The organism is Roseateles sp. GW821-FHT09B06, assembly GCF_059418245.1.
The window spans coordinates 162,108-216,282 of sequence record NZ_JBWKPM010000001.1; the positions used below are offsets into that span (position 1 = coordinate 162,108).

Below are 54,175 nucleotides of genomic sequence, written 5' to 3' on the forward strand. Positions count from 1 at the left end.
CGATCCCCGGCTACAGCATGGACGGCTGGTTCGGCCGCATCTTCAAGGGCTGCGGCTTCTTCGACCCGGACAAGCCGATCGGCAAGTTCAGCAAGAGGGAACTGCACGACCTGCTCCACAAGGAGCCGACCAAGATCAAGGTCGACGGGATCAATCTGACCTACGAGGGGCTGATCCCGAAGATCCAGAAATCGATGCTGTCCAAGGACGTCGACACGCTGCAGCCCCATGTCCGCGCCTTCGTGGAGCGGGCCGTGACCTTCTCCACCTGCCCCGAATGCGCCGGCACGAGGCTCGGCGAGGCCGCCCGCTCCTCCCGGATCAAGAAGCTCAATATCGCCGACGCCTGCGCGCTGCAGATCAGCGAGCTGGCCGCCTGGGTCCGCGGCCTGAACGAGCCGTCGGTGGCGCCGCTGCTCGCCGCGCTGACGCATACGCTGGCCTCCTTCGTGGAGATCGGGCTGGGCTACCTCTCGCTGGACCGGCCGTCGGGCACGCTGTCGGGCGGCGAGGCCCAGCGCGTCAAGATGATCCGCCACCTCGGCTCCTCGCTGACCGACGTCACCTACGTCTTCGACGAACCCACCATCGGGCTGCATCCGCACGACATCCAGCGCATGAACGAGCTGCTGCTGCGGCTGCGCGACAAGGGCAACACGGTGCTGGTCGTGGAGCACAAGCCGGAGACGATTGCGATCGCCGACCATGTCGTCGACCTCGGCCCCGGCGCCGGTGCGGCGGGCGGCAGCGTCTGCTTCGAGGGCAGCGTCGAAGGCTTGCGGGCCAGCGGCACGCTCACCGGCCGCCATTTCGACGACCGGGCCGCCCCGAAGAAGGCGCTGCGCCGGCCCACCGGCCGGCTGGCGATCCGCGGCGCGGCGACGCACAACCTGCGCAATGTCGACGTCGACATCCCGCTCGGGGTGCTGGTCGTCGTCACCGGCGTTGCCGGCTCGGGCAAGAGCTCGCTGGTGCACGGGGCCATCCCCGCCGGCGCGGGCGTGGTGACCATCGACCAGGGCGCGATCAACGGCTCGCGCCGGAGCTACCCGGCGACCTACAGCGGGCTGCTCGACCCGATCCGCACGGCGTTCGCGAAGGCCAACGGCGTCAAGCCGGCGCTGTTCAGCGCCAACTCCGAGGGCGCCTGCCCCGGCTGCAACGGCGCCGGCGTCGTCTACACCGATCTGGCCATGATGGCCGGCGTCGCCAGCATCTGCGAGGAATGCGAGGGCAAACGCTTCCAGGCCGCGGTGCTGGACTACCGCCTGGCGGGGCGCGACATCAGCGAGGTGCTCGCGATGTCGGTGGCCGAGGCCAAGGAATTCTTCGGTGCCGGTGCGGCGCGCATACCGGCCGCGCACGCCATCCTCGAACGCCTGACCGACGTGGGCCTGGGCTACCTCGGCCTCGGCCAGCCGCTCACCACGCTGTCCGGCGGCGAGCGGCAGCGGCTCAAGCTGGCCACGCAGATGGCCGAGAAGGGCGGCATCTATGTCCTCGACGAGCCGAGCGCCGGCCTGCATCTCGCCGACGTCGAGCAACTGCTGGTCCTGCTCGACCGGCTCGTCGACGCCGGCAAATCGGTCATTGTCATCGAGCACCACCAGGCGGTCATGGCGCATGCCGACTGGATCATCGATCTCGGCCCCGGCGCCGGCCATGACGGCGGCCGGATCGTCTTCGAGGGCACGCCCGCCGAGCTCATCGAGGCCCGCTCCACCCTGACCGGTGAACATCTCGCGGCCTATGTAGGCGCCTGAGCCGGGCCCCGGCGGCCGGGAGGAACCGCATCGGAGCCGCGCTCAGCCCTGCGCCCGGCTCGGGCTTCTGTCGGGCTCCTCGCCCTCGGTGATCACGCCGCGCTTGAAGTCGCTGGGCGGCACGCCCATATGCTGGGCGAAGAAGCGCGCGAAATGGCTGGGCGCCGAGAAGCCCAGCTCGAAGGACACGTCGGCCACCGTCTTCTCGGTGCTGGCCAGCAGCTTGGTGGCGACCGCCATGCGCGCCCAGTCAAGGTACTGCTGCGGCGAGGCGCCGACGCAGGCCTTGAACTGCTCGAAGAAGCGCGAGCGCGACAGGCCCACGCGGCTGGCGATCTCGTCCAGGTTGGGGTTCGTCAGCGCGGCCTCGCGGATCAGGCCCAGCGAGCGCGAGATGCGCGCGTCCATCGGTCGGTCGCGCCGGTAGAAGGTCTTGCGCAGCTCGGGGTCCGCGTATTCGTCGGCCAGCATGACGACCAGCTCGCGCACCATCGGCTCGTAGGCGTTGTCGCCGAAGGCCGCGCCCGCATTCATGGTCGCGGCCAGTCGGTCGACCTGGGCGCGCACGCGCGGCGTCACCGCGACGCAGCCCTTGGAGAACAGCTTGACGATGGGCATGTCCTGCAGGTCCAGCGTCTGCGCCAGCCATTGCGGATCGGGCAGCACGGTCAGCACCAGGGTCGGGCCGCCGGCGCTGAGCAGCTTGGCATGCGGCAGCCAGGGATTGACCAGGATCGCGTTCGCTTCCTCGAGCCGGTGCTCCGACTTGCCGACCCTGAAGCCGGTCGGCGCGCCGCCGACCCAGAAGATGAAGTTGAACTCGAAATGGGCATGCTCGACCAGGGCGCGCTGCGTCGCATGGGTCGCCACGCGGCCGAAGCGGCCCTGCACCGCCGTCGAGGGCTGCGCGTCTTTCATCCTGCTTGTCTCCTCGCCGGCCCGGGGGCGGCGCTTGTCTTTGATGATGTTCGCGCCATTGTGCGCCCGGCCGTGCCGCGCTCGGGCGAGCGCGGCTGCGAAAAAGCAGACGATCCGGTAAGCCGGCGGAGCCCGCAAGCCTGCGCTTCGCCCGGGCCTCTCCTACATTGCGGCAACGGCCCGCGGACCGTCATCCTCTTCCGCACATCAAGGAGTTATTGCATGGCGTTTCCGATGCTTGTTGGGCAGGGCCCCATCCATGTCATCGCCCTTCACGGCTGGTTCGGCAGCGCCGGCGCCTGGCGGCCCTTCGCCGACGTGCTCGATCGCGCGCGCTTCACCTATGCCTTCCCCGACCATCGCGGCTACGGCGCGCGCATGGGCGAGGCCGGCGCCTACACGATGGAGGAGATCGCCGCGGACACGCTGGCGCTTGCCGATGAACTGGGCTGGGCGCGTTTCAGCCTGATCGGCCATTCGATGGGCGGCAAGGCGATCCAGCGCGTGCTGGCCGATGCGCCGCAGCGGGTCGAGCGCCTGGTTGCCGTCACGCCGGTGCCGGCCAGCGCCGTGCCCTTCGACGGCCCGAGCTGGGAGCTGTTCGCCAGCGCCGCGGCCAGCCGCGAGGCGCGCGCCGCCATCATCGATGCCAGCACCGGCCAACGCCTGTCCAAGGCCTGGATCGCGAGCAAGGTCGAGCATTCGCTGACCCGGTCCACGCCCGCGGCCTTCGGCGCCTATCTGCAGGCCTGGGCGCGCGGCGACTTCTCGGCCGAGATCGCCGGCCGGGCGGTGCCCATCCAGGTCATCATCGGCCAGCATGACGCCGGCCTGAACGAGGCGGCGATGCGCGCCACCTACCTGAGCAGCTATCCCAACGCCGAGCTGGAAATCCTGGCCAACGCCGGCCACTACCCGATGGACGAGACGCCGGTGGCCCTGGCCACGAGCGTCGAGCGCTTCCTGTCGCAAGGCCTCTGAGCGGGAATGACGATGATGATGGAACGATCGATCTCCTTCCCGTCCGACGGGCTCGAACTGGCCGGCGTGCTGCAACTGCCCGAGGGGCTGCGCCCCGGCGAGCGGCGGCCCGCCATCCTGCTGCTGCATGGCTTCGGCAGCAACAAGGACGATGGCATGGTGCGGCTGGCGAGCCGGCTGTTCGGCTCGCTGGGCTATATCACGCTGCGCTTCGACATGCGCGGCTGCGGCGCGAGCCAGGGCGAGCGCGCCCGCGTGATCTGCCTGGAGCAGGTGGCCGACACCTCGAATGCGGTGAGCTGGCTGCGCGCCCGGCCCGAGGTGGACGCCGAGGCCATCGCGGTGATGGGGCACAGCTTCGGCGCGGCGGTCGCGGTCTACACGGCCGGCCTCGACGCGCGCATCGCGGCCTGCATCTCCAGCGGCGGCTGGGGCGACGGCGCCAGCAAGTTCCGCCAGCAGCATGCCGCGCCCGAGGCCTGGGAGCGCTTCCAGCAGCTGCTGCGGCATGGGCGGCAGGAGCTGGCCGCGGGACGCTCGCTGAAGGTCTCGCGCTTCGATATCGTGCCGATCCCGCTCGAAATGCGCGCCAATCTGCCGAGCGGCTCCTTCATGGAGTTTCCCTTCGAGGTGGTGGACAGCATGGTCGGCTTCCGGCCCAACGAGGTCATCGGCCGCATCGCGCCGCGCCCGCTGCTGCTGCTGCATCCCGCGGTGGACTCGGTCACGCCGACCGAACAGTCGATCGAGATGTTCCGTCATGCCGGCATGCCGACCGATCTGCACCTGGTGTCCAATATCGACCACTTCATCTTCTCCGACGACAACGAGCTGGTGCTGAACCTGGTGCGCGACTGGCTGGCCAAGCATCTGCCGCTGGAAGCCCCCATGCCATGAGCAGCGAACCGATCCGGGTGGCCGAACCCGCCCTGCGCCGGCTGGCCGAGCGCATCCTGCAGGCCGCCGGCCTGCAGCCGGCCCATGCGGCGGACGTGGCCGAGATGCTGGTCTGGGCCGACGCGCGCGGCACCGATTCGCACGGCGTGTCCCGCCTGCCCTTCTATGTCGAGCTGCTGGCCAGCGGCCAGATGAACGGCGCGGCGCAGATCCAGCCGCTGCTGCGCCTGCCGGCCCTCAGCGTGCTGGAGGGCGATCGCTGCGCCGGCGGCGCCGGCATGAAGGCCGCCGCGCTCGAGGCCGTCGCGCTGGCGCGCCGCTCGGGCGTCGGCCTGTGCCTGTTGCGCGACACCACCCACACCGGCGCATTGGGCCACTACACCGCGCTGATCGCCGAGGCCGGCCTGGCCGGCATCGCCGCGGCCGCATCCGGCCCGAACATGGCCTACCACCAGGCCGCCGCCGCGGGGGTGTCGACCGCGCCGCTGTCGATCGCCGTGCCGCGCGGTCCGGGGCACGACCCGCTGCTGTTCGACATGGCCTCCGGCGCGGTGGCGCTGGGCAAGCTGCAGCAGGCCAGGGCCGAGGGCCGGCCGCTGCCGTCCGGCTGGGCGCTGGACGCGCAGGGGCGGCCGACCACCGATCCGGCCGCGGCCACGACGCCGCTGCCCCTGGGCGGAGCCAAGGGCTCCGGCCTGGCCCTGATGCTGGAGGCGCTGGCCAGCCTGCTGAGCGACAACCCGATCCTGGCCCCGGCGCTGGGCCTGCCGCCGGCGCGCCGACGCCATTACCAGAACGGTTTCGTCATCGCGCTGGACCTGGCCCAGATCACCGAGCCGGGCCGCTACTTCATGCAGGCCGAGGCCCTGGTCGAGGCGGTCAGGACGTTGCCGGCCCAGCCAGGGCAGGAGCTTCTGATGCCCGGCGAGCGGGGTTTCCGGCAAGCGCGGGCCAGCGCGCGCGAGGGCATCACCCTGCGCGCCGCCAACGCCGACGCCCTGCGACGGACGGCGCAGGCACTGGGGGTGGAGCTGCCTTGGTAAGGCGTCCGTAGTGCTCCCGGCCCCCGCCCGCTCGCCCGCCGTCGCGGGCCGAGGGTCGAAACTCCCTCCTTCGGGCTTCGATCCGGTGCCAATCCGGGCCAGCCCGGCGGCCGCCGCGTTGGCGCTGCCTCGAAACAAAAGCCTGTTGCCGCTGGCCCCGGACTCAGGCAGCATGGCGCCGCATGAGTTTGTCCTCAACGCCACCCAGGTCGGGCGCCCCGCCGCCCCTGCTCGTCCGCATCAGGCGCTCCCAGCGCCTGATGCGCATCGGCAACCGCGTGGCGGCCTGGTGGGAAGACGCCCGGCTGACCTGGCAGTTCGTCGGCGAGGTGCTGCAGGCCTGCGGCCGCCTGCTCGGCGGCCGGGCATTGATGCGGCGCTCCGACCTGGTCTGGCAGTTCGACCAGGCCGGTCCGCGCAGCGTGCTGATCGTCTCGGTGGTCAGCGGCCTGGTCGGCGTGATCCTGGCCTATATGGGCGCTGTGCAGCTGGAGCGCTTCGGCGCCCAGACCTTCATCGCCGATCTGGTGACGATCAGCGTGGTGCGCGAGGTGGCCGCGCTGATGGCCGGCATCATCCTGGCCGGCCGCATCGGCGCCGCCTATGCGGCCCAGCTGGGCAGCATGCAGGCCAACGAGGAGATCGACGCGCTGCGCGCGCTGGGGGGCGATCCGGTCGAGCATCTGGTGCTGCCGCGCCTGCTGGCTCTGCTGCTGGCCGCGCCCTTCCTGACCCTCTATGCGGCCCTGGTCGCGCTGCTGGCCGGCGCGCTGGTGGCGGTGAGCATCTTCGGCGTGACGCCGACCGAATTCATGACCCGCGCCTACCAGTCGCTGACCCTGAACCATGCGCTGATCGGCCTGGCCAAGGGCACGGTCTACTGCCTGCTGGTGGCGCTGGCCGGCTGCCGCCAGGGCCTGCATGCCGGGCGCAGCGCCCAGGCGGTGGGCCAGGCGGTGACGACCGCGGTGGTGCAGGCCATCGTCTGGATCGTCGTGGCCGCCTCGGCGATGACGGTGGCCTTCCAGAGGCTGGGCTGGTGATGCCGCGACACGCCGGGCATCCGGGCATGGGAAGGGACGACGACGAGGCCCCGGTGCGGGTCGAGGGCCTGACCATGGCCTACGGCCGCAAACTGGTGCAGCGCGATCTCAGCTTCGAGATCCGCCGCGGCGAGGTGCTGGCCATCATGGGCGGCAGCGGCTGCGGCAAGAGCACCCTGCTGCGCCATCTGATCGGCCTGCAGGCGCCGGCCGCCGGCTCGGTGCGCTATCAGGGGGAAGACATTCACAGCGAGGATGCGGCCGTGCAGGCCCGGCTGCGGCGCCGCTTCGGCGTGATGTTCCAGGCCGGCGCCCTGTGGAGTTCGATGAGCGTGGGGGAAAACGTGATGCTGCCGATGGAATTGTTCGGTGCGGGCGACGCCGCCGAGCGCGCGCGGCTGGCCCGTGCCAAGCTGGAGCTGGTGGGCCTGGGCGAGCAGTTCGACGCCGAGCCCGCCGCGCTGAGCGGAGGCATGAGGAAGCGCGCGGCGATCGCGCGCGCGCTGGCGCTGGACCCCGAGCTGATCTACCTGGACGAGCCCTCGGCCGGCCTGGATCCGCTGACCTCGGCGCGCCTGGACGAGCTGATCATGCATCTGCGCGACGACCTGGGGCGCACCGTCGTGATGGTCTCGCACGAGCTGGTCAGCATCTTCGCGGTGGCCGACCGCGCCCTCTTCCTGGACGCGCAAAGCAAGACCATGACCGCGCTCGACGCCCCGCAGCGCCTGCTGGAGCGGGGGCCGGAGCCGGTGCGCGAGTTCCTGCGCCGCGGGAGGCCCGCATGAGCCGCCGGGCCGTTCCCAAGGCGAGTGCCGAAGCGCGCGGCGCGGAGGTTTCCCGATGAGCCGCCGCGGCAATGCCACCCTGATCGGCGCCTTCGTCGTGCTGGGCCTGATCCTGGCCACCGCGGCGGTGATCGTGGTGGGCGGCGGCGAGCTGTTCGCGCGCCGCGAGCGCGTCGTGATGTATTTCAGCGGCTCCATCTACGGGCTGCAGGTCGGCGCGCCGGTGGTGTTCCGCGGCGTGCGCCTGGGCAATGTCAGCTCGATCGCCGTGGCCTACGACAAGCAGCGCGACGAGTTCTCGATTCCCGTGATGGCCGATATCGAGACCGAGGCGATCCGCGGCCTGGCCAACGGCAAGGCCGGCATGCCCATCCTGCCGGGCCTGGTGGAACGCGGGCTGCGCGCCCAGCTGTCGATGCAGAGCCTGCTGACCGGCCAGCTCTATGTCGACCTGGATCTGCGCCCCGACAAGCAGACGCAGCGCCGCGGCGGCGGCGCGGCCGGGCCGCTGGAGATTCCCACGGTGGCCACGACGATCCAGGAGATCAAGAACCAAATCGACGGCCTGGACATCCGGCGCCTGGTGGACGACGTGTCGGCCATCGCCGCCTCGGCACGCGGCATCGTCACCGACGACCAGCTGCGCGTGGCCCTGGGCGACCTGGCCGCCAGCGTGGCCAATCTGCGCAAGTTCAGCGAACAGCTGGACCGCCGCTTCGGACCGCTGGCCGAGTCGGCCGCGCGCGCCTCCGACAAGGTCGGCCAGGCGGCCGACAGCGTCAGCGCCACCGCCCAGCGCTTCTCCGGCACGGCGCAGCGCGCCGACGCCCTGCTGGCGCCCGACTCCCCGCTGGTGCGCGGCCTGCAGCAGACGGCCGAGCAGCTCTCGCAGCTGGCCTTGTCGCTGCGCCAGCAGACCGATGCGGAGTCGCCGCTGGTGCTGCAGCTCGACAACACCCTGCGCGATGTCTCGCGCGCGGCCCGCGCGCTGCGCGAGCTGGCCGAGCTGCTGGACCGCCGCCCCGACGCACTGCTGCGCGGCCGCCAGACGGCGCCGCCCGAGGCCGCACCGCAGGCGCCGCGCACCCCCGCCCCTGCCAAGGAGAAGGCGCCATGAGCCCTGCCCGCCCGGCCCTGTGCCGGCTGCTGCTGCCCGCCCTCGCCGCCCTTGCCGCCTTATGGCTGGCGGCCTGCGCCGGCGGCCCCGACATACCGCCGCGCTATTACCAGCTGCGCGTCGAGCCGCCCGAGGCGCCGCCCGAAGTGCCGCCCGCCGCAGGCGCCGCTGCGGAAGGGCTCTGGCAGCTGGTGCTGCCGGTGCGCATGCCGGAATACCTGGAGCGCAACGTGCTGTGGCTGCCCACGGGCAGCAGCGGCCTGCAGCAGATCGAGGGCCATCGCTGGGCCGAGCCGTTGAGCGAGGCGGTGCCGCGCATCGTCGGCAACGACCTGGGCCTGCTGCGCGGCCCCGGCCGGGTCTGGAGCGGCGGGCTGCCGGCCGGCGTGCAGGCGACGCGCCAGCTGCGCCTGGAGGTGCTGAGCCTGGAGGCTGCCGCCGACCGGCGCAGCGTGCTGCTGAACGCCCGCTGGACGCTCAGCGATCCCCAGGGCCAGGCGCCGCTGCTGCCGGGCCAGGCCCGCATCAGCGTGCCCGCCGAGGGCCCGGCGCCGGACCAGTTGGTGGCCGCCCATCGGCTGGCGCTGTGGCGCCTGGCGCAGCGCCTGGCGGCCATCGACGGCCGCTGACCGCACTATGACGCCTTGGGCGCCGGCCCCGCCGCGGCCGGCAGCACCGGCAGATCGCTCAGGTCCTTCAGCGCGACGCCGCTGCCGCCCAGGCGCAGCGCCGCGCGCGCCAGCCACAGCAGGCGGCGCGCCGCCTCCTCGGGTGGCATGCCATGCGCGCGCACATTGGAAATGCAGTTGCGTTCGGCGTCGACCCGGCCGACCCGCGGCCCGTGAGTGAGATAGAGGCCCAGGCTGTCGGCCGCGCTCAGCCCGGGACGCTCGCCGATCAGCATCAGCACCATGCGTGCGCCCAGGCGCTGGCCGATTTCGTCGCCCAGCGCCACGCGCGCCTGGGTGGCGATCACCGGCGGGCCGAGCCGCAGCTCGCCGGCGCGCTCGCGCAGCGCGCGCAGCAGGGCCGGGCCATAGCGCTGCACCGCCAGGGCCGACAGGCCGTCGGCCAGCACCGGCAGCAGCTCGATGCCGGCTTGCGGCGCCAGCGCCGCGGCACTGGCCGCATCGAGGCGCCGGCCCAGGTCGGGCCGCATCAGGTAGGTGCCACGGTCGGGCGCGGCGCTGCGCAGCAGCAGCGGCTCGGCAAAGCCGTCCCGGCGCAGCTGCGATCGCAGCGCGCCCACATCCAGCGGCAGATGCACGGCATCGCGCGCCAGCGCATGGTCGACGCCGAAGGCCAGCATGTCGCGCGTGCGCTGGGCGGCGCCGCTGCGGCCCAGCGCGATGCGCGCGCGGGTCAGCGCGCGCAGGTCGGCCCAGGCGGCGTCGCTGTGCTGCAGGTCTTGCTTGCTCATGCGGCGGACAGCAATGGGGCGCGCAGCCGCGCCAGCGCCGGATGCTGCGGGCCGACCGGCAGCAAGCGACCCGTCGCGTCGACCAGCCCCTGCGCCTCCAGCCAGGCCTGGAACTCCGGCGCGCGCCGCAGGCCCAGGGTCTGGCGCAGATACAGCGCGTCGTGGAAGGAGGTGCTCTGGTAGTTCAGCATGATGTCGTCGGCGCCCGGCACGCCCATCACGAAGCTGACGCCGGCCACGCCCAGCAGGGTCAGCAGATTGTCCATATCGTCCTGGTCGGCCTCGGCATGGTTGGTGTAGCAGACGTCGCAGCCCAGCGGCAGGCCCAGCAGCTTGCCGCAGAAATGATCCTCCAGGCCGGCGCGCAGGATCTGCTTGCCGTCGTACAGATACTCGGGGCCGATGAAGCCGACCACGGTATTGGTCAGCAGCGGCCTGAACTCGCGTGCCACCGCGTAGGCGCGCGCCTCGCAGGTCTGCTGGTCCACGCCATGGTGGGCCTGAGCCGACAGCGCGCTGCCCTGCCCGGTCTCGAAATACATCACGTTGTCGCCCAGCGTGCCGCGACCTTGCGCCAGCGCCGCCGCGCGCGCCTCGCGCAACAGGGCCAGGTCGATGCCGAAGCTCCTGTTGGCCTGCTCGGTGCCGGCCACCGACTGGAACACCAGGTCCACCGGCACGCCGCGCTCCATCAGCGCCAGGCTGTTGCTGACATGGGTCAGCACGCAGGCCTGGGTCGGAATCGCCAGCTGCCGGATCACGCGGTCCAGCAGGCGCAGCAGCTCCTCCAGCTGGACCAGGCTGTCGCTCACCGGGTTGACCCCGATCACCGCATCGCCGGCGCCATAGAGCAGGCCGTCGACGATGGAAGCCGCGATGCCGCGCAGATCGTCGGTCGGATGGTTGGGCTGCAGGCGCACGGCCAGATGGCCGGGCAGGCCGATGGTGTTGCGAAAGCGCGTGACGACCACGCATTTGCGCGCCACCGCGATCAGGTCCTGGTTGCGCATCAGCTTGCTGACCGCGGCCGCCATCTCGGGCGTCAGGCCCGGCGCCAGCGCCGCCAGCGCCGCGGCGTCGGCCGCCTCGGACAGCAGCCAGTCGCGGAAGTCGCCGACCGTCAGGTGCGCGACCGGCGCGAAGGCCGCGGCCGCGTGGCTGTCGACGATCAGCCGCGTCACCTCGTCGGCCTCGTAGGGGATCAGCGCCTCGGCGAGAAAGGTCTTCAGCGGCAGCTCGGCCAGCGCCAGGCGCGCCGCCATGCGCTCGGTGGCGCTGTCGGCCGCCAGGCCGGCCAATGCGTCGCCGGAGCGCGCCGGGCTGGCCTTGGCCAGCAGCGCGCGCAGATCGGCGAACTGCCAATTCACGCCGCCGAGAGTTTGTCGGTATGCCATGGCGCGAGCCTAGCGAATCGCGTGCCGGCGCGCCACCGCGATCGACAAGGTCTCAGCCCGCGCGCAGCGCCATGATGCCGGCCACGATGACCAGCGTGCCGGCCGCACGCTGCCAGCCGAAGCGCTCGCGCAGCAGCAGGGTGCCGATCAGCGCGGCGAACAGCACCGAGGTCTCGCGCAGCGCCGCCACCGTGGCCACCGGCGCATGCATCATGGCCCAGAGGGCGATGCCGTAGCTGCCCAGCGAGGCCGCGGTGCCGCCGGCGGCCGCCACCCAGCGCTCGCCCACATAGGCGCGCACCTCGGCCAGGCGCCGGCGCCGCTGCCACAGCACGATGCTCAGATAAGGCAGGCCGTCCAGCAGGAACAGCGCCGCCACATAGGAGGGCGCCGCGCCGTTGGCGCGCACGCCCAGGCCGTCCACCACGGTGTAGGCCGCGATGCAGACCGCATTGAACAGCGCGTAGCGGATCGCCTTGCGGCGGCGCTGCTCGTCGTCCGCCGCAGCGCCGCCGGCATTCGAGAAGCCCAACGCCAGCACGCCGGCGCAGATCGTCACGACGCCGGCCCAGGCCAGCGGCGACAGGCGCTCGTCCAGCAGCGCACCGCTGCCCAGCGCCACCAGCAGCGGTGCGCTGCCGCGCATCAGCGGGTAGGTCAGGCCCAGGTCGCCATGCTTGTAGGCGCCGGCCAGGGCGCTGTAGTAGCCGATATGGATCAGGGTCGAGGCGATCACATAGGGCCAGGCCACCGCCTTCGGCAGGCCGACCAGCAGCAGCAGCGGCAGCGCCAGCAAGGTGCCGATGCCGTGGATCAGCGCGGTGTTCAGCGCCTTGTCGGGCGCGGACTTGATCAGCGCGTTCCAGCCGGCGTGCAACAGAGCCCCCAGCAGCACGGCCAGCAGCACCGGCGCGGTGATGTCCCCCATCGCTCCCATCAGGCCGGCGCCGGCGCCAGCGCGCAGCGGCGCGCCAGCGCCAGGTAATGCGCCAGCGGCGGCGTCTCCAGGTCCGGCTGCTTGGCCAGGTCGTCCCACAGGCGCAGGCGCACCGCATCCTGGGCATGGGGCCGGGCGATGAAGGCGGCGGCCTGCGCGGGCGTGAAGATGCCGCCCTGCAGTTCGAGGCTGCGGCGCGAGTCCTCCGAGAGGCTGGCGTGATAGTGCGGCCGCTCGGCGCAGAGCCAGCGCTTGGCGTCCACATGGCCGGCGATGGCCTGCAGCACGCGCTCGGAGAACAGGCCGCGCAGGAAGGGAATGACCTTGTACTGATGCAGATCGTCGATGCCCTGCAGGGTCGGCGTATCGTCATGCCGGCCCGGTGCGCCGGGCGCATCGAGCAGATGCCCCAGGTCGTGCAGCAACGCGGCGACGACCAGCTCGTCGTCCGCACCCGAGGCCTCGGCCAGCAGGGCCGACTGCAGCGCATGCTCCAGCTGGGTCACGGGCTCGCCGCTGTACTGGGCATGGCCGTGGCGGCACAGCAGGATTTCGATGTCTTCCAGGGTCAGGGCCATGGCGGCGGCTCCTCGTGCTTCGATCGGGTTTCGATCGGTATTGGGTCGTTTTTGGGTCGGCCGACCGTCGTCAGTCCGCCTGCGGCCGGTGCTTCTGCCGCGTGCGTTCGCGGCTGTTCATCACATGCTCGAACATCGCCGCACCGGCCGCCTCGACATCGCCCGAGGCGATGGCCTTGACGATCTGGCGATGCTCGCGCGCATAGACGGCCATCGAGTCATGACTGAGGTTCTGGCGCCGGAACAGGGTCAGTTCCTTGGTCAGCTTGCGGTAGACCGCGGTCAGCTTGGCATTGCCGGCCAGCTCCAGCAGGCGGTCGTGGAAGGCCAGATTGGTCTCGTGGAACAGTGCCGCGTCGTCGGTCTTGGCGGCCTGCTCCATCGTCTCGACCAGGCGGCGCAGCTCGCGCACCTGCAGGGTGCTGAGGGTCTCGGCCAGCTTGCGGCCGACATACTGGTCCATCATCGCGCGGACCTCGAAGATCTCCAGCGCCTCCTCCACCGGCACAGCGCGCACGAACACGCCGCGGTTCTTCTCGGTGCGCACCAGACCCGCCTCCTCCAGCATGCGGAAGGCCTCGCGCACCGGGGCGCGCGAGACGCCCAGCTGCTCGGCCAGCAGTTGCTCGGTCAGCTTGTCGCCGCCTTGCAGCGCGCCGGAGAGGATCTGCGCCTCGATATGCGTCTGCACCAGGTCGGCGAGCGAATTGCGCTGCAGTTGTGCGATGGTTGGCTGAAGCGGGCTGGCGGTACTCATAATGGATTCCAGTGTATCGACCTGATTCGAGAACATTGAAGATTGTCGACAATCGACAACATCCACCCTACAAAAACCCTTGGTCTCGATCTTGCATTGCTCATGTGACACGGGTTTGTCATTTGCAAAAGCCATAAACGCGGCTGTTCATTGCCAAGGAGCTAACGATGACGTTCTTGATGAGGAAGATGCTTGCCGGCCTGATGGGCGCGGCGCTCGCCGGCGGCGCGCTGGCTGCCGACAAGGTGCAGTTGACCGTCTACACGGCGCTGGAGACCGACCAGCTGAAGGCCTACCAGACCGCCTTCAACCAGGTGGTGCCCGACGTGGAGATCAAATGGGTGCGCGACTCGACCGGCGTGATCACCGCCAAGCTGCTGGCCGAGAAGGCCAACCCGCAGGCCGACGTGGTGTGGGGCGTGGCCGCCTCCAGCCTCGCCCTGCTGCAGAGCAACGGCATGCTGGAGCCCTATGCGCCGCTGAACCTGGACGCCATCATGCCGCAGTACCGCGACAAGAAGGCCGTGCCGGCCTGGTGGGGCATGGACGTGTTCGGCGCCACCGTCTGCTTCAACACCGTCGAGGCCAAGAAGCGCAACATCCCGCTGCCGACGACCTGGAAGGACCTGCTGAAGCCCGAATTCAAGGGCCAGGTCGTGATGCCCAACCCGGCCTCCTCGGGCACCGGCTACTTCGACGTCGTGGCCTGGCTCAAGCTCTGGGGCGACGACAACGGCAAGGGCGGCGGCTGGAAGTACATGGACGCGCTGCACGAGAACATCGCCCAGTACACCCACTCCGGCTCCAAGCCCTGCAACATGGCCGCCGCCGGTGAATACGTGGCCGGCATCTCCTTCGAGTACCGCGGCCACAGCAACAAGAGCAAGGGCGCGCCGATCGAGCTGGTGTTCCCCAAGGAAGGCCTGGGCTGGGACCTGGAGGCCTTCGCGATCCACAAGGGCACGAAGAAGCTCGAGGCCGCCAAGAAGCTGGCCGACTGGGCCTCCAGCAAGGACGCGATGCAGCTGTACGGCAAGAACTTCGCGATCACGGCCCAGCCCGGCGTGGCGCCCAAGCTGGCCAACATTCCGGGCGACTACGAGGCGCGCCTGGTGAAGCTGGACTTCACCGAGTCCGCCAACGCCCGCGAGCGCGTGCTGGCCGAATGGACCAAGCGCTACGACGTCAAGAGCGAGAAGAAGAAGTAAGCCCGAGAAAGCCGGCGATGACCAGCACCCAGCCCTATCTGGAACTGCGGGACCTGAACAAGCGCTTCGGCGCTTTCACGGCCCTGCAGGACATCCAGCTCGCCATCCAGCGCGGCGAGTTCGTCTGCTTCCTCGGCCCTTCGGGCTGCGGCAAGACGACCCTGCTGCGCATCATCGCCGGTCTGGAGGTACAGACCCACGGCCGCCTGATCCAGGACGGCCGCGATATCTCCAGCGCGCCTCCGGCCGGCCGCGACTACGGCATCGTGTTCCAGTCCTACGCGCTGTTCCCCAATCTGACGATCGCGCAGAACGTGGCCTACGGCCTGGTGAACCGCGGCCAGCCCCGCGGCCAGCGCGCCGCCCGGGTGGAGGAGCTGCTGGCCCTGGTCGGGCTGCCGGGCAGCGGCGGCAAGTATCCGGCCCAGATGTCGGGCGGCCAGCAGCAACGCGTCGCGTTGGCGCGTGCGCTGGCCACCGCGCCGGGCCTGCTGCTGCTGGACGAACCGCTGTCGGCGCTGGACGCGATCGTGCGCGTGCATCTGCGCAACGAGATCCGCGCGCTGCAGAAGAAGCTCGGGGTCACCACCATCATGGTCACGCACGACCAGGAGGAGGCGCTGTCGGTGGCCGACCGCATCGTCGTGATGAACCAGGGGCGCATCGAGCAGATCGGCACGCCGATGCAGATCTACCGTCAGCCCGCTTCGGCCTTCGTGGCCGATTTCGTCGGCAAGGTGAACCGGCTCGATGCCGTCTCCGAGGGCGAGCGCTGGTTCCGCTGCGGCGCCAAGCGCTGGCAATGCCCGCCCGGTCAGGGCGCGGAGTTCGGCCCCGGCGCCGCGGCGGCCCTGTATCTGCGCCCCGAGGACCGCGTCATCGAGGGCCTGGCCGATGATCACCCGGGCCTGTGCGAGGGCCGGGTCGAGCGGGTCGAATTCCTGGGCGGCAACTGCCTGGCCCGCATCGCGATCGAAGGCATGGAAGACCAGCCGGTGGACCTGCAGTTCTCGCTGAACCAGATGGATGAATTCGGCGTCGCCGCCGGCCGGCGTCTGCGCTTTGCCCTGCGCACCGACCGACTGCGCGCATTTCCGGCGAGCGCCTCGTGAATACCGCCGCCAAAGCGCTGCCACCCATGCCCTCCGTCCCTCGTGCCCGCCCCGCCACCGCCGGCATGCGCCTGCGCGTGCCGGCCTCGGAGCGGCTGGCGCATCTGGGCCTGCTCGCCGTGACGGCCTTGCTGCTGATCGGCCTGGGCGGGCCGCTGCTGGCCCTGCTCTCCCAGGCCTTCGCGCAGGGCGGCAAGGAGGGGGCGCTGGCCCATTTCATCGCCTATCTCGCTTCGCCGGCGCTGCTCAGCAGCCTGTGGAACAGCCTCTGGGTGGCGCTGCTGGTGACGGCCATCGTGCTGCCGCTGGCCTTCACCTTCGCCTACGGTCTGACGCGCAGTTGCATGCCCGCCAAGAGCCTGCTGCGCAGCATCAGCCTGCTGCCGCTGCTGGCGCCCTCGCTGCTGTCGGCCATCTCGCTGATCTACTGGTTCGGCAACCAGGGCGTGGCCAAGGGCTTCTGGAACCTGCTGGGTTTCGAGAGCATCTATGGCGCCTCCGGCCTGGTGCTGGCCGAGTGTTTCGCGGTGTTCCCGCACACCCTGATGATCCTGGTCACGGCCCTGTCGATGGCCGACGCCAGGCTTTACGAGAGCGCCGACGCGCTGGGCACCTCGCGGCTGCGCAAGTTCTTCACGATCACCCTGCCCGGCGCCAAATACGGTCTGATCTCGGCGGCCCTGGTGACCTTCACCCTGGTGATCACGGATTTCGGCGTGCCCAAGGTGGTCGGCGGCGACTTCAATGTGCTGGCCACCGATGTGTTCAAGCTGGTGATCGGTCAGCAGGACTTCCAGCGCGGCGCCGTGGTCGCCCTGCTGCTGCTGACGCCGGCGGTCCTCAGCTTCGCGATCGACCAGCTCTTGCAGCGCCGCCAGACCGCGATGCTCAGCGCGCGTGCCGTCGCCCTCTGCCCGCGGCCAGCGCGCGGCTTCGACCTGCTGATGCTGGCCTACTGCGGCCTGATCGCCGCGCTGATGCTGGCCATGTTCCTGATGGCGGTCTATGCCTCCTTCGTGACCTTGTGGCCCTACAACCTGAGCCCGAGCCTGAACCACTATGTCAGCGGCATCATCGACGCCGAGCTGGGCGACGCGGTCGTCAACAGCCTGAAGCTGGCCGCCGGCACCGCGCTGATCGGTCCGGTGATCGTCTTCGCCGGCGCCTACCTGCTGGAGAAGACCCGTGGCCTCGACGCCCTGCGCGCCCTGCTGCGCCTGCTTGCCAGCCTGCCGATGGCGGTGCCGGGTCTTGTCCTGGGCCTGGGCTACATCTTCTTCTTCAACGCGCCCGCCAATCCGCTGCACTTCATGTACCAGAGCGGCGCGCTGCTGGTGCTGTGCACCATCGTGCACTTCTACACCACCGGCCACCTGACCATGGTGACGGCGCTGAAGGCCCTGGATGCCGAGTTCGAGGCGGTCTCGGCCTCCTTGAAGGTGCCCTTCTACAAAACCCTGTGGCGCGTCACCCTGCCGATCTGCCTGCCGACCCTGATCGATGTCTCGCGCTATTTCTTCGTCAACGCGATGACCACGATCTCGGCCGTGGTCTTCCTCTACTCGCCCGACACGCGCCTGGCCTCGGTGGCCATCCTGAACCTGGACGAGGCCGGCGAGATCGGCGCGGCCACCGCGATGGCCGTGCTGATCGTCGGCGTCTCCACCGCCGTGAACTTCCTCTACCTGCTGCTGGGCCGCTGGGCTCAGCACCGCACCCAGGCCTGGCGCCAGCGCTGAGCCGCCCTTTCCGAACCCATCATGGACCGCGACAACATCCTCCTCACCCCCGGCCCCCTGACCACGACCCTGCGCACCAAGCTCGCGATGCTGAAGGACTGGGGCTCCTGGGACGCCGACTTCAACGCGCTGACCGCCACCCTGCGCGCCGGCCTGCTGGACGTGATCCACGGCAGGGACAGCCATGTCGTCGTGCCCCTGCAGGGCAGCGGCACCTTCAGCGTCGAGGCCGCGGTCGCGACCGTCGTGCCGCGCGACGGCCATCTGCTGGTGCTGGACAACGGCGCCTACTGCAAGCGCATGGGCCGTCTCGCCACCCTGATGGGCCGCAGGACCACCATCGCGACCCGCCCCGAGGATCAGCCGGTCTCGGCCGCCGAGCTCGAGCGCCTGCTGGAGGACGACCCCAGCATCACCCATGTGGGCCTGATCCATTGCGAGACCGGCACCGGCATCATCAACCCGCTGGATGAGGTCGGCGCGGTGTGCGAACGCCTGGGCCGTGGCCTGATCGTCGACGCGATGAGCAGCTTCGGCGCCCTGCCCATCGACGCGCGCGAGCTGCGCTTCGACGCGCTGATCGCCGCCAGCGGCAAATGCCTGGAGGGCGTGCCCGGCATGGGCTTCGTCTTCATCCGCAAGGACATCCTGGACGGCTGCGCCGGCAGCAGCCATTCGCTGGCGATGGACCTGCACGATCAATACACCTACATGGAACGCAGCGGCCAATGGCGCTTCACCCCGCCCACCCATGTGGTCGCGGCGCTGGCCGAGGCGCTCAAGCAGTTCCAGGAGGAAGGCGGGCAGCCCGCCCGGCTGGCGCGCTACCAGGCCAACCAGCGCGTGCTGGTCGAGGGCCTCGCGGCGCTGGGGCTGAAACCCTTCCTGCGGCCGGCGCTGCTGTCGCCGATCATCGTCACCTTCCTGGCGCCCGAGGATCCGCGCTACGACTTCAAGACCTTCTATGCCAGCGCCAAGGCCCAGGGCTTCATGCTCTACCCGGGCAAGCTGACCGAGCTCGAGACCTTCCGCGTCGGCTGCATCGGCGCGATCGGCCCCAAGGAGATGCAGCAGGCGGTGGACGCGGTGGCGCGCAGCCTGCACGCGATGGGCCTGGGCCGCTGAAGGAGCATACCGAATGAAGAACGAACAAATCCGTCTGCAGGCCGTCGTGTTCGACTGGGCCGGCACCATCGTCGACTTCGGCTCGCGCGCGCCGATGGGCGCCTTCGTGCGCCTGTTCGAGCGCTTCGGCATCGAGATCAGCATCGCCGAGGCCCGCGGCCCGATGGGCATGGCCAAATGGGACCATATCAAGGCCCTGGGCGGCCTGCCGCGCATCGCCGCCCAATGGCAGGTGCGGCATGGCCGCCCCTTCGCGGACGCCGATGTCGACCATCTCTACGAGGTCTTCACGCCGATGAACGCGGCCGTGGTGCCCGACTTCGCCGACTTCATTCCCGGCGCGCTGGACACCGTGGCCGCGCTGCGCGCGCGCGGCCTGAAGATCGGCTCCACCACCGGCTACAACCGCCCCATCATGGAGGTCGTGAGCCCGCTCGCCGCGGCCGGCGGCTATGTGCCGGACAACCTGGTCTGCGCCGGCGACCTGGCCGCGGGGCGGCCCTCGCCGCTGATGATGTACCGCTGCTTTGCCGATCTCGGCGTCTGGCCGGCGGACCGCGTGCTGAAGGTGGACGACACCGGGGTCGGCATCGCCGAAGGCCTGAACGCGGGCTGCTGGACCGTCGGCGTCGCGGTCAGCGGCAATGCGGTGGGCCTGAGCCTGGCCGAATGGCAGGCCCTGCCGGCCGCCGAGCAGCAGGCGCTGCGCGAGCGCGCCACGGCCCAGCTGCGGGCCGACGGCGCGCATTACGTGGTGGACAGCGTCGCGCAGCTGCTGCCGGTGCTGGACGACATCGAGGCGCGGCTGGCGCGTGGCGAGCGCCCCTAGGCTGAATCGACATTCAGAGCGGAGGTGTTAAGAGATGAGACGATTCGGGCAGGAGGAACAAGGCCCGAATGTCTCGCCCAAGCCGCTACGAACTGACAGATCACCAATGGGAACGTCTTGAGGGCTTGCTGCCCGGCAAGGCCTCGGACCCTGGACGCAGTGGTGCAGACAACCGCGCATTCGTCAATGGCGTGCTTTGGGTGCTGCGCTCAGGGGCTCGCTGGAGCGATCTACCGGAGCGCTACGGCAAGTACAAGACCGTGCACAAGCGCTTCACGCGCTGGGCGGCGGCCGGGGTCTGGGAGCAGGTGTTTGCGGTGCTGGTCAAAGACCGGGGCAATCAGTACTTGTTGATAGACAGCACCATCGTCCGCGCGCACCAGCAGGCCGCGACCGGAAAAGGGGGGCCAAGAATCCGGCTCTGGGGCGTTCCCGAGGCGGTCTGAGCACGAAGATTCACATGGCCAGCGATGGCCAGGGTAGGCCGTTGAGGCTGATCCTCACGCCGGGGCAAGTCAATGACATCCCCCAGGCTCCAGAGCTGATCAAAGACTTCAAGCCGACGCATGTGCTGGCAGACAAGGGCTATGACAGCCGCGCGCTCGTGGCGCAGATCGAGGCGGCTGGCGCGCAAGCTGTGATACCGCCACGCAGTTGCCAGCAGGCGCGCCCCTTCGATGCCACGCTGTACCGAGCGCGCAATGCCATTGAGCGCTGCTTCGGGCGACTCAAGCAGTTCCGCCGCATTGCCACCCGCTATGACCGCAAGGCCGCCCACTTCATGGCCTTCCTTTGCCTCGCCGCCTGCCTGGCTTGGCTACCGGATTGAATGTCGATTCAGCCTAGAATGCCGGCATGAGCGCCCCCTCCCAGTACGAAGATTTCATGCGCCATGTGTTCGAGCATGGCGTCGCCAAGACCGACCGCACCGGCACCGGCACGCGCAGCGTGTTCGGCCACCAGATGCGTTTCGACCTGAGCCGGGGCTTCCCGCTGGTGACCACCAAGAAGGTGCACCTGAAGTCCATCATCCTGGAACTGCTGTGGTTTCTGCGCGGCGAGTCCAACGTGAAATGGCTGCAGGAGCGCGGCTGCACGATCTGGGACGAATGGGCGCGCGAGGACGGCGACCTGGGCCCGGTCTACGGCGTGCAGTGGCGCAGCTGGCCGGCGCCCACCCCGGACAATCCCAGCGGCCATATCGACCAGATCGCCGAGGTCGTCAAGCAGCTGAAGAGCAACCCCGATTCGCGCCGCATCATCGTCAGCGCCTGGAACGTGGCCGAACTCGGCCAGATGGCCCTGATGCCCTGCCATGCCTTCTTCCAGTTCTATGTGGCCGACGGCAAGCTGTCCTGCCAACTCTACCAGCGCAGCGCCGACATCTTCCTGGGTGTGCCCTTCAACATCGCCAGCTATGCGCTGCTGACCCAGATGCTGGCCCAGCAATGCGATCTGCAACTGGGCGACTTCGTCTGGACCGGCGGCGACTGCCATATCTACAGCAACCATTTCGAGCAGGTGCAGACCCAGCTGGCGCGCCAGCCCTTCGCCTATCCGCAAATGCTGATCAAGCGCCGCCCGGCCTCGATCTTCGACTACGCGTACGAGGACTTCGAGCTGAAGGACTACCAGCACCATCCGGCCATCAAGGCGGCGGTGGCGGTATGAGCCGCGCCTGAGCCACGTATGAGCCGAATTTCACTGATCGCCGCCGTCGCCCGCGATGGCGGCATCGGCCGCGGCAACGAGCTGCTGGCCCGCCTCCCCGAGGACATGGCGCGCTTCAAGGCGCTGACCCTGGGACATGCCGTGATCATGGGCCGCAAGACCTGGGACTCGATCCCGGCCAGGTTCCGCCCGCTGCCTGGCCGCCGCAACCTCGTGCTGAGTCGCCAGCCCGGCCTGGCGCTGGAGGGCGCCGAGACCTTCGGCACGCTGGACGCCGCGCTGACGGCATGCGCCGACGCTGCCGAGGTCTTCGTGATCGGCGGCGCGGAGATCTATGCCCTGGCCCTGCCGCGCGCCGACCGCCTGCTGCTGACCGAGCTGGACACCGTTTTCGACGCCGCCGACGCCTTCTTCCCGCCCTGGTCGCGCGCGGACTTCGCCGAGCTCGCGCGCGAGTCCCGCCACAGCCCGGCCGAGCGCGGCCATGGCTGGGACTACGCCTTCGTGGACTACCAGCGCCGCAAGGCCTGAACCCGAGCCCGAGTCGGAACCCCGGGGCGCGGCCAGGGTCTCTCGAGCGCGGCGCCAGCATGCCGGCCCGGCGTCCCGCCGGGGGCACAAAAAGCGGCCCTTAAACTCGGGCACCATGCTGTTCCTGACCATCGCACTGCCGCTGCTCGGCGCCGCCCTGGCCGTCGTCCTGCCTACCAAGGCCCGCAACGCCGAGTCGACCCTGGCCGGCCTGGTGGCGCTGGCCGGCCTCGTGCGCATGGCCCTGCTGTGGCCGGCGGTGCGAGCGGGCGAGGTGATCCGCGAGGAGGTCCTGTGGCTGCCCTCGCTGGGCATCAACTGGGTGGCCCGGGTCGACGGCTTCGCCTGGATGTTCGCGATGCTGGTGCTGGGCATCGGCCTGCTGGTCGTGATCTATGCGCGCTACTACATGTCGCCAAGCGATCCGATGGCGCGCTTCTATGCCGCCTTCCTCGCCTTCATGGGCGCGATGCTGGGCGTGGTGCTATCGGGCAACCTGATCCAGCTGGTGTTCTTCTGGGAGCTGACCAGCCTGTTCTCCTTCCTGCTGATCGGCTACTGGCACCACCGGCGCGACGCGCGCCGCGGCGCCCGCATGGCGCTGACGGTCACCGGCAGCGGCGGCCTCGCCCTGCTGGCCGGCGTGCTGCTGCTGGGCCATATCGTCGGCAGCTACGAGCTCGACGCGGTGCTGGCCGCCGGAGAGACGATCCGAGCCCACCGGCTCTACACGCCGGCCCTGCTGCTGGTGCTGCTGGGCGCACTCAGCAAGAGTGCGCAGTTTCCCTTCCACTTCTGGCTGCCGCACGCGATGGCGGCGCCCACGCCGGTCTCGGCCTATCTGCATTCGGCCACGCTGGTGAAGGCCGGCGTGTTCCTGCTGGCGCGGCTGTGGCCGGCGCTGGCGGGCAGCGAACAATGGTTCTGGATCGTCGGCGGCGCGGGCCTGACGACCCTGCTGCTGGGCGCCTATGCGGCGATGTTCCAGAATGACCTGAAGGGCGTGCTGGCCTATTCGACGATCAGCCACCTGGGCCTGATCACCCTGCTGCTGGGGCTGAACAGCCCGCTGGCCGCGGTCGCGGCGGTGTTCCACATCATGAACCACGCGACCTTCAAGGCCTCGCTATTCATGGCCGCCGGCATCGTCGACCACGAGACCGGCACGCGCGACATCCGCCGCCTGGACGGCCTGTTCCGCCTGATGCCGATCACCGGCACCCTGGCCATGGTGGCCAGCGCCGCGATGGCCGGCGTGCCCCTGCTCAACGGTTTCCTGTCGAAGGAGATGTTCTTCGCCGAGACGGTCTACATCAGCTCGCTGCCCTGGGTGGAGTACGGCCTGCCGCTGGCGGCCACGCTGGCCGGCGTGTTCGCGGTGGTCTATTCGCTGCGCTTCGGCTACGACATCTTCTTCGGCCCCACCGACGCCGCCGCGCTGCCGCGCCGGCCGCATGACCCGCACCGCTGGATGATGCTGCCGGTGGCCCTGCTGGTGCTGGCCTGTCTGGTGGTCGGCGTGATGCCCAACCACTCGGTCGGCCCGCTGCTCGCGGCCGCGGCGCTGCCCGTCGTGGGCACGGCATTGCCCGAGTACAGCCTGGCCCTCTGGCACGGCTTCAAGCTGCCGCTGGCGATGAGCCTGGTGGCGCTGGCCGGCGGCATCGGCCTGTACCTGCTGCTGCGCCGCCGGCTCGAGCAGGGCTATTTTCAGCAGACGCCGCTGATCCATCGCCTGGATGGCAAGCGCCAGTTCGAGCGCCTGCTGGCCCTGCTGAGCGGCGGAGCGCGCCGCCTGACGCGCCGGCTCGGCACGCGCCGCCTGCAATCCCAGCTGTTCTGCGTGCTGTTGGCCGCCGCCGCGATAACTCTGCTGGCGCTGCAGGCGCCGCGCGGGCCGGACGGCGCCGGCCCCACCTGGGGCCTGACTTGGGGAGATCGCCCGCGCGTGCCGCTCTCGCCGGTGTTCGCGGTGCTGTGGCTGGTGGGCGGCGCCTGCGCCATCGGCGCGGCCGTGCAGGCCAAGTACCACCGCCTGGCGGCCCTGATGATGATGGGCGTGGCCGGCCTCGTGACCTGCCTGACCTTCGTCTGGTTCTCGGCGCCCGATCTCGCGCTGACCCAGCTGGCCGTGGAGTTCGTCACCACGGTGCTGTTCCTGCTGGGGCTGCGCTGGCTGCCCAAGCGCATCGAGCGCTATGGCGAGGACGAGGGCGACGACAGCCCGCACAACCTCGGCCGGCGCACGCGCGACCTGGCCCTGGCCCTGCTCAGCGGCACCGGCCTGGCCGCGCTGGCCTACGCGATGATGACCCGCCCGGCCCCGCTGAGCATCTCGCCCTTCTTCATCGAGAGGGCCCTGCCCGAGGGCGGCGGCAGCAATATCGTCAACGTGATGCTGGTGGACTTCCGCGGCCTTGACACGCTGGGCGAGATCACCGTGCTGGGCGCCGTGGGCCTGACCATCTATGCGCTGCTGCGCTGCTTCCGGCCGCCGCGCGAGAGCATCGGGGCGCCACGCCAGCAGCAGGCCGTGCAAAGGGTCGAGCAGCGGGGCGGCGCCAGCGACCTGGCCCATCCGCGCACCGCGCGCGACACCGCCTTCGGCTATCTGCTGGTGCCCGCCGTGCTGGTGCGCCTGCTGCTGCCGGTGGCCTGGGTGGTGGCGGTGCATCTGCTCCTGCGCGGCCACAACCAGCCGGGCGGCGGCTTCGTCGCCGGCCTGGTGGTGGCGATCGCCTTCATCGCCCAGTACATGGTGGCCGGCACGCATTGGGTGGAGACGCGGCTGCGCGTCCGCCCGGTGCGCTGGATCGCGCTGGGCCTGCTGGCCGCCGCCGGCACGGGACTGGCGGCCCTGTTGTTCGGTTACCCCTTCCTGACCACCCACACGGCCCATCTGAGCCTGCCCCTGATCGGCGAACTACACCTCGCCAGCGCCACCTTCTTCGACCTCGGCGTGTTCGCCGCCGTGGTCGGCGCCACCCTGCTGATCCTCACCGCGCTGGCCCATCAGTCGCTGCGCCGGCCCAGGTCGGCCGCGGCCGGCCAGGAAGGCGGGGCGGACTGATGGAGATCGTGCTGGCCCTGGCCATCGGCGTGCTCGGCGGCGCCGGCGTCTGGCTGCTGCTGCGCCCGCGCACCTTCCAGGTGCTGATGGGCCTATCCCTGCTGTCCTATGCGGTGAACCTGTTCATCTTCGCCACCGGCAGCCTGTCGATCGGCGCCGAGCCCATCGTGCGCGCCGGCCTGCCGGCCACCTTGGAGCATTACACCGACCCGATGCCGCAGGCCCTGGTGCTGACCGCGATCGTGATCGGCTTCGCCACCACCGCGCTGTTCCTGGTCGTGCTGCTGGCCGCGCGCGGCCTGGCCGGCACCGACCATGTGGACGGCCAGGAGGACGCGCGGTGATCCAGTCCTGGATAGCCGCGGCGATGCCGCATCTGGTGATCGCGCCCATCCTGCTGCCTATGCTGACGGCGGCGCTGATGCTGCTGCTCGGCGAGAAACGCCGCAATGCCAAGGCGGCGCTGAACCTGCTGTCCTGTGCGCTGGGCCTGCTCGTCGCGGCGGCCCTGCTGGCCTGGGTGGATGCGCAGCCCGGGCCGCTGGCCTATGGCGTCTACCTGCCGTCCAACTGGCCGGTGCCCTATGGCATCGTGCTGGTGGCCGACCGGCTCTCGGCCCTGCTGCTGCTGCTGGCCGGCGCGATCGGCCTGGCCGCGGCGCTGTTCGCGCTGGCGCGCTGGCAACGCGCCGGCGTGCATTTCCATCCGCTGTTCCAGATCCAGCTGATGGGCCTCAACGGCGCCTTCCTGACCGGCGACCTGTTCAATCTGTTCGTGTTCTTCGAGGTGATGCTGGTCGCGTCCTATGGCCTGCTGCTGCACGGCTCGGGCCGCGCGCGCGTCGGCGCCGGCCTGCACTACATCGCGATCAACCTGCTGGCCTCCTCGCTGTTCCTGCTCGGCGCGGCCCTGCTGTACGGCATCACCGGCACGCTCAACATGGCCGACATGGCCCACAAGCTGGCCCAGATCCCGGCCGCCGACCGCGGTCTGATGCATGCCGGCGCGGCCCTGCTGGGCCTGGCCTTCCTGATCAAGGCGGCGATGTGGCCGCTGAGCTTCTGGCTGGTGCCGGCCTATTCGGCCGCCAGCGCGCCGGTGGCCGCGCTGTTCGCGATCATGACCAAGGTCGGGCTCTATGCGGTGCTGCGGCTGTGGACCCTGTTCTTCCCGGCCGATATGGCCCCGGACGGCAGCGGCCCGATGCCCTTCGGCGGCCAGGTGCTGGTCTGGGGCGGGCTGGCGACCTTGGCCTTCGGCGCGCTCGGCGCGCTGGCCAGCCAGCATCCGGGCCGGCTGGCCGGCCATGCCATCATCGTCTCGGCCGGCACCCTGCTGGCGGCCGTGGGCATGCGCCAGAGCGTGGTCACCGGCGGCGCGTTGTTCTACCTGCTCAGCTCCACCCTGGCGGCCGGCGCGCTGTTCCTGCTGGTCGAATTGATCGAGCGCTCGCGCGAGGTGGAGGACGAGGCCATGCGCGCCGCGCCCGAGGACGACCATCGGCCGGACCTGCCCGGCGCGGTGCCGGCCGGCGTCAACCTCGACGACGAGGAAATGCCCCTGATCGGCCGCGCCATCCCGGCCGCGATGGCCTTCCTGGGCCTGTCCTTCATCGTCTGCACCCTGCTGGTGGCGGGGCTGCCGCCGCTGTCCGGCTTCGTCGCCAAGTTCGCCCTGCTGTCGGCGCTGCTGAACCCGGCCGGCCTGGGCGCGTCGGCCGCGGCTGCGCCGGGCCTGGCCGGCTGGGCCCTGCTGGCCCTGCTGATCGGCTCGGGCCTGGCCTCGACGATCGCGCTGTCGCGCATCGGCATCCGCTATTTCTGGGCGCCGCAGCAGCGCGCGGCGCCGCGCCTGCGCGTGATCGAATGCCTGCCGATCCTGCTGCTGCTGTCGGCCTGCGCGCTGCTGACCTGGCGGGCCGGCCCGGTGCTGCGCTATGCCGACGCCGCCGCGGCCGCGCTGCACCGCCCGGCGGCCTATATCGAGGCGGTGCTGTCGGCCCGACCCGTGCCGCCGCCCGTACCGCCCACGCGGCAAGGACCGCCCCCATGAAACGACTGTTCTCGACGCCCTTGCTGTCGGCGGCGCTGGCGGCCCTGTGGCTGCTGCTGAACCGGCCGACCCCGGGCCATCTGCTGATCGCCATCGTGCTGGCGCTGGCCCTGCCGATCATGAGCGCGCCGCTGCGCCCGCAGCGCGGCGCGGTGCGCCGTCCCTGGGTGCTTGTGCGCCTGATCATGGCGGTGGGCCGGGACGTGGTGGGCTCGGCCCTGCAGGTGGCGCGCGGCGTGCTGGCCGGGCGCCGGCGCCCGCCCGACAGCCGCTTCGTGCGCGTGCCGCTGGACCTGCGCGACGGCCATGGACTGGCCGCGCTGGCCGTGATCACGACCGCGGTGCCCGGCACCGTGTGGAGCGAGCTGGCGGCCGACCGCAGCTCGCTGCTGCTGCATGTGTTCGACCTGGAGAACGGCGACACGGCCGGCTTCATCGCCCAGTACAAGCAGCGTTACGAGCGACCGCTGATGGAGATCTTCGAATGAGCCCGCTGCTGTCCGGCGCGATCATCGCGACCCTGGCCTGCTACACGCTGGCGATGGTGCTGACCGCGCTGCGCCTGCTGCGCGGCCCCTCGGCCCAGGACCGCGTGCTGGCGCTGGACTTCCTCTACATCCTCGGCATGCTCTTGGTGCTGGTGCTGGGCATCCGCTACGGCAGCCAGATGTATTTCGAGGCCGCGCTGCTGGTCGGGCTGTTCGGCTTCCTCGGCTCGGCGGCGCTGGCCAAGTTCCTGCTGCGCGGCGAGGTGATCGAATGAGCGACGCGCCGCTGCCGCTGTGGGCCGAGGCCCTGATAGCGCTGCTGCTGCTGGCCAGCGGCCTGCTGGCCCTGATCAGCGCGCTGGGGCTGCAGCGCCTGCCCAGCTTCTTCCTGCGCATGCATGCGCCGGCCATCACCGCGGCGCTGGGCGTGTGGGCCGTGGCCCTGGCCTCGATCCTGTACTTCTCGCTGCGCCACGGCCGGCTGGAGCTGCAGAGCTGGCTGATCATCCTGCTGCTGGCCGTCACCGCCCCGGTGACCACCACCCTGCTGGCGCGCGCGGCGCTGTTCCGCAAGCGCGGCGAGGCCGGCCGCGACGACGGGGAGCGCGCCGACGCAGGCACAATGCAGGCCCCCGATCAATAGAGGAACAAGACGATGTCCGGTGGTGGTTTCCATGTCCACGGGCCGCATGACCACGAGCTGGAGCATGCGGCGCAGCACGAACCCAAGGGCCTGGCCGGCCAGCTGGCGGTGATCACCGCGGTGCTGGCCACGGTCGGCGCCTTCTTCGCCTATATGGGCGGCGCCACGCAGGCCAATGCGGGCCTGTACAAGAACAACGCGGCCATCAAGAAGACCGAGGCCGCCAACCAGTGGAACTACTACCAGGCCAAGAGCAGCAAGCAGAACCTGGCGGAGCTGGCCGTGGTGCTCGTCGCGGAGGACAAGAAGCCGCGTTACCAGGACGAGATCGAGCGCTACAAGAAGGAGAAGACCGAGATCAAGGACAAGGCCGAGGCGCTGGAGAAGGATTCGGCCGACTGGGACCAGCGCAGCGAGGAGCAGCTGCATCTGCACCACCGCTGGGCCCAGGCCACCACCGCGCTGCAGATCTCGATCGCGCTGGCCGCGATCGCGCTGCTGACCAAGAAGCGCTGGATGGAGGGGGCCACCCTGGCGGCCGGCGGCATCGGCATCGCCCTGGGGCTGGCCGCCTGGCTGCATTTCTGAGCCCGGCCTAGCCCGGCGCCGCGGCCGCCCGGCGATAGCGCGCCGCCGAGGCCAGGCCGGCGCCGCGCAGCGCCGCGTTCAGATGGCTCAGATGGGCATAGCCGGCCCGCTCGGCCACTTGCTGCAGGCTCAGGCGACCGCGGGCCAGCAGCTCGCGGGCCAGGGCCAGCCGTCGGCGCATCACCCAGGCGTGCGGGCTGAGTCCGAAGCTCGCCTTGAACATGCGCAGGAAGTGGAACTCCGACAGGCAGGCCGCCTCGGCCAGCTCCTGCAGCGCCGGCGCCCTGCCCGGGGCAGCCTCGATGCGCTCCAGCACGCGGCGCCGCGCCGCGGGCGACAGGCCGCCGCGCAGGTCGGGCGGCGCCCGGCGCGCGCCGCTGTACCTCAGCAGCAGCCGGCTCTGCATCTGCAGCACCAGCTGCTGCACGCGCAGCCCGGCGTCGCCCGCCTGCCAGTCGATGCCGGCCAGCGCACGCCCCTGCGCGGCCAGCAGCGGATCGTCGAAGTAGATGCGGTCCTGCAGGGTGGCCAGGCGCGGATCGAGATCGAACCAGCGCTCGGCCGCCTCGGCCAGCGGCAGCCGCGGCAGGTAGAGGTGCAGCAGCTGCAGCCGGCCGCGCACATCCCAGCGCGAGCGATGGCCGGCCGGCATGCAGCACAGGCTGCCCGGCCCGCCGCGCGCGCCCAGCGCATCGCGGCAGCGCACCTCCTCCCCGCCCTCCAGGTAGAGCGACAGGGTGTGGTGCTCGGGGCTCAGGTACTCGGCCTCGGTGTCCGCATTGCGCCACTGCACCAGCCAGGCCCCGTCCATGCCCACCGGCAGGGCGCGCAGCGCGGTCGCGCGCGAGCGCAGCAGTTCGTCGAAGACCTGGAAACCCACCGGTGTGCTTGCCATGGCGCCAGCTTAGCGGGCCGGCGCCGCGCCGAGCCGGGCGACACGGCAGGCCGGCGCGATAAGCGCAATTTCCTGCCACGCCCGCGCCCCGGCCGGCCGCAGACTGGGCCCATGCTCAACACCACCGCCCTGCTCTACCTGACGACCGTGCTGATCTGGGGCACGACCTGGATCGCATTGAAGCTGCAGATCGGCCCGGTCCCCATCACCTGGTCGATCGCCTATCGCTTCTGGCTGGCCGCGGCCGTGCTGATGGCCTGGCTGGCCTGGCGGCGCCAGTGGCGCCTGCCGCCGCGCGGCCTGTGGCCCCTGCTGCTGTGCCAGGGCCTGCTGCTGTTCTGCCTGAACTTCATCTGTTTCTTCCATGCCAGCCGCTGGATCGCCAGCGGCCTGGTGGCCGTGTGCTTCTCGACCGCGCCGCTGTGGAATGCGCTGAACGGCCGCCTGCTGCAGGGCAAGCCGCTGGCCCCCCGGGTGATGCTGGGCGGCGCGCTGGGCCTCGCGGGCCTGCTGCTGCTGTTCGGCACAGAAATGCTGAAGGACCTGGCGCACAGCGAGACCCTGTGGGGGCTGGGCTTGGCGCTGGCCGGCACCTACTGCTTCTCGCTGGGCAATCTGCTGTCCGGCGCGATGCAGCGCCAGGGCCAGACGCCGCTGCAGACCAATGCCTGGGCGATGGGCATCGGCGCCTGCGCGGTGGCGGGCCTGGCGCTGCTGAGCGGCCAGCCGCCGCGCTTCGACCCCTCGCCCAGCTATGTCGGCGCCTGGCTGTACCTGGCCCTGCCCGGTTCGGTGATCGGCTTCACCGCCTATCTGACCCTGGTGGGCCGGCTCGGGGCGGATCGCGCCGCCTACTGCACCGTGCTGTTCCCGGTGGTGGCGCTGAACATCTCGGCCTGGGCGGAGGGCTACCGCTGGACCCTGCCGGCCCTGCTGGGCCTGGCCCTGGTGCTGGCCGGCAATGTGGTGGTGTTCTGGCGCGGCGGCGCTGCGCCCAAAAAAGAGGCAGAGCGACCCGCCGCCATATGAATCAATGAGTTGCAGAACTCATCTAAAGTCGACTCACAGTGTTATCCACAGAAAGCATGAATAGCTTGGACCAGCGCCCGCGGCAGATCAGGGAGCGGTGACCTCCAGCCCCTGCACCAGCCGCTTGCCCAGCCTGGGCTGGCGCAAACGCTCCAGCCACCATTGCAGGGCGCGGCCCTCCTGGTCGCCGTGCCATGCCACATACAGGGTGTTCGGCTCGCGCGGGTCGGCCATCTGCAGCTCCAGCAGTTCGCCGCGCGTCAGCAGACCGGCCACGCGATGGCGCGGCAGCCAGCCCACGCCCAGGCCGGCGCGCTGCGCCTGGATCTTGGCCTGCATGCTGGGCACCGCCAGCTGGGCCTGGCCGCCCTGCACGCCATAGCTGCGCGCGCCCTGGCCGCTGCGCGAGGTATCGGCCACCACCACCGCGCGCTGCGCCTGCACCAGCTCGCGCTGCAGCGGCTGCGCGGCCTTGGCCAGCGCGTGGCGGGGCGACACCGCGAACACCCAGTCCATCACCCCCAGCTCGAACCAGCGCAGCTTCGGAATCGACGGGGGCTCATTGGTCGCGCCGATCACCAGATCCGCCCGCCCCTCACGCAGCGCCTCCCAGGTGCCGCCCAGCACCTCGTGGGTGATGCGCAGGCCGACGCCGGACTGCAGGCGATCGAAGTCATCGATCACCGGCAGCAGGGTCTGGAACTCCAGCAGCTCGTCGGTGACGATGGTCAGCCGGTCTTCCCAGCCGCTGGCCACCTGTCTCACCCGGGTGTTCAGCCGCGCCACGTCCTGCATCAGGCGTGCCGCCTCCTGCGCCAGCAACTGGCCGGCCGGCGTCAGCTGCAGCCGGTAGCGGCGGCGGTCGAACAGCAGCGCGTCATAGCGCGCCTCCAGCTGGCGCGCCGCATGCGAAATGGTGGACGGCGCCTTGCCCAGCCGGGCCGCCGCGCGCGACAGGCTGCCGGCGGCGCTGATGGCCTGCAGCAGGGCGAGTTCCTCCTCGCTCAACATGTTCGATCCTTTCGAACGAATACATCGCCATTGTGATACGTCTTGCGGATCCAGCCCCAGCATCATTCAATCACGGCATGTCGCCGCAACCGACTGGCTCCGAACGAGTCGAAAGGAAACACCATGAACCGCTTTGCCAACAAGACCGTGCTGGTGACCGGAGGTAGCAGCGGCATCGGCCTGGCCGCCGCCAAGGCCTACGCCGCCGAGGGCGCCCGCGTCATCATCACCGGCCGCGACGAGCAGGCCCTGCAACAGGCCCGCGCCGAACTGGGCCAAAGCGCCCTGGCGCTGCGCAACGACGCCGGCAGCCTGGCCGACGCCAAGGCCCTGGCCGCCACCCTGTCCGGCCAGGACATCCGGCTGGACGCCGTCTTCATCAATGCCGGCACCGCCAAGTTCGCCCCCTTCGCCGAGGTGACCGAGTCGCTCTGGGACCTCAGCTTCGACACCAACGTCAAGGGCCCCTATTTCCAGATCCAGGCACTGCTGCCGCAGCTGAAGACCGGCGCGGCCATCGTGATCAACGGTTCCATCAATGCGCGCCTGGGCATGCCCAGCTCCTCGGTCTATGCGGCCAGCAAGGCCGCGCTGATCTCGCTGGCCAAGACCCTGTCCGGCGAGCTGCTGCCGCGCGGCATCCGCGTCAATGTGGTCAGCCCCGGCCCGGTGAGCACGCCGCTGTACGGCAAGCTGGGTCTGGATGCCGCCACCTTGGAAGCCACCGCTGCCGGCATCCTGAGCCAGATCCCGCTGGGCCGCTTCGGCACGCCCGAGGAGGTGGCCAGCACGGTGCTGCACCTGTCGGCCGCGGAATCCGCCTTCATCGTCGGCACGGAAGTGATCGTCGATGGCGGCATGAGCCAGCTCTGAGCCGGGAGCCCCGCATGCATAACTCCGTCACCCGCCGCGGCATGGCCGCTTTGCTGCTGAGTGCCTGGACGGCCCTGGCCGGTTTTGCCGGTCTGGTCGCCCACGCCCCGGCCCAGGCTCAAGGCGCCGCCAGCCCGATCGTCGAGCGCGACGCCCTGATCCGCAAGGACCTCAAGCTGCACTATCTGCAGGCCGGCCAGGGCGATGGCACGCCCATCGTGCTGCTGCACGGTTATGCCCAGACCAGCCGCATGTGGCGCAAGCTGATGCCGCACCTGGCGCAGGACCGCGTCGTCATCGCTCCGGACCTGCGCGGCGCCGGCGCTTCGGACAAGCCCGAAGGCGTCTATGACAAGAAGACGCTGGCGCAGGAGATCCATGCCCTGGTGCGTGCGCTGGGCCACAGGAAGGTGCGCATCGTCGGCCATGACATCGGCCTGATGGTGGCCTATGCCTATGCGGCCCAGTACCCGGACGAGGTGGAGCGCATCGTGCTGATGGATGCCTTCCTGCCCGGCGTGGGCGACTGGACCAAGGTCTGGCTGCTGCGCGACCTGTGGCACTTCCATTTCCATGGCCCGGTGCCCGAAGCCCTGGTGGCCGGCCGCGAGCGCATCTACTTCGAGCATTTCTGGAACGACTTCGCCGCCGACGGGACCCGCTCCGTGCCCGAGGAAGACCGCCAGGCCTACGCCGCCGCGTATGCCCAGCCGGGTGGCATGCGGGCCGGCTTCGCCTATTTCCAGGCCTTCGAGCAGGATGCCCGTGACTTCGCCGAGTTCGCCAAGACCCCGCTGGAGATGCCCATGCTGGTGCTGGCCGGCGAGCGGGCCTCGGGGCCGATGCTGATCGCCCAGGGCCGCGCGGTGGCCAGGCAGGTCGACGGACGTCTGGTGCAGGGCGCCGGCCACTGGCTGATGGACGAGGCGCCCGAGTTCACGATGACGGCCCTGCGGGAGTTCCTCCTGCGCTGACGGCTTGTCGCTGCGGCGATGCAGGCAGGCGGCCAACGGCAGACGATGGCCGCCTGCTTCATTTCTGACCGGGGCATCACATCCTCTCGGGCGCGCTCACGCCCAGCACGCCCAGGCCGTTGCGCAGCACCTGGGCGGCGGCCCCGAGCAGGGCCAGGCGCGCGCGCGCGAGTTCGGCATCGTCGACCAGGAAGCGCTCGGCCGCGTAGTAGGTGTGGAAGGCACCGGCCAGTCCGCGCAGGTAGAAGGCCACGTCGTGCGGCGCCAGGTCGCGCGCCGCGCCGGCCAGCATGCCCGGGTACTCGGCGAGCTTGCGCATCAGCGCGGCCTCGCTGGGCGCTACCAGGCGCTGCAGTTCGGCCTGCGCCAGGCGCGCGGGATCGCCGCCGCACTGCTCCCGCCACTGGCGCAACACCGAGCAGATGCGCGCATGCGCGTACTGCACGTAGTACACCGGGTTCTCCTCGTTCTGCCTCAGGGCCAGGTCGACATCGAAGGTGAACTCGGTATCGGCCTTGCGAGTGATCAGGAAGAAGCGCACCGCATCCTTGCTGGTCCATTCGATCAGCTCGCGCAGCGTCACGTAGGAGCCGGCGCGCTTGGAGAGCTTGAGCTCCTCGCCGCCCTTCATGACCGTGACCAGCTTGTGCAGCAGGTAGTCGGGATAGCCCTCGGGAATGCCCGCGCCCGCGGCCTGCAGCCCGGCGCGCACCCGCGCGATCGTGCCATGGTGGTCGCCGCCCTGGATGTTGACGACCCGGGTGAAGCCGCGCTCCCACTTGCCGAGGTGGTAGGCCACGTCGGGCACGAAGTAGGTGTAGGTGCCGTCGGACTTCCTCATGACGCGATCCTTGTCGTCGCCATAGTCCGTGGTTCGCAGCCACAACGCATCTTCGCGCTCGTAGGTCTTGCCGGCCTCGACCAGGCGGGCGACGGTCCGCTCGACACGGCCGCTCGTGTACAGGCTCGATTCGAGGAAATAGTTGTCGAACCTGACGCCGAAGGCCTGCAGGTCGAGGTCCTGCTCGTGGCGCAGGTAGGCCACCGCGAACTGGCGGATGCCTTCGAGATCCTCGGCGCGGCCTGACGCGGTGAAGACGCGGTCATCGGCCCGGACGGTCTTGCCGGCAAGGAAGTCGCGCGCGATGTCGGCGATGTACTCGCCGTTGTAGGCCGCCTGCGGCCAGGCCGCATCGCCGGGCTTGAGGCCGCGGATGCGGCACTGCGTCGACAGCGCCAGCGTGCCGATCTGCGCGCCCGCGTCGTTGTAGTAGAACTCGCGCGTGGCCTCGTAGCCCCGCGTCTCGAACAGCTTGCAGATCGCATCGCCGAGCGCGGCCTGGCGACCATGTCCGACATGCAGCGGCCCGGTCGGGTTGGCAGAGACGAACTCCACCATCACGCGCTGCCCGTTGGACGCCAGCCGCCCGAAGCCATCGCCGGCCGCCAGCACCTCGACGACGATCTGCTGCTTGGCCGCGGCCTTCAGGCGGATATTGATGAAGCCGGGGCCGGCGATCTCCATCGCGTCGACCCAGCGCTGGAAGGCAACGCGGCGGCCGAGGGCATCGATCAGGGTCCGCGCCAGCTCGCGCGGGTTCCGCTTCAGCGGCTTGGCCAGCTGCATGGCCGCGGTGCAGGCGAGGTCGCCGTGCGCGGCCTGCTTGGGCAGCTCGAAGGCGGCCACCGGGGCCAGCCCGGACGCGAGGCTCGCCAGTTCGGCGGCCAGTGCGTCCAGGAGTTCTTGCTGGGCGCGAATCATGATGCTGCCTTGGGCGGAAGATCGATGCCAACGGACCGAGCACATGCCATGAGCGGCGTCGGCCGCTGCACGCCTGGCACGCGACGCGCGGCGGTTCGCGGTCCTGCCCCGATGGCCGGGGGGCTCAAGCGACCGCCCGGCATCTGCCGGACCAGGCCGCCGCCCGGCGCCGGCTCCGGGCCAATCACGACCTCGGCATGCCGGGACGGGCGGCCGTGAGAACTGGATGAAGAATGGGCGGGCATGGTGAGGTTTTCGGATGCCTGGAACTCTAGGCCACCGCACGGCGGCGGACCATGCCGATCCGGCTTGATTTCCTGCGCGATCGTCTCGAGCGTTAGGACATCTCGTCCGCCGAGGCGCTCGCGCGCCAGCGTGACGGCGTGACCCCGACATGGCGCTTGAACACGCGCTGGAACGCGGCCTCGGACCGATAACCGACGGCCTCGCCCACGGCACCCACCGGCAGATCGGTGCCGGCCAGTATCCGGCCCGCCTTGGTCATGCGAATCTCGGTCAAGACGTCCGAGGCGCTTCGGCCGAGCGCCTCGTCGAAATGGCGGGCGAAGGTCGCGCGCGACATATGGCAAAGCGCAGCGAGGTCCGGCAGGCTCCACGGCCGCTCGGGCGTGTCGAACATCGCCGCCACGGCGGGCTGGAGCCTGGGTTTGCCGGCCAACGCCAGCAGGCCTTTCATGGGCTGCTCCTGTTCTGCCGCTGCGCGCATCGCCAGCGCGAAGAGGACGCCGCTCAGATGACTCACGACCGCGGTGCTCCCGGGCCGCCGCTCATCGGCCTCATCACGCATCCATTGCACGAGTCGGTGCAGGCGCTCGACTGCGGCGCCGCCTGCGCCGGACGCAGGGCGGTCCGTGCTGACGATCAGGCGGCCCGGCAGGAACTCCCGCAACAGGCGATCCGGCACCGCACCCAGTCGGAAGTTGCCGCACAGAATGTCGGCCTTCTGGCCCTTGCCCATGTTCTCCGACACCAAGATGCCGTCGGCATCGTATTCACGCACTCGCGCCGCCCTGCGGCCACTGCCGTCGTGCAAGGTATGCGCCACGCCAGACGGAAACATCACGATATCGCCCGCCCGCAGGACCGCCGAAGGTCCCTGCCCGTCCTCGACGGTCGCCTCCCCGGCAAGCAGGACGTGATACGCGACCTCGCGCCTCGACGCTCGATCCTGTTCGATGCGCCATGGCGCTCCGAAGCGGCAGCGCTCATCGAGGCGACCGCTGACGGGCATCAGTGAGAGCAGGCGGCTTAGAAGGTCCATGAGAGTTCGTCATGAGACGAATGAGCAAAAGGACGCGGATCAAGAGCATTCAGTATCTCGCTGCGGCCGCCTAAAGTGAACTCTGCCGAGCGAATCGGCTGCCCCAACCAAACTGGAGTTCCCCATGTCTGTCAATACCTCGAAGGCCGCCGGGCTGGCGGCCGAAATGCCCGTGAAGTTCGGCCGGGACGAAGAGGCGATCCGCAAGTTGTCGCCCGAGCAGTATCGCGTCACGCAGCAAAGCGCCACCGAATACCCGGGAACCGGGGCCTACCTGCACAACGATGAGCCGGGCATCTACGTCGATGTCGTATCGGGCGAACCGCTGTTCGCTTCGTCGAGCAAGTTCGACTCGGGCTCCGGCTGGCCGAGCTTCACCCGGCCGATCGACCCGGCCAATGTCAACGAAGTCCGCGACACGACGCACGGCATGGTGCGCATCGAAGTGCGCTCGACGCATGGCGACAGCCATCTCGGGCATGTGTTTCCCGACGGGCCACGGGACCGCGGCGGATTGCGCTACTGCATCAATTCGGCGGCGCTACGGTTCATTCATCGCGAGGACATGGAGGCCGAGGGTTATGCGGCCTACCTGAACCAGCTGGAGGACGTTCGATGACTACGGAGCGCGCAGTTCTGGCAGGAGGCTGCTTCTGGGGCATGCAGGACCTCATTCGCCGCTACGACGGAGTTCTGTCGACCCGGGTCGGATATACCGGTGGCACCAATGCCCATGCGACCTATCGAAACCACCCCGGACACGCGGAAGCCATCGAGATCATCTTCGATCCCGCCCGCATCGGCTATCGAGAGATGCTTGAGTTCTTCTTCCAGATTCACGATCCGAGTACGCGCAATCGCCAGGGCAACGATATCGGGAGCAGCTATCGCTCGGCGATCTTCTACACCAGCGACGCGCAGAAGCGCATCGCCGGGGACACCATCGCCGACGTGGATGCTTCGGGTCTGTGGCCCGGCAAGGTGATGACCCAGGTGGTACCGGCAAGCGACTTCTGGGAGGCCGAGCCCGAGCACCAGGACTACCTCGAGCGAAGGCCCGGTGGCTACTCCTGCCATTTCATCCGGCCGAACTGGAAGCTGCCGTCTCGCGCCGGCAAGGCAGTCGATTCGTGAAGCTCCTGCGGTGGAGGGCGCGCGCCTCCGGCGCGCGTCGGCTCCACCGCTTTTTCAGCCGCGCGGTCGGCGGCATGCCGGTGGCCGGGTACGCGACAGCCCCCGGCATCGATCGCTTCACGGCGCGGGCGCCTGTGCCGGCCATCTCGTTGGCAACGGCCTTGCAACCATGGCCCATGGCATGTGCGCCGGCGACCTGGACGAGAAGCGCATGAACGCAACTCGACAACGAGACCAGCGTGAATGCCGAGGAGCCCGAGCAGGTGCTCGATGTCCTGCGGCACCACATGCCGAAGAACGAAACGGTCTGACCGGCGGTCGATGAAAGCGCCGGCCAGCCAGCAATTGCATTCCGAAGCTCCGCTGTCGCCATCTGATGGCTGGAGCGGTATATCGCGAAGATCAGTCAATCCAGCCAACAAACCCATCCCACCATCAGAGGACCCAATTATGAAAACCTTGAAATTTGAAAATCGCAGTAGCAGCCACCTGTCAAAACAAGTGACGCTCGGGACCCAGACAATGGCAATTGGGACCTACAGCCTTTATCTTGCCCTCGCCGTCATATATTTTTGGTTCGGCGGCATGAAATTCACGCAATACGAGGCGCAGGGACTGGTGCCCCTGGTAGGCAACAGCCCCTTGTTGGGATGGACCTATGAGATTTTCAGCGTGGACGTCTTTTCCAGATTGCTCGGGATCCTGGAGGTTTCGATCGGCATACTGATTGCGGGCCGCGCGCTGTCAGCCAAGCTATCGTTGGTCGGGGGCGCTCTATCCGCCGGATTATTTTTCACGACCCTGAGCCTTATGTTCTCGACCCCGGGCGTGATCGAGGCCGGCCTCGGTTTCCCAGGCATCAGCGTTGCTCCGGGCCAATTCCTCCTCAAGGATCTGGGATTGCTCGCGGCCTCTGTATTCGTGGCGGGCCATTCTCTGCTTGAACTGGAAGCAGCGAAGGCCAATAGTTCTGGCCATCGCCAATCCAGGTTCTGAAACGGATTCAGGCCTGAGACGATGGCGATGGCGCGGTGAATACTGCGGCGCACGAGTCGGCAGTATCACAGGCGCAAGCTCCGCTGGGCTGCCGGCGCGCCGCCTCGGCATCGAAGTCGGCCCGTTTGTACGTCACTGTGTCTCGCGGGCATGCGACACAGTGGAATGCAAATCGGCGGTCGCCTGACACATCGCCGATACGCGCGCCATATTCAATACAAGCATCGCCGCGTCGTTCGGCGCATCGATCACCAGTTCTTCTTATTGCACCGACGAAGGAAGTCATATGAAAGCGACTCGAATCATCGCGGCAGCGCTGCTGCTCGCCGGAAGCGGTTTGGCATGGCAGGCGGCGCAAGCGCAGCAGCCGGCCATCGGGCGCACCGAGGTCGTGCGGCACGATCTCGGCACGCCGGGACGCGAGGCCGTTCAGGTGCGCGTCGACTTCGCCCCGGGGGCGGCGTTCGGCATGCACACCCACCCGGGCGAGGAGATCGCCTATGTGCTGGAGGGCACGCTGGAATACCAGTTCGAGGGCAAGGCGCCGATCACGCTCAAAGCCGGCGACTCCTTGTTCATCCCGGCCGGAGTGGCTCACGCGGCGAGGAACGTCGGCAGCGGCAAGGCATCCGAGCTCGCCACCTATCTCGTCGACAAGGGGAAGCCGCTCGTGGTGATCAAGTAAGCACGGGGCAGCAACCCTGATTCAGCCACCCGGCTGCCGGCCGCGGAGAAGCAGGCTCGTGGAGCACGCTGCCGGCACGCGCAACGCAATGGAGACACCATGCGATCACCCTTCAAGCAACTTGCCATCGCCGCCGTTGGCGCTCTTTTCTGCCTCGCGGGCGCAGCGCAGACCAGCACCGAGATCGGCCGTCCCGCGCCCATCATTCCGATCGCCGCCGAAGCACCGCCGAAGCTCGTCGTGTACCCGCCGCTGGCCGAGCCCCTGGCGCGCGGCGTCGTCATCGTCCAGTACCGGACCGAGAACGCGCGGATCATCCCGGTCTTCGGCAAGGGCGCCCTTGAGGTGTCGCCGCGTGTGGGGCACCTCCACGTGACCGTCGACGATCGGCCCGGTACCTGGGCCCACACGAACGGAGATCCCATCATCGTGATGGGATTGCTGCCCGGTGTGCACAAGGTGCTGATCGAACTCTCCGATCCGGTTCACAAGATCCTTGCCAGCGAAACCGTCACCGTGACCGTCCCGGCGCAGCCGGGATCTACCGCCCACAAGCACTGATTGCTGCGATCGCGCAGCTGCGACCATGCGGGCCCTTGTTGTGAGGGGCACCGCAGGAACTTCACTCATCCCAAGCACATCTAGCCAAGGAGCTACTCATGAGCACCATCCATAAGTCTGGCCAGGGCGCGGCGAACACGCCCGACCTGCAACCGGTCCACCTGAAACTCGAAGTCGTCACCGTCCCGGTGGCCGACGCCGAGCGCGCCAAGCGCTTCTATGAAAACCTCGGCTGGCGACTCGACGCCGATATTGCGAAGGGCGAAGCGTTCCGCGCCATGCAGTTCACGCCGCCGGGATCTTCATGCTCGGTGCATGTCGGCAAGGGGGTCTCGTCGGCAGCCCCAGGCTCTGCGCAAGGGCTCTTCCTCGCGGTGTCGGATATCGAAGTGGCACGGGCCGATCTGGTCCGGCGAGGTATCGCGGTCAGCGACATCTTCCATCGTGTGCCGGGGGAGGAGCCCGGGACCGGGCCACACCCGACCCGGCGCACCTACTCGTCCTATGCCGCGTTCAGCGATCCGGACGGCAATGGATGGCTGCTGCAGGAGGTCACGTCGCGCCTGCCGGGCCGTGTCGACACCAAGGTCGTGACCTTCACCTCCCAAGCAGAATTGTCCGCCGCACTCCGGCGGGCAGCCGCCGCGCATGGAGAGCATGAGAAGCGCGCAGCTGGCCCGCAAGATGCGAACTGGCCCGACTGGTACGCCGAGCACCTCTTCGCGGAGCAGTCCGGCAGCCAAGATCGGACCTGAGCGGTCGCGAACGCGAAATGCGCCGGCGCTGGCGATCGGTCCCTACCCGGGGGCCGGCCGCTGGGAAGCAATCCGCTGGGTTGAAGGAGCTCACTCCTTGATCTGTTGCGATTGATGCTTGCCGGGCGCCTGCTGCCGGTGCATGGCCGCGTATCGCGCGCCGGCGGGAAACGGCCGCAACTGCTGTGCGAGTTCACCGCGTTGCGGTCGTCCCGCCGGCCGCGATCTCCGCCCGAGCCCGTGGCAAGCATCTCGATGCCGACCTGATACGTCGGCAGGCCGGGTTGCTTGAGGATGTGCCGCGCGCCACACAGGACACCGACTCGATCCGATTCGATGATGCGCGGACTCCGTTCCATTGCCCCGGTACGGACTGCGGGGAAGCCTTTTGTATTTCTCTGTGTCACGCAGCGTGGCCAACACATGGGATTGCAAATTTCGGGTAGGTCGACACACCGTCGATACAGGCATCCGCTGAAATTGCGACATCGCCAACCGACCTGTCCGATCTGCTTGAACCCTTGCCTTGATGCAACAGATTCGGCCCCCTGGCGACGGCATCGAGGCAGTCAACCTACCTGCAAACTTTCATGGCCACGAAACTCGACAAAGTCCTTTACACCGCAAGCACCCACACATCCGGTGGCCGCGACGGCGCCGGGAAATCCAGTGACGGCGCACTCGACGTCAAGCTCAGCCCGCCCGGCTCCGGCAAGTCCGGCACCAACCCCGAGCAGTTGTTTGCGGTCGGTTGGTCGGCCTGCTTCATCGGTGCGATCGGGTTTGCGGCCGGCAAGCTGAAAGTTGCGCTTCCGGCGGACCTCGCCGTCGACGCCGAAGTGGACCTGGGCACGGCCGACAATGGCTACGCCCTCCAAGCCCGACTCAACGTCAGCCTGCCGGGCCTGGATCGGGAAGTCGCCCAAACCCTGGTGGACACCGCGCACCAGACCTGCCCGTATTCGAAAGCCACCCGCGGCAATATCGACGTCGTTATCCGCGTGATCTGAGAGGGTCTGATACGGCAACCGCCGGCGCCATCGGCGCCGGCGGCCAGGAGATCGCGGCCCGCGATCGGGACCTGCAGCCCATCAAGCGGTGGGCCTCCGGGTGATGTCATTGGTGCCGGAGCACTCGCGATGGACCGCTGGTCGGCGAATCGCTGCCTCATGAGTTCTCCTCGTTGACGAATTCACGGGAGAACTCAGCATCACTCACCATCCAACCGGCGACAGGCAACGTCTCGGGGCAATCGTGCGGCAAGAGGGGCGCGATGCAGGCTCAGGCATCGCGCCGTTTCACCGCGCCGCGGGCTGGGTTAAGCCCGAGCCTGCTGCGGGAGTGCCGCCTGAGGCGTATTTCTGAAGCTGATCGCCATGCGGTTGTAGGTGTTCATCAGGCCGATCGCAATCGTGAGATCCACGAGTTCCCGTTCGTCGAACACAGCACTGGCGGCTTCGTACGCCTCATCGGGCACTCCCGTCTCCGCAACGCGCGTCACCGTTTCGGCCCAGGCGAGGGCGGCACGCTCACGGTCGTCAAAGAGATCCCCGCCTTCGGCCCATGCCTGGAGCAGGGCCAGCTTCTCCACTTTCTGCCCCTTCTTCAGCAACTCGCGCGTGTGCATGTCGAGACAGTAGGCACAGTTGTTGATCTGTGAGATGCGCAGATAGACCAGCTCGATCAGGACAGGGGAAAGGCTGCTCTGCGTGACATAGCCATAGACGCCGCCAAGGGCCTTGACCCCTGCCGGTGCGATTTGCGCGTAATCAAGACGCTTGCTCATTCGATTGACTCCTGGTGTGTCGGGTTTTACTGGTCGGGCGTGGTCAGCGCGCGATCCTTCGTGTCGATGACGAACACGGCGAGCAGCTTTGCGGGCACCGTTGCGCTTGCATTGCGGCTGACAGGATGGCGCGAGCCCGGTGGCTCGTAGAAGCTCTCGCCGGCGCGAACGATCTTCTTGGGCTCATCATTGACCTGGGACTCGATGGCGCCCGAGACGACGTAGCCGAAGATGAAAGCCGACTTTGCATGCGTGTGCGGCTGCGATTCGCCACCTGGCGGATAGTCGACAACCACGGCGATCAGCGACTTGCCCGGAATATTGGATATCGCCTGCTCGAAGTGTGGCGTGACCACCTCGCTGTGGCCATGTGCGGCGGCTGGCATTGCGGTGGCGAGGGTGATGGCGGCGCAGACAGCGCCGACAGCGGTTCGAAGGTTCATGGAGGGGCTCCTTTGGTTGCTCCACGGGAGTGATTGAAGGTCCGATCTGAGTATAGGCAAATACTACGACTATACAAGTCTTAGTTAAAGATCACGCAGTCCTGGCCATGCCATTGGAGCCACCGCCTTGCGGTCCACGCCGGCCTTGTGTATGCTTTAAACTACGATTACCCTTATCCAAGTTAATCATGTCATTCATCAGCACCGGGGTGGAGTACGGCCTGCACTGCCTGCTGTACCTGGCCGGCTCGCGCGCGGCCGTCGAAGAAGCCAGCGTCCGCGACCTGTCCGAACTGCAGGGCATCCCTACCGAGTACCTGGCCAAGCTGTTCACCAAGCTGGCCAAGGCGGATCTGGTGGTCGCAACCGAGGGCATCCGCGGCGGTTTCCGGCTGGCCCGCCCTGCCGAGCGGATCACCGTGCACGATGTGGTGGTCGCCATCGATGGTGACAAGCCGCTGTTCGACTGCCGCGAGATCCGTGGCCGCTGCGCCGTGTTCGGAGATGCCCCGCCGGCGTGGTCCACGCGTGGCGTGTGCTCAATCCATGCGGTCATGCAGCTGGCCGAAAAGGCCCTGCGCACCGAACTCAAGCAGCACACGCTGGCCGACCTGGAGCAGCGCACCATCGACAAGGCACCGGCCAGCTATGGCGTGCATGTGGTTCAATGGCTGACCGACCGCGCCGCCAACCGACGCGGCGACAAGGAGGAAGTCGCGCCTGCCAAGACGCGCAAGCGCGCCTGACACCGGCGCCGGTCCGACGTCCCTCTCAGCACCGCCACGGCAAGCAAAAGGGCGATCCAGCGGATCGCCCTTTTTGCTGTCCTTGGCCCGCTCAGGCCACCACGATCCGGCGCGGATCGGCCGAAGCCAGGGCCTCGGCACGGTCAGCGCTCGGCGGATAAATCCATTCGGTGTTGATCCGCGTCTTCAGCGCCTTGGCCTCGGCTCCCTCCAGCGTCACCTGGCGATCCCAGCCTTCGGTGTAGACCGCGCCCCACGGCCCCAGGTCCAGGCAGGTCACGTACTTCGGTTGGCTGTAGGGGATCGCGGCCTCGCCCAAGAGGTCGGCCGCCACGTTGTGGCCCGCCGAGCGGCCCATGTTCTGCGCGTGCTGGCAGGACATCATCGCGTAATTGCCTTCATCGTCGGTGGCCGCGTAGGCGACGTCGCCGGTGGCGTAGACCGTCTCCTGTCCCTTGACCTTCAGGTTGCGGTCGACATGAAGGCGGCCGAAGTCGTCGCGCTCCGCCGGGATCTGCGCCGTCAGCGCGCTGGCTCGGGCGCCGGCGGTCCAAATGACGGTGCTGGCGTCGATGCGATCGCCGTTCTCAAGCGTGACGCCGTTCGCGTCCACCGCCGCCACCCCCGAGCCCAGCCTCCACGTCACACCGAGTTCGGTCAGCGCCTGCGTGATGACAGGTCGCGGGCCGGCACCCAGGTCGGGCCCGATCTCGCTGTTGCGCTCGACCACGATCACGTTCACGTCTGTCGCCTCGCCGAGCACGCCTCGCAGACGGGCCGGCAGTTCCGCTGCCGTCTCGATGCCGGTGAAGCCGCCACCGGCCACCACCACCGTGTTGCGTGCGGCGCTTTCGGGACGACCGGCCAGGCCGGCCATATGCGCCTCGAGCTCGGCCGCATCGGCGACCTGGTCCACATTGAACGCATGCTGGTCCAGCCCCGGAATCTGCGGACGGAACAGGCGGCTGCCGGTGGCGAGAACCAGGCGGTCATAGCCCAGCGTACGGCGCGACGTATCGGCACCGGTGCCCAGCACTTCGACCTCCTGGCTTGCCACGTCGATGCGCTCCACCACGCCCTGGATGAACTTCACGCCCACGGCCTTGAAGATGTCCTGCAGCGGCGCCTTCATGCTTGCCGGGTTCTGCTCGTACAGACGGGGGCGAACGTGCAGCTCGGGCTCCGGCGCCACCAGGGCGATCTCCACATCGGTGCGCCCCACTTCATCCAGCAAACGGGCCGAAGCCAGCGCGCTCCACATGCCGGCAAAGCCGGCGCCAATGACAAGAATGCGTTTGGTCATGCTGAGTACTCCTGAATCAATCCTCGTTTCATAACGGGCCGGACGCAAGCTTTGCGCAGCGGCATTTGCCGGCATGCAGGATGGCCTTGCATGCCTTTACTACGAGTCTATGTGTCGGCGTTAAAGTGCGCAAGACGCTTGTCAATGTCCCTGCAATGCCATCGGCTTCATCAAGACCACGATCGGGACGGCAACGAAAACGCTTGATGCCCGGCGACACCTGCGCGCTGCCGCCGCAGCGCTGTATGCGCGGCGGTGGCATCTTGTGAATCTACGAAAGGGCGTCGGGATTCGAGCGCGGGGATCAGGGCGGCCCGGCGCGGCGCACCGAGAGGGTCATCAGCTCGGCGATCGTGCGGCGCAGCCAGGCGTTGCCGGGATCGTCGTGGTAGCGCGCATGCCAGTGCTGCTTGACCTCGTAGCTGGGCAGCACATGCGGCGATACCAGCAGCCGGATCTGCTCGCGTGCGCACATCACGCCGGCGAAGTGGCTGGGCACGGTGGCCAGCAGCTCGGTGTCGGCGACGATGCGGGCCACGCCCAGGAAGCTGGACACCCGCAGGGCGATACGCCTTTGCACGCCGGCCTCGGCCAGCACCTTCTCGACGATGGCGTGCCCCGTGCCGGAGGTGCTCACCGTCACGTGGCGCTCGCGCGCATAAGCCGCCTTGCCCAGGCTCCTGCCGATGCGGGGGTGCGAGGCGCTGGCGATGCAGACGAAGTTCTGCTCGAACAGCACCTGCTGGTAAAAGCCTGCCTCGAGCTGCGGCATGAAGCCCACGGCCAGGTCCACCTCGCCGTCCTCCAGGCGGCGCAGGCTGTCTGCCGAGATCTTCTCGGCCTCGATGTCGATGCCCGGGGCGTGCTGCTGCAGGTGGTTGATGAGTACGGGCAGCAGCACGATCTCGCTGATGTCGGTCATGCAGACCCGGAAGCGCCGCTGAGCCTGCGCGGGCACGAACTGGCCGCGCCCGGCGCGGGCCTGGTCCAGGCTCGCCCTCACATCACGCAGCAGCGGGTACAGCTCCTGCGCGCGCGGGGTGGGCATCATGCCGCGCGCGGTGCGGCAGAACAGCTGGTCGCCGAAGTAGGCGCGCAGCCGGTTGAGCGCCGTGCTCGCGGCCCCTTGCGTCATGTCCAGACGCTCCGCGGTGCGCGACACGCTGGAGGTCTTGTAGACCTCGTCGAAGACCGCCACCCATTCGAGATCGAGCGAAGCCATCGATACCTTCCTCCTCATGAGACTATCTGAAATCAGGATACTTTGTATCTTGTAAATCTGTTGAGGAAATAGTCTGCGACACCAAGAATCCGGTCACTTCTTCCGACGACGAGGATTCCGAACATGCAGTCCGGCAACGACGAGCGGCGCGCCTACTACGAGCGCATCGGCCAGCTCAACCTCTTCCCGCTGTGGGAGCAACTCCACAACCTGGTGCCGCGCGAACCCGCCTCGCCCTGCCGGCCCGCCCTCTGGCGCTACTCAGACGTCAGGCCCTTCCTGATGGAGGCCGCCGGGCTCATCACCGCGCAGGAGGCGGTGCGGCGCGTGCTGGTGCTGGAGAACCCAGGCCTGCGGGGCAGCGCGTCGATCACCCAGTCGCTGTACGCCGGGCTCCAGCTCATCATGCCGGGCGAGATCGCGCCGGCCCACCGCCATGTGCAGTCGGCCCTGCGCTTCATCGTCGACGGGCGCGGCGCCTACACGGCCGTGGATGGCGAACGCACCACCATGCAGCCGGGCGACTTCATCATCACGCCGTCCTGGACCTGGCATGACCACGGCAACGAGGGGATCGACGGCGCGGCAGAGCCCGTGGTCTGGCTCGACGGGCTGGACGTTCCACTGGTTCGCTTCCTCGACGCCGGCTTCGCCGAGGACGGCCCGGAGCTGACCCACCGGGTGACGCGCGAGGAAGGCACGAGCCTCGCACGCTACGGCCACAACATGGTGCCGGTCCGCCACACGCACCGATCCCCCAGCTCGCCGATCTTCAGCTACCCCTATGCACGCACCCGCGAGGCCCTGGAACGGCTGAGCCGGCGTGAGCCGGCCGATGCCTGGTCGGGATGGCAGCTGCGCTACATCAATCCGCTGACCGGGGGCGCCCCCATGCCCACGATCCAAACCTTCATGCAGCAGCTGCCGGAAGGCTTCCGCGGCCGCGGCTACCGCAGCACCGCCGGCACGATCTACAGCGTGGTGGAGGGCCGCGGCATCGCCGAGATCGCCGGCCAGCCCTTTGCTTTTTCCGCCAAGGACACCTTTGTGGTTCCGCCCTGGGCTGTGCTGCGGCTGCAGGCGCAAGACGAGTCGGTGCTGTTCAGCTACAACGACCGGCCCGTGCAGGACGCCTTGTCGCTGCATCGCGAACAGTGGCTGGAATCCTGAGTACGGAGCAAACATTCCATGTCCTTCCTCTTCGAACCGGGCCCCACGGTCGGCCTGCCCATTGCCGGCAGCGAGCAGCTCTTTCCCGTGCGCCGCGTCTATTGCGTGGGCCGCAACTACGCCGCGCATATCCGCGAGATGGGCTTCGACCCGGACCGCGAGCTGCCTTTCTTCTTCTGCAAGCCCGGTGACGATGCGAGTGTCGTGCCGGTGCCGCCGGGGGGCAGCGCCGAGCTGCCCTATCCGCCGCAGACCAGCAACTACCATTACGAGGCCGAACTGGTGGTCGCGATCGGCAAGGGCGGGCGCAATATCGCCCCCTCGGCCGCGGCCGACCATGTCTTCGGCTACGCGGCCGGACTGGACATGACCCGGCGCGACCTGCAGGTCGCAGCACGCGAGCGCGGCCGCCCCTGGGAGGTCGGCAAGGCCTTCGACCATTCGGCCCCGATCGGGCCGCTGTGTCCGCGCGGGCAGGCCGGCGCGATCGAACGGGCCGGCCTCGTGCTCGAGGTCGACGGCCAGGTCCGCCAGCAGAGCTCGATCGCGCACATGATCTGGTCGATCGAGGAAATCATTGCGCGGCTCTCCACGCTGTTCGAGCTTCAGCCCGGAGATCTGATCTTCACCGGCACGCCCGACGGTATAGGCGCAGTGCTGCCGGGCCAGGCACTGGAAGTACGCATCGACGGCGTCACGCCCCTGTCGGTGCGGATCGTCTGAACGGGGAGAAACGAATGCGACTCTACAGCTACTACCGAAGCTCGGCCTCCTTTCGCGTGCGCATCGCCATGGAGCTCAAGGGCCTCAAGTACGAGACGATTCCTGTCCATCTACGGCGCGACGGCGGGGCCCAGCATGAGCCGGACTACGTGGCGATCAATCCCGAGAAACTGGTCCCCGTGCTGCACGATGCCGGCGCGCTGATGACCCAGTCGCTGGCCATCCTCGAGTATCTCGAGGAATGCTACCCGGGCCAGGCCCTGCTGCCGGACATGCCCACCGATCGCGCCTGGGTGCGCGCGCTGGCGGCCTACATCGCCTGCGAGATCCATCCCGTCAACAACCTGCGCGTGCTCCAGCACCTGGAGGGCGCGCTGGGCATCTCGCAGGAGCAGAAGCAGGCCTGGGTCGCGCATTGGATCGAGGCCGGCTTCGCCGCGATCGAGCAGCGTCTGGCGCGCGACGGCCGCAGCGGCCTGTGCTGCTACGGCGACGAACCGACCCTGGCGGACTGCTGCCTGGTGCCGCAGGTCTTCAACGCCCGGCGCTTCGGGGTCGTGGTGGAGGACTTTCCGAACATCGCGCGCATCGATGTCCACATGAATCGGCTCGATGCCGTCAAGCGCGCGGCGCCGGGCGCGCAGGTGGACGCGGAATGATGAAGACCATGCCACTCCCCGATCGGCACGCGCCGGTCATCGTCGTGGGCGGCGGCATCGGCGGCATGGCGTGCGCGCTGGCGCTCGCGCGGGTGGGCATCGCCGTCGAACTGCTCGAGCAAAGCGCCGAGATCGGCGAGATCGGCGCCGGCCTGCAGCTGGGCCCCAATGCCTTCGCCGCGCTGGAGGCACTCGGCGTGGGCGACGAGGCGCGCCGCGGCGCCGTCTTCGTCGAGCGCATGGTGATGATGGATGCGGTCGATGCCGGCGTGATCGCCAGCATTCCCGTGGGGACGGACTTTCGGGCGCGCTTCGGCAACCCCTACGCGGTGAGCCATCGCGCCGACCTGCATGCGGCGCTGTACCGCGCCGCTGCCGGCCATCCTCTGGTGCGCATTCATGTCGCTACGCGCATCGTCTCGGTCGACCGCATCGAGGACGGTGCCGCCGTCACCACGGCCGACGGCCGCCGCTTCACCGGCGCCGCGCTGGTGGGCTGCGACGGCGTCAAATCGGTGGTGCGCGACCGCATCGTGGGCGACGCGCCACGCGTCTCCGGCCACGTGGTCTACCGCGCCGTGGTGCCGGTCGCCTCCATGCCCAAGGACATGCAGTGGAACGCCCCGGTGGTGTGGGCGGGCCCGGACTGCCACCTGGTGCACTATCCGCTGCGCGGCGGCCAGCAGTACAACCTCGTCGTCACCTTCCACAGCCGCGCCCGGGAGCAGTGGGGTGTGACCGAGGGCAGCAAGGAGGAGGTGCTGTCCTACTTCGAGCACATCGACGCCGGGCCGCATCGCCTGCTCGACCTGCCGCAGAGCTGGCGCCGCTGGGCCACCGCCGACCGCGACCCGGTCGAGCGCTGGAGCGAGGGCTGCGCCACGCTGCTGGGCGATGCGGCGCATCCGATGATGCAGTACCTGGCCCAGGGTGCCTGCATGGCGCTCGAGGATGCCGTCGCGCTCGGCGCCGCGGCCGCAGCCGACCGTGCGAGTTCGGGCCAGGTCGATTGGCCCGCCGCGTTCCGGCGCTACGAGATGGCGCGCGTCGCGCGCACCGCACGCGTGGTTCTGTCGGTGCGCGAGTTCGGGCGACTGTGCCATGCCAAGGGCGTCGAGCGCCTGGTGCGCAACAGCCTGTGGGCCGGCCGCAGCCCGGAGCGCTTCTACGACGCGCTGGAATGGATGTATGCCTGGAGGCCGGAGACCTGCCTCGATGCAGCCAGCCCCCTTTCACAACCCGAGAGACCGGTGGAGACAACAACATGAGAACCAAGCAGCTGTGGACGCACCTGGTGGCCCGCGCGATTCCGTACTTCGTCGGCATGGCGGCAGCCTGCGGCGCATCCGCGCAAGGGGTCGACTACCCCGCACGGCCGGTCACCATCATCACGCCCTTCGCGCCCGGCAGCGGCCCCGATGCGGTGCTGCGCCTGGTGGGCGAGAAGCTCTCCAAGCGCTGGAACCAGCGCGTGCTGGTCGAGAACCGCCCGGGCGGCGCCGGCTTCATCGCGATCGATGCCGCCAGGCGCGCCGCCCCCGACGGCTACACCTTGCTGCAGCTCGACAGCGAGCACATGGCCGCGCTGCCGCACCTGTACCGGTCGAAGAACTTCGTGCCGCTTCAACACTTCGACCCGATTGCGCCCTTCTTTCGCACGCCCTTCTTCGTGGCCGTGCCCAGCGATTCCAAGTGGCAGAGCATGGCCGACCTCATCACCACCGCCAAGGCGCGTCCCGGGGCGCTGAGCTACGGGTCCTGGGGCGTCGGGAGCCCTGCGCACCTGGGCGCGCAGCAGCTGGAGATGCTCACCGGCGCGCAGATGCAGCATGTCCCATTCCGCGAGGTGTCGCAGCTCTACACCAGCGTGGGCTCCGGCGACGTCGGCTGGGCGTTCGCAACCCTGCCGTCCAGCCAGGGCGTCTACAAGAGCGGCAAGCTGCGCTATGTGGCGGTGGCCGCACCCAAGCGTGTACCGCAGATGCCCGACGTGCCCACCGTCGCCGAGGCCGGCGGCCCCGCGCGCCTGGACGTCAACGGCTTCGTGGTGCTGGTCGGGCCCAAGGGCCTACCCTCGCCTGCCGCGCAGAAGCTCAAGGAGGACATCGCCCAGGCGATCGCGGAGGCGGACATCAGGGCGCGCTTCGACACCTTCGCCTTCGAGGCGCTGGACTGGTCCCCCCAGGAGATCCGTCGCCAGGTGGAATTGCGATCCGCGCTCTACGAGACCCTGGTCGCGCGCGGCAACATCAGCCTGGACTGAGCCCATCTGCGCGACCGGACCGGTCGCGGCCGCGCTCCCCTGCCCTGGGCGGCCCGACCACGGGCCTGGCGTCGCCAATCATTTGCAGATCCGACAACAGCCTGTTCCAGGACGCCCACTGTGCGCCGGTCCGGTCTGGAACTATGGTGCGGCTCACGCGCTACACCACGATCGAGCAGCAGCAGCACCCAAGGGCGCACGAAATGGTTGACGAGCCCCAATGTAGACAGGCAGAGCCTGCCGGCCGGCCGGCTCACGCCCTGCCGGACCTGCGCCGGCAGCAGCGACAGATCTTCGCCGCATTGCGCGCGGAGGCTCCGCCCTCGGTCGCGTTCCGCAGCGACGCCGAGCTCGCGGACTCCCTGGCTGCGGCGCTGGCCGGTCATCCGGCTCGGCGGAGCCTCTTCGTCTTCGCATACGGCTCGCTGATGTGGAATCCGGCCCTTGCGCATGCGCGCGAGATGCGGGCCGCGGTCTTCGGCTGGCACAGGAGCTACTGCCTGCGGATGCTGTTCGGGCGCGGCTCGGTCGAACGTCCGGGCCTGATGCTGGCGCTGGAGCCGGGAGGCTCATGCCGCGGTGTGCTGCTGGAGATACCCGCCGCGGCCATACGGACCGAGCTTCCGCGCCTCTGGCAGCGGGAGATGTCGACCCATGCATACCGGGCACGCTGGGTCGACGCCCATGTCGGTTCGAAGCGGGTTCGCGCACTGACCTTCGTCATCAACCCGGCGAACGAGCGCTATGTCGCCCGGCTCCCGGCCGCCGAGGCCGCCCGGATGATTCGCAACGGAGTCGGCTCCCTGGGCAGTTGCCGTGCCTATTTCAATGCCATGCTGGACAAGTTGTGCAGCCTGGGAATACGCGACGCGAACATGGAGCGCCTGCGCGCCGCCGTCGAGGCCGCCGAGGGGTAGCGTCGGAAGCGGTCGCGGCCGCCAGCCAGCCGGCCAACTGCCGGTCACCGGTCTTGGTGCCGCCGACCTCCCAGGGCGGTTCTTGCGGGCGCATTGTTGGCGAATCTGGAACAACCCGTTGGACCCGGCCATCTTGGACGGACCGGGGCCTCTGCCTAGAGTGAGGTTCATGGGCTAAGGGCAGAAGGGCCATGAACGTATTCAATACCCGAGGACTGATATTCGCCGCGAACACGACCTTGGCAGCGCTCGCCGCCCTGCTGATCGCCTGTTCGTTCGGCATGCCCAACCCCGGCTGGTCCGCGCTCACCGTCTTCATCGTCAGCCAGCCGATGGGCGCCGTCTCCGGCGCGGTGACCGCACGCTCGTTCTATCGGGTGCTCGGGACCTTCGTCGGCGGCGCGGCCGCGCTGGTGATCATTCCGAGCTTCGCCAGCTCGCCCGAGCTGCTGCTCGCGGCGGTCTCGATCTGGGCCGCCGTCTGCGTCTATCTGTCGCTGCTGAACCGCACGCCCCGAGGCTATGCCTTCATGCTGGCCGGCTACACCGTGGCGCTGGTGGCGCTGCCGCTCGCCTCGGACCCGGGCAATCTGTTCGATACCCTGGTGCTGCGCCTGGAGCAGGTGGCGCTCGGTGCGCTCAGTGCCGCCGTATTCCACAGCCTGCTGCTGCCGCGCAGCATCAAGACCATGACCGACGCCAAGGTCCTGGCGTCGCTGCAGGATGCGCGCGCCTGGATAGTGAACGCCCTCGCGACGGACCCGGTGCCGGCGGACGAGCAGCGCGCGCGACGCCGCCTCGCCCAGGATCTCACCGAGCTGCATCTGCTCGCCGCCCACCTGAAGTTCGATCTCGCCAAACCGTCCGTCGAGATGCGCAAGGTCTGGGCCATCGAGGAGCGCCTGGCCGCCCTGCTGCCCCTGGTCACGGCCGTCGAGGACCGCCTGGGGGAGCTGCGGCGCACGCAGGATCCGCCGCAGGAGCTCCTGGCCCGGCTCGAAGGCGTCCGCGCCTGGTTCGCGCGGGCCGGCGCCCCCGACCCCGCCGAGATGCAGCGCGCGATGGCCGAGGCGCGCGAGCTCGCCGGCCGGGCGGCGTGGCACGATGTGTGGCAGGAGGCCGTGGCGATGAGCCTGCTGGAGCGGCTCGAGGAGCTGATGCAGATGTGGCAGGACGCGGCGCTGCTGACGCTCTCACTGCGGGACGGCGAGCGCCCCCTCACGGCGCGGCTGCGCGAGCTCGTGGCCCGGCAGCTGCCGCGCAAGCTGCATCTGGACCATGGCATGGCCGCGTTCTCGGGGCTGGCGGTCGGCGTGTCCGCGGCCCTGGCCGGCCTGATGGTGCTCCTGCTGGGATGGCAGCAGGGTGCCATCGCCGTCGGGATCGCCGCGACCGGAGCCTCGGTCTTTGCCTTCCTCGACGACCCGCGGCCGCCGCAGCGGCTGTTTGTCGTGTGGACACTGATCGCCATTCCGGTGGCGGCCGGCTATGTCTTCGCGGTACTGCCGCTCGTCGATGATTTCGCCGGCCTCACCATCGCCTTCGCGCCGCTGTACTTCGTCACCGCGCTCTACCTGGTCTCGCCGGCCCATTGGCTGAAGGCGCTGGGCTTCGCGCTGGTCTCGCAGACGCTCATCGCCCTGCAGCCCGCGAACCGGGCAGACTTTTCGAGCTTCGTCGCGATCGCGATCGGCGGCGCCGCGGGCAGCATGATCGCGCTGACGACGACCACGCTGTTCCGGGTGGTCGGGGCCGAGGCCAGCTCCTGGCGCATTGCCCGGGCGGCCTGGCGCCATCTGGCGGCGCTGGCCGAGGGTCGGGGGCAGACGCGCGCGGACTGGGTCAGCCGGATGCTCGACCGTCTGGCGCTGCTCGCGCCCAGATTGCCCCGCGCCGCCGCGGATGCGCGGCTGGCGGGGGTGAACGCGCTGGACGACTTGCGCGTGGGCGTCAATGTTCTCGAGCTGCGTGCGCTGCAGCTCGAGGGCGCGAAGCCCGCCGTCGGCCAGGTTCTGGCCGCGGTGGCGGCGCATTTCAGGGCGCGCCTCGCGCAGGGGGCGCATGCGCCGGAGCCCGGCGTCCTTGAGGCCGTCGACCGGGCCATCGGCGCGGTCGCGGGGGAGCCCCCGGGCCGGCAGCGCCACCAGGGCCTGGCCCTGCTGGCCGGTCTGCGCAGAAGCCTCTTCCCCTCGGCACCGCCCCATGGCGGCAAGGAGCACGCGGCATGACCTCCGATCTCAATGCCTTCGGCCTGCTGATCAATGTCGGCCTGGTCGGCGTGGTGCTGTCCATC

General features: G+C 69.3%; 55 protein-coding genes and 1 pseudogene (2 of these 56 only partly in view). 42 read left to right on the forward strand and 14 right to left on the reverse strand.

What is annotated here, in order from left to right; translation table 11 throughout:
- Window positions 1–1,763: the 3' portion of an ATP-binding cassette domain-containing protein gene (locus AC07OQ_RS00835; RefSeq protein ID WP_495051179.1), read on the forward strand. The gene continues 637 nt to the left of window position 1, outside the view; only the last 1,763 of its 2,400 coding nucleotides appear in the window; its start codon lies beyond the left edge, outside the window; its stop codon occupies window positions 1,761–1,763.
- A gap of 42 nt (window positions 1,764–1,805) precedes the next feature.
- Here the strand turns inward: AC07OQ_RS00835 and AC07OQ_RS00840 are convergent, their stop codons facing one another.
- A complete protein-coding gene (locus AC07OQ_RS00840) occupies window positions 1,806–2,681 on the reverse strand; it encodes a helix-turn-helix domain-containing protein (RefSeq protein ID WP_495051180.1) in 876 nt (291 codons plus the stop codon).
- A gap of 222 nt (window positions 2,682–2,903) precedes the next feature.
- Here AC07OQ_RS00840 and AC07OQ_RS00845 point away from each other — a divergent pair, with 222 nt between their 5' ends.
- From AC07OQ_RS00845 to AC07OQ_RS00875, 7 genes are all read left to right on the forward strand, one after another.
- A complete protein-coding gene (locus AC07OQ_RS00845) occupies window positions 2,904–3,662 on the forward strand; it encodes an alpha/beta fold hydrolase (RefSeq protein WP_495051181.1) in 759 nt (252 codons plus the stop codon).
- Window positions 3,663–3,674: 12 nt separating this feature from the next.
- Window positions 3,675–4,559, forward strand: coding sequence for an alpha/beta hydrolase (locus AC07OQ_RS00850; protein WP_495051182.1), 885 nt, complete (start codon window positions 3,675–3,677; stop codon window positions 4,557–4,559).
- Window positions 4,556–5,602: an Ldh family oxidoreductase gene (locus tag AC07OQ_RS00855; RefSeq protein ID WP_495051183.1), complete on the forward strand. Its 1,047-nt coding sequence runs from the start codon at window positions 4,556–4,558 to the stop codon at window positions 5,600–5,602. The genes AC07OQ_RS00850 and AC07OQ_RS00855 overlap by 4 nt, the downstream gene beginning before the upstream one ends.
- Window positions 5,603–5,784: 182 nt before the next feature.
- On the forward strand, window positions 5,785–6,645 hold the full coding sequence (locus AC07OQ_RS00860; RefSeq protein WP_495051184.1) for an MlaE family ABC transporter permease: 861 nt from the start codon (window positions 5,785–5,787) through the stop codon (window positions 6,643–6,645).
- A gap of 26 nt (window positions 6,646–6,671) precedes the next feature.
- A complete protein-coding gene (locus AC07OQ_RS00865; RefSeq protein ID WP_495051185.1) occupies window positions 6,672–7,433 on the forward strand; it encodes an ABC transporter ATP-binding protein in 762 nt (253 codons plus the stop codon).
- A gap of 55 nt (window positions 7,434–7,488) precedes the next feature.
- Window positions 7,489–8,550 carry an MlaD family protein gene (locus AC07OQ_RS00870; RefSeq protein ID WP_495051186.1) on the forward strand — a complete coding sequence of 354 codons (1,062 nt, stop codon included), beginning with the start codon at window positions 7,489–7,491 and terminating at the stop codon, window positions 8,548–8,550.
- Window positions 8,547–9,179, forward strand: coding sequence for a PqiC family protein (locus AC07OQ_RS00875; RefSeq protein WP_495051187.1), 633 nt, complete (start codon window positions 8,547–8,549; stop codon window positions 9,177–9,179). The genes AC07OQ_RS00870 and AC07OQ_RS00875 overlap by 4 nt, the downstream gene beginning before the upstream one ends.
- Before the next feature lie 5 nt (window positions 9,180–9,184).
- On the opposite strand, the gene eutC is transcribed toward AC07OQ_RS00875, so the two are convergent.
- The 5 genes from eutC to AC07OQ_RS00900 form a co-directional block, all read right to left on the reverse strand.
- Entirely contained in the window at window positions 9,185–9,970 is a 786-nt protein-coding gene (eutC, locus tag AC07OQ_RS00880; RefSeq protein WP_495051188.1) for an ethanolamine ammonia-lyase subunit EutC, read from the reverse strand.
- Window positions 9,967–11,364 (reverse strand): ethanolamine ammonia-lyase subunit EutB, encoded by a 1,398-nt coding sequence (locus AC07OQ_RS00885; protein WP_495051189.1) that lies wholly within the window; start codon window positions 11,362–11,364, stop codon window positions 9,967–9,969. The genes eutC and AC07OQ_RS00885 overlap by 4 nt, the downstream gene beginning before the upstream one ends.
- Before the next feature lie 52 nt (window positions 11,365–11,416).
- Window positions 11,417–12,292, reverse strand: a complete 876-nt coding sequence (locus AC07OQ_RS00890; RefSeq protein WP_495051190.1) for an EamA family transporter — start codon at window positions 12,290–12,292, stop codon at window positions 11,417–11,419.
- Window positions 12,293–12,300: 8 nt separating this feature from the next.
- Entirely contained in the window at window positions 12,301–12,879 is a 579-nt protein-coding gene (locus AC07OQ_RS00895; RefSeq protein ID WP_495051191.1) for a phosphonate degradation HD-domain oxygenase, read from the reverse strand.
- Between the two features lie 70 nt (window positions 12,880–12,949).
- Window positions 12,950–13,636, reverse strand: a complete 687-nt coding sequence (locus AC07OQ_RS00900) for a phosphonate utilization associated transcriptional regulator (RefSeq protein WP_495051192.1) — start codon at window positions 13,634–13,636, stop codon at window positions 12,950–12,952.
- 167 nt (window positions 13,637–13,803) lie between these two features.
- Between AC07OQ_RS00900 and AC07OQ_RS00905 the strand changes: the two genes are divergently transcribed.
- From AC07OQ_RS00905 to AC07OQ_RS00975, 15 genes and pseudogenes are all read left to right on the forward strand, one after another.
- Window positions 13,804–14,844, forward strand: a complete 1,041-nt coding sequence (locus tag AC07OQ_RS00905; RefSeq protein ID WP_495051193.1) for a putative 2-aminoethylphosphonate ABC transporter substrate-binding protein — start codon at window positions 13,804–13,806, stop codon at window positions 14,842–14,844.
- 17 nt (window positions 14,845–14,861) lie between these two features.
- A complete protein-coding gene (locus AC07OQ_RS00910) occupies window positions 14,862–15,956 on the forward strand; it encodes a putative 2-aminoethylphosphonate ABC transporter ATP-binding protein (RefSeq protein WP_495051194.1) in 1,095 nt (364 codons plus the stop codon).
- Between the two features lie 26 nt (window positions 15,957–15,982).
- Window positions 15,983–17,695: a putative 2-aminoethylphosphonate ABC transporter permease subunit gene (locus AC07OQ_RS00915; protein WP_495051195.1), complete on the forward strand. Its 1,713-nt coding sequence runs from the start codon at window positions 15,983–15,985 to the stop codon at window positions 17,693–17,695.
- A 21-nt stretch (window positions 17,696–17,716) separates the two neighbouring features.
- A complete protein-coding gene (locus AC07OQ_RS00920) occupies window positions 17,717–18,820 on the forward strand; it encodes a 2-aminoethylphosphonate--pyruvate transaminase (RefSeq protein WP_495051196.1) in 1,104 nt (367 codons plus the stop codon).
- Window positions 18,821–18,833: 13 nt separating this feature from the next.
- Entirely contained in the window at window positions 18,834–19,649 is an 816-nt protein-coding gene (gene phnX / locus AC07OQ_RS00925) for a phosphonoacetaldehyde hydrolase (protein WP_495051197.1), read from the forward strand.
- A 68-nt stretch (window positions 19,650–19,717) separates the two neighbouring features.
- Window positions 19,718–20,478: pseudogene (locus AC07OQ_RS00930) on the forward strand (IS5 family transposase).
- Window positions 20,479–20,504: 26 nt separating this feature from the next.
- A complete protein-coding gene (locus AC07OQ_RS00935; RefSeq protein WP_495051198.1) occupies window positions 20,505–21,320 on the forward strand; it encodes a thymidylate synthase in 816 nt (271 codons plus the stop codon).
- An 18-nt stretch (window positions 21,321–21,338) separates the two neighbouring features.
- Window positions 21,339–21,851 (forward strand): dihydrofolate reductase, encoded by a 513-nt coding sequence (locus AC07OQ_RS00940; protein WP_495051199.1) that lies wholly within the window; start codon window positions 21,339–21,341, stop codon window positions 21,849–21,851.
- Window positions 21,852–21,966: 115 nt separating this feature from the next.
- Window positions 21,967–24,921, forward strand: a complete 2,955-nt coding sequence (locus tag AC07OQ_RS00945) for a monovalent cation/H+ antiporter subunit A (protein ID WP_495051200.1) — start codon at window positions 21,967–21,969, stop codon at window positions 24,919–24,921.
- Window positions 24,921–25,265, forward strand: a complete 345-nt coding sequence (locus AC07OQ_RS00950; RefSeq protein WP_495051201.1) for a Na+/H+ antiporter subunit C — start codon at window positions 24,921–24,923, stop codon at window positions 25,263–25,265. Before AC07OQ_RS00945 ends, AC07OQ_RS00950 begins: the two co-directional genes overlap by 1 nt.
- 23 nt (window positions 25,266–25,288) lie before the next feature.
- A complete protein-coding gene (locus AC07OQ_RS00955; protein ID WP_495051376.1) occupies window positions 25,289–26,974 on the forward strand; it encodes a monovalent cation/H+ antiporter subunit D in 1,686 nt (561 codons plus the stop codon).
- Complete coding sequence (locus AC07OQ_RS00960; protein WP_495051202.1) at window positions 26,971–27,462, forward strand: Na+/H+ antiporter subunit E; 492 nt, start codon at window positions 26,971–26,973, stop codon at window positions 27,460–27,462. The genes AC07OQ_RS00955 and AC07OQ_RS00960 overlap by 4 nt, the downstream gene beginning before the upstream one ends.
- Entirely contained in the window at window positions 27,459–27,737 is a 279-nt protein-coding gene (locus tag AC07OQ_RS00965; RefSeq protein WP_495051203.1) for a K+/H+ antiporter subunit F, read from the forward strand. Before AC07OQ_RS00960 ends, AC07OQ_RS00965 begins: the two co-directional genes overlap by 4 nt.
- Complete coding sequence (gene mnhG, locus AC07OQ_RS00970) at window positions 27,734–28,105, forward strand: monovalent cation/H(+) antiporter subunit G (protein WP_495051204.1); 372 nt, start codon at window positions 27,734–27,736, stop codon at window positions 28,103–28,105. The genes AC07OQ_RS00965 and mnhG overlap by 4 nt, the downstream gene beginning before the upstream one ends.
- Before the next feature lie 12 nt (window positions 28,106–28,117).
- Window positions 28,118–28,693 carry a DUF4337 domain-containing protein gene (locus AC07OQ_RS00975; protein WP_495051205.1) on the forward strand — a complete coding sequence of 192 codons (576 nt, stop codon included), beginning with the start codon at window positions 28,118–28,120 and terminating at the stop codon, window positions 28,691–28,693.
- Between the two features lie 7 nt (window positions 28,694–28,700).
- Here the strand turns inward: AC07OQ_RS00975 and AC07OQ_RS00980 are convergent, their stop codons facing one another.
- A complete protein-coding gene (locus AC07OQ_RS00980) occupies window positions 28,701–29,588 on the reverse strand; it encodes a helix-turn-helix transcriptional regulator (protein ID WP_495051206.1) in 888 nt (295 codons plus the stop codon).
- 111 nt (window positions 29,589–29,699) lie between these two features.
- On the opposite strand from AC07OQ_RS00980, the gene AC07OQ_RS00985 reads away from it, so the two are divergent.
- Window positions 29,700–30,617 carry a DMT family transporter gene (locus AC07OQ_RS00985; RefSeq protein WP_495051207.1) on the forward strand — a complete coding sequence of 306 codons (918 nt, stop codon included), beginning with the start codon at window positions 29,700–29,702 and terminating at the stop codon, window positions 30,615–30,617.
- 87 nt (window positions 30,618–30,704) lie between these two features.
- On the opposite strand, the gene AC07OQ_RS00990 is transcribed toward AC07OQ_RS00985, so the two are convergent.
- On the reverse strand, window positions 30,705–31,628 hold the full coding sequence (locus tag AC07OQ_RS00990; protein ID WP_495051208.1) for a LysR family transcriptional regulator: 924 nt from the start codon (window positions 31,626–31,628) through the stop codon (window positions 30,705–30,707).
- 123 nt (window positions 31,629–31,751) lie between these two features.
- On the opposite strand from AC07OQ_RS00990, the gene AC07OQ_RS00995 reads away from it, so the two are divergent.
- Window positions 31,752–32,501, forward strand: coding sequence for an SDR family oxidoreductase (locus AC07OQ_RS00995; RefSeq protein WP_495051209.1), 750 nt, complete (start codon window positions 31,752–31,754; stop codon window positions 32,499–32,501).
- Between the two features lie 14 nt (window positions 32,502–32,515).
- Entirely contained in the window at window positions 32,516–33,475 is a 960-nt protein-coding gene (locus tag AC07OQ_RS01000; RefSeq protein ID WP_495051210.1) for an alpha/beta fold hydrolase, read from the forward strand.
- A gap of 76 nt (window positions 33,476–33,551) precedes the next feature.
- On the opposite strand, the gene argS is transcribed toward AC07OQ_RS01000, so the two are convergent.
- Together argS and AC07OQ_RS01010 are read right to left on the reverse strand one after the other, a co-directional pair.
- Complete coding sequence (argS, locus tag AC07OQ_RS01005) at window positions 33,552–35,237, reverse strand: arginine--tRNA ligase (RefSeq protein WP_495051211.1); 1,686 nt, start codon at window positions 35,235–35,237, stop codon at window positions 33,552–33,554.
- A 337-nt stretch (window positions 35,238–35,574) separates the two neighbouring features.
- Entirely contained in the window at window positions 35,575–36,519 is a 945-nt protein-coding gene (locus AC07OQ_RS01010) for an AraC family transcriptional regulator (protein ID WP_495051212.1), read from the reverse strand.
- Between the two features lie 124 nt (window positions 36,520–36,643).
- Here AC07OQ_RS01010 and msrB point away from each other — a divergent pair, with 124 nt between their 5' ends.
- The 7 genes from msrB (at window position 36,644) to AC07OQ_RS01045 (ending at window position 41,660) form a co-directional block, all read left to right on the forward strand.
- Window positions 36,644–37,138, forward strand: a complete 495-nt coding sequence (gene msrB / locus AC07OQ_RS01015) for a peptide-methionine (R)-S-oxide reductase MsrB (RefSeq protein ID WP_495051213.1) — start codon at window positions 36,644–36,646, stop codon at window positions 37,136–37,138.
- Window positions 37,135–37,653 (forward strand): peptide-methionine (S)-S-oxide reductase MsrA, encoded by a 519-nt coding sequence (gene msrA / locus AC07OQ_RS01020; protein WP_495051214.1) that lies wholly within the window; start codon window positions 37,135–37,137, stop codon window positions 37,651–37,653. The genes msrB and msrA overlap by 4 nt, the downstream gene beginning before the upstream one ends.
- A gap of 450 nt (window positions 37,654–38,103) precedes the next feature.
- The gene (locus AC07OQ_RS01025) at window positions 38,104–38,649 is read left to right on the forward strand and encodes a YkgB family protein (protein WP_495051215.1); all 546 of its coding nucleotides are present in this window, start codon (window positions 38,104–38,106) and stop codon (window positions 38,647–38,649) included.
- A 286-nt stretch (window positions 38,650–38,935) separates the two neighbouring features.
- Window positions 38,936–39,334, forward strand: coding sequence for a cupin domain-containing protein (locus tag AC07OQ_RS01030; RefSeq protein WP_495051216.1), 399 nt, complete (start codon window positions 38,936–38,938; stop codon window positions 39,332–39,334).
- A gap of 99 nt (window positions 39,335–39,433) precedes the next feature.
- Window positions 39,434–39,895 (forward strand): DUF6130 family protein, encoded by a 462-nt coding sequence (locus AC07OQ_RS01035; RefSeq protein WP_495051217.1) that lies wholly within the window; start codon window positions 39,434–39,436, stop codon window positions 39,893–39,895.
- Window positions 39,896–39,993: 98 nt separating this feature from the next.
- On the forward strand, window positions 39,994–40,650 hold the full coding sequence (locus AC07OQ_RS01040) for a VOC family protein (protein ID WP_495051218.1): 657 nt from the start codon (window positions 39,994–39,996) through the stop codon (window positions 40,648–40,650).
- 590 nt (window positions 40,651–41,240) lie between these two features.
- Entirely contained in the window at window positions 41,241–41,660 is a 420-nt protein-coding gene (locus AC07OQ_RS01045) for an organic hydroperoxide resistance protein (RefSeq protein WP_495051219.1), read from the forward strand.
- Between the two features lie 308 nt (window positions 41,661–41,968).
- Here AC07OQ_RS01045 and AC07OQ_RS01050 read toward each other — a convergent pair whose 3' ends face one another.
- Window positions 41,969–42,436 (reverse strand): carboxymuconolactone decarboxylase family protein, encoded by a 468-nt coding sequence (locus AC07OQ_RS01050; RefSeq protein WP_495051220.1) that lies wholly within the window; start codon window positions 42,434–42,436, stop codon window positions 41,969–41,971.
- A gap of 26 nt (window positions 42,437–42,462) precedes the next feature.
- On the reverse strand, window positions 42,463–42,879 hold the full coding sequence (locus AC07OQ_RS01055) for a cupin domain-containing protein (RefSeq protein ID WP_495051221.1): 417 nt from the start codon (window positions 42,877–42,879) through the stop codon (window positions 42,463–42,465).
- 188 nt (window positions 42,880–43,067) lie between these two features.
- Here AC07OQ_RS01055 and AC07OQ_RS01060 point away from each other — a divergent pair, with 188 nt between their 5' ends.
- Complete coding sequence (locus AC07OQ_RS01060) at window positions 43,068–43,625, forward strand: RrF2 family transcriptional regulator (RefSeq protein ID WP_495051222.1); 558 nt, start codon at window positions 43,068–43,070, stop codon at window positions 43,623–43,625.
- A 91-nt stretch (window positions 43,626–43,716) separates the two neighbouring features.
- Here AC07OQ_RS01060 and AC07OQ_RS01065 read toward each other — a convergent pair whose 3' ends face one another.
- Together AC07OQ_RS01065 and AC07OQ_RS01070 are read right to left on the reverse strand one after the other, a co-directional pair.
- Complete coding sequence (locus tag AC07OQ_RS01065) at window positions 43,717–44,928, reverse strand: NAD(P)/FAD-dependent oxidoreductase (RefSeq protein WP_495051223.1); 1,212 nt, start codon at window positions 44,926–44,928, stop codon at window positions 43,717–43,719.
- A 304-nt stretch (window positions 44,929–45,232) separates the two neighbouring features.
- Window positions 45,233–46,150, reverse strand: a complete 918-nt coding sequence (locus AC07OQ_RS01070) for a LysR family transcriptional regulator (RefSeq protein WP_495051224.1) — start codon at window positions 46,148–46,150, stop codon at window positions 45,233–45,235.
- 123 nt (window positions 46,151–46,273) lie between these two features.
- Here AC07OQ_RS01070 and gtdA point away from each other — a divergent pair, with 123 nt between their 5' ends.
- From gtdA to AC07OQ_RS01110, 8 genes are all read left to right on the forward strand, one after another.
- Window positions 46,274–47,320 (forward strand): gentisate 1,2-dioxygenase, encoded by a 1,047-nt coding sequence (gtdA, locus tag AC07OQ_RS01075; RefSeq protein WP_495051225.1) that lies wholly within the window; start codon window positions 46,274–46,276, stop codon window positions 47,318–47,320.
- 18 nt (window positions 47,321–47,338) lie between these two features.
- Window positions 47,339–48,043, forward strand: a complete 705-nt coding sequence (locus AC07OQ_RS01080) for a fumarylacetoacetate hydrolase family protein (protein WP_495051226.1) — start codon at window positions 47,339–47,341, stop codon at window positions 48,041–48,043.
- 14 nt (window positions 48,044–48,057) lie between these two features.
- Window positions 48,058–48,702, forward strand: coding sequence for a maleylacetoacetate isomerase (gene maiA / locus AC07OQ_RS01085; protein WP_495051227.1), 645 nt, complete (start codon window positions 48,058–48,060; stop codon window positions 48,700–48,702).
- Window positions 48,702–49,970, forward strand: coding sequence for a 3-hydroxybenzoate 6-monooxygenase (locus tag AC07OQ_RS01090; protein ID WP_495051377.1), 1,269 nt, complete (start codon window positions 48,702–48,704; stop codon window positions 49,968–49,970). The genes maiA and AC07OQ_RS01090 overlap by 1 nt, the downstream gene beginning before the upstream one ends.
- Window positions 49,967–50,965, forward strand: coding sequence for a Bug family tripartite tricarboxylate transporter substrate binding protein (locus tag AC07OQ_RS01095; RefSeq protein ID WP_495051228.1), 999 nt, complete (start codon window positions 49,967–49,969; stop codon window positions 50,963–50,965). The genes AC07OQ_RS01090 and AC07OQ_RS01095 overlap by 4 nt, the downstream gene beginning before the upstream one ends.
- A gap of 143 nt (window positions 50,966–51,108) precedes the next feature.
- Entirely contained in the window at window positions 51,109–51,882 is a 774-nt protein-coding gene (locus tag AC07OQ_RS01100; protein ID WP_495051229.1) for a gamma-glutamylcyclotransferase, read from the forward strand.
- 191 nt (window positions 51,883–52,073) lie between these two features.
- Window positions 52,074–54,110, forward strand: coding sequence for an FUSC family protein (locus AC07OQ_RS01105; protein ID WP_495051230.1), 2,037 nt, complete (start codon window positions 52,074–52,076; stop codon window positions 54,108–54,110).
- Window positions 54,107–54,175: the beginning of a DUF1656 domain-containing protein gene (locus AC07OQ_RS01110; RefSeq protein ID WP_495051231.1), read on the forward strand. 162 nt of this gene lie beyond the right edge of the window; the window shows 69 of its 231 coding nt (coding positions 1–69); its start codon is at window positions 54,107–54,109; its stop codon lies beyond the right edge, outside the window. Before AC07OQ_RS01105 ends, AC07OQ_RS01110 begins: the two co-directional genes overlap by 4 nt.

Excerpts from the sequence above, each read along its gene's own strand:
- AC07OQ_RS00975 (WP_495051205.1), top strand. The coding sequence starts at position 28,118 with ATGTCCGGTGGTGGTTTCCATGTCCACGGGCCGCATGACCACGAGCTG.
- AC07OQ_RS01030 (WP_495051216.1), top strand. The coding sequence starts at position 38,936 with ATGAAAGCGACTCGAATCATCGCGGCAGCGCTGCTGCTCGCCGGAAGC.
- AC07OQ_RS00905 (WP_495051193.1), top strand. The coding sequence starts at position 13,804 with ATGACGTTCTTGATGAGGAAGATGCTTGCCGGCCTGATGGGCGCGGCG.
- AC07OQ_RS00985 (WP_495051207.1), top strand. The coding sequence starts at position 29,700 with ATGCTCAACACCACCGCCCTGCTCTACCTGACGACCGTGCTGATCTGG.
- AC07OQ_RS01025 (WP_495051215.1), top strand. The coding sequence starts at position 38,104 with ATGAAAACCTTGAAATTTGAAAATCGCAGTAGCAGCCACCTGTCAAAA.
- AC07OQ_RS00870 (WP_495051186.1), top strand. The coding sequence starts at position 7,489 with ATGAGCCGCCGCGGCAATGCCACCCTGATCGGCGCCTTCGTCGTGCTG.
- AC07OQ_RS01060 (WP_495051222.1), top strand. The coding sequence starts at position 43,068 with ATGTCATTCATCAGCACCGGGGTGGAGTACGGCCTGCACTGCCTGCTG.
- AC07OQ_RS00890 (WP_495051190.1), bottom strand. The coding sequence starts at position 12,292 with ATGGGGGACATCACCGCGCCGGTGCTGCTGGCCGTGCTGCTGGGGGCT.
- AC07OQ_RS01100 (WP_495051229.1), top strand. The coding sequence starts at position 51,109 with ATGGTGCGGCTCACGCGCTACACCACGATCGAGCAGCAGCAGCACCCA.
- AC07OQ_RS00855 (WP_495051183.1), top strand. The coding sequence starts at position 4,556 with ATGAGCAGCGAACCGATCCGGGTGGCCGAACCCGCCCTGCGCCGGCTG.
- AC07OQ_RS00895 (WP_495051191.1), bottom strand. The coding sequence starts at position 12,879 with ATGGCCCTGACCCTGGAAGACATCGAAATCCTGCTGTGCCGCCACGGC.
- msrA (WP_495051214.1), top strand. The coding sequence starts at position 37,135 with ATGACTACGGAGCGCGCAGTTCTGGCAGGAGGCTGCTTCTGGGGCATG.
- AC07OQ_RS00990 (WP_495051208.1), bottom strand. The coding sequence starts at position 31,628 with ATGTTGAGCGAGGAGGAACTCGCCCTGCTGCAGGCCATCAGCGCCGCC.
- AC07OQ_RS01070 (WP_495051224.1), bottom strand. The coding sequence starts at position 46,150 with ATGGCTTCGCTCGATCTCGAATGGGTGGCGGTCTTCGACGAGGTCTAC.
- maiA (WP_495051227.1), top strand. The coding sequence starts at position 48,058 with ATGCGACTCTACAGCTACTACCGAAGCTCGGCCTCCTTTCGCGTGCGC.
- AC07OQ_RS00850 (WP_495051182.1), top strand. The coding sequence starts at position 3,675 with ATGATGATGGAACGATCGATCTCCTTCCCGTCCGACGGGCTCGAACTG.
- phnX (WP_495051197.1), top strand. The coding sequence starts at position 18,834 with ATGAAGAACGAACAAATCCGTCTGCAGGCCGTCGTGTTCGACTGGGCC.
- argS (WP_495051211.1), bottom strand. The coding sequence starts at position 35,237 with ATGATTCGCGCCCAGCAAGAACTCCTGGACGCACTGGCCGCCGAACTG.
- AC07OQ_RS00920 (WP_495051196.1), top strand. The coding sequence starts at position 17,717 with ATGGACCGCGACAACATCCTCCTCACCCCCGGCCCCCTGACCACGACC.
- AC07OQ_RS00860 (WP_495051184.1), top strand. The coding sequence starts at position 5,785 with ATGAGTTTGTCCTCAACGCCACCCAGGTCGGGCGCCCCGCCGCCCCTG.
- AC07OQ_RS00840 (WP_495051180.1), bottom strand. The coding sequence starts at position 2,681 with ATGAAAGACGCGCAGCCCTCGACGGCGGTGCAGGGCCGCTTCGGCCGC.
- AC07OQ_RS00955 (WP_495051376.1), top strand. The coding sequence starts at position 25,289 with ATGCCGCATCTGGTGATCGCGCCCATCCTGCTGCCTATGCTGACGGCG.
- AC07OQ_RS01050 (WP_495051220.1), bottom strand. The coding sequence starts at position 42,436 with ATGAGCAAGCGTCTTGATTACGCGCAAATCGCACCGGCAGGGGTCAAG.
- AC07OQ_RS01065 (WP_495051223.1), bottom strand. The coding sequence starts at position 44,928 with ATGACCAAACGCATTCTTGTCATTGGCGCCGGCTTTGCCGGCATGTGG.
- AC07OQ_RS00940 (WP_495051199.1), top strand. The coding sequence starts at position 21,339 with ATGAGCCGAATTTCACTGATCGCCGCCGTCGCCCGCGATGGCGGCATC.
- AC07OQ_RS01105 (WP_495051230.1), top strand. The coding sequence starts at position 52,074 with ATGAACGTATTCAATACCCGAGGACTGATATTCGCCGCGAACACGACC.
- AC07OQ_RS00865 (WP_495051185.1), top strand. The coding sequence starts at position 6,672 with ATGGGAAGGGACGACGACGAGGCCCCGGTGCGGGTCGAGGGCCTGACC.
- AC07OQ_RS00950 (WP_495051201.1), top strand. The coding sequence starts at position 24,921 with ATGGAGATCGTGCTGGCCCTGGCCATCGGCGTGCTCGGCGGCGCCGGC.
- AC07OQ_RS00885 (WP_495051189.1), bottom strand. The coding sequence starts at position 11,364 with ATGGCATACCGACAAACTCTCGGCGGCGTGAATTGGCAGTTCGCCGAT.
- AC07OQ_RS01010 (WP_495051212.1), bottom strand. The coding sequence starts at position 36,519 with ATGGACCTTCTAAGCCGCCTGCTCTCACTGATGCCCGTCAGCGGTCGC.
- AC07OQ_RS00845 (WP_495051181.1), top strand. The coding sequence starts at position 2,904 with ATGGCGTTTCCGATGCTTGTTGGGCAGGGCCCCATCCATGTCATCGCC.
- msrB (WP_495051213.1), top strand. The coding sequence starts at position 36,644 with ATGTCTGTCAATACCTCGAAGGCCGCCGGGCTGGCGGCCGAAATGCCC.
- AC07OQ_RS00875 (WP_495051187.1), top strand. The coding sequence starts at position 8,547 with ATGAGCCCTGCCCGCCCGGCCCTGTGCCGGCTGCTGCTGCCCGCCCTC.
- AC07OQ_RS01090 (WP_495051377.1), top strand. The coding sequence starts at position 48,702 with ATGAAGACCATGCCACTCCCCGATCGGCACGCGCCGGTCATCGTCGTG.
- AC07OQ_RS01000 (WP_495051210.1), top strand. The coding sequence starts at position 32,516 with ATGCATAACTCCGTCACCCGCCGCGGCATGGCCGCTTTGCTGCTGAGT.
- AC07OQ_RS01055 (WP_495051221.1), bottom strand. The coding sequence starts at position 42,879 with ATGAACCTTCGAACCGCTGTCGGCGCTGTCTGCGCCGCCATCACCCTC.
- AC07OQ_RS00960 (WP_495051202.1), top strand. The coding sequence starts at position 26,971 with ATGAAACGACTGTTCTCGACGCCCTTGCTGTCGGCGGCGCTGGCGGCC.
- AC07OQ_RS00995 (WP_495051209.1), top strand. The coding sequence starts at position 31,752 with ATGAACCGCTTTGCCAACAAGACCGTGCTGGTGACCGGAGGTAGCAGC.
- AC07OQ_RS00980 (WP_495051206.1), bottom strand. The coding sequence starts at position 29,588 with ATGGCAAGCACACCGGTGGGTTTCCAGGTCTTCGACGAACTGCTGCGC.
- gtdA (WP_495051225.1), top strand. The coding sequence starts at position 46,274 with ATGCAGTCCGGCAACGACGAGCGGCGCGCCTACTACGAGCGCATCGGC.
- AC07OQ_RS00965 (WP_495051203.1), top strand. The coding sequence starts at position 27,459 with ATGAGCCCGCTGCTGTCCGGCGCGATCATCGCGACCCTGGCCTGCTAC.
- AC07OQ_RS01080 (WP_495051226.1), top strand. The coding sequence starts at position 47,339 with ATGTCCTTCCTCTTCGAACCGGGCCCCACGGTCGGCCTGCCCATTGCC.
- AC07OQ_RS00910 (WP_495051194.1), top strand. The coding sequence starts at position 14,862 with ATGACCAGCACCCAGCCCTATCTGGAACTGCGGGACCTGAACAAGCGC.
- AC07OQ_RS00900 (WP_495051192.1), bottom strand. The coding sequence starts at position 13,636 with ATGAGTACCGCCAGCCCGCTTCAGCCAACCATCGCACAACTGCAGCGC.
- AC07OQ_RS01095 (WP_495051228.1), top strand. The coding sequence starts at position 49,967 with ATGAGAACCAAGCAGCTGTGGACGCACCTGGTGGCCCGCGCGATTCCG.
- AC07OQ_RS00915 (WP_495051195.1), top strand. The coding sequence starts at position 15,983 with ATGCCCTCCGTCCCTCGTGCCCGCCCCGCCACCGCCGGCATGCGCCTG.
- eutC (WP_495051188.1), bottom strand. The coding sequence starts at position 9,970 with ATGAGCAAGCAAGACCTGCAGCACAGCGACGCCGCCTGGGCCGACCTG.
- AC07OQ_RS01040 (WP_495051218.1), top strand. The coding sequence starts at position 39,994 with ATGAGCACCATCCATAAGTCTGGCCAGGGCGCGGCGAACACGCCCGAC.
- AC07OQ_RS01045 (WP_495051219.1), top strand. The coding sequence starts at position 41,241 with ATGGCCACGAAACTCGACAAAGTCCTTTACACCGCAAGCACCCACACA.
- AC07OQ_RS00945 (WP_495051200.1), top strand. The coding sequence starts at position 21,967 with ATGCTGTTCCTGACCATCGCACTGCCGCTGCTCGGCGCCGCCCTGGCC.
- AC07OQ_RS01035 (WP_495051217.1), top strand. The coding sequence starts at position 39,434 with ATGCGATCACCCTTCAAGCAACTTGCCATCGCCGCCGTTGGCGCTCTT.
- mnhG (WP_495051204.1), top strand. The coding sequence starts at position 27,734 with ATGAGCGACGCGCCGCTGCCGCTGTGGGCCGAGGCCCTGATAGCGCTG.
- AC07OQ_RS00935 (WP_495051198.1), top strand. The coding sequence starts at position 20,505 with ATGAGCGCCCCCTCCCAGTACGAAGATTTCATGCGCCATGTGTTCGAG.